Below are 56,453 nucleotides of genomic sequence, written 5' to 3'. Positions count from 1 at the left end.
TCCGACCCCGGGGCCACCTGGGATACCGCGGCGGTCGCCGCGTCGTTCCCTGACACGCTCGACAGGTTGATGGCGCTCGACACCATCACGTACCTCCCTGACGACATCCTGGTGAAGGTCGACCGCGCGACGATGGGCGTCAGCCTCGAGAGCCGCGCACCGCTGCTCGATCACCGCGTGCTCGCCTGGGCCTGGCGTCAGCCGCAGTCGCTCAAAATCGCGGACGGCCGCGGCAAGTGGCTGTTGCGGGAGATCCTGGCCCGCCATGTGCCGCGCGCCGTCTTCGAGCGGCCGAAGATGGGCTTCGCCATCCCGGTCGGCGAGTGGCTCCGAGGGCCGCTCCGTCCCTGGGCGGAGGCCCTGCTCGACCCGGTTCGTCTGCGCGACGAGGGCTACCTCCGGCCCGAGGCGGTGTCGGCGGTGTGGAAGGCGCACCTGGGCGGCCGTGGCGCGCACGAGGCGCAGCTCTGGAGCGTGCTCATGTTCGAGGCCTGGCTGGAGGCCTGGCGGTGAGCGGGCGTCGACGCATCCTGCTCGTCGGCGCCGGCTACACCGCGCGCCTGGTCGCCGAGGAGTTCGTCCGGCACCAGCGCGGCGAGGAACTGCTGGCGGCCCTCGACGACGACCCGTCGCTGCAGGGCCGGCACGTCGGCCCGGTGGTCGTCGCGGGGCCGGTGTCGATGCTGGAAACGGTGGCCCGGTCGTACGCCGTCGACGAAGTGGTCGTCGCCATCCCGAGCCTGCCCGGTCCGCGGCTCCGCGACGTGACGATTGCTGCGAGGCGACTGGGTCTGCCGGTGCGCACGATGCCCGGGATCGTCGAGTTGCTGGGCCGTCCCATCACGCCGCGCCAGTTGCGTCCTGTCGAACTCGGCGATCTCCTGCGCCGGACCGAGGTCCGCTGCGACGACCCGCCGCCGGCCTACCTTCACGGCCAGCGGGTCCTCATCACCGGCGGCGGTGGGTCGATCGGGCGCGAACTGGCGCGGCAGGTGTGCCGGGCGGCCCCGGAGCGGCTGGTGATCCTCGGGCACGGCGAGAACAGCATCCACGCCGCGCACGCCGAACTCGTGATGGACGACGCGGGTACCCCCGTCGTGCCGGTGATTGCCGATGTCACCGACCGGCGCACGCTGGCGCGCGCCTTCGCCGAGCATGCGCCAACCGTGGTCTTCCATGCCGCGGCGCACAAGCACGTGCCGCTGATGGAACAGTTCCCTGGCGAGGCGGTCCGCAACAACGTGGTCGGCACGCGGCATGTGCTCGCGTGCGCGGAAGCCCACGGCGTGTCCCGGCTCCTGTTCGTCTCGACCGACAAGGCCGTGGCGCCCGCCAGCGTGATGGGGGCCACCAAGCGCGTATGCGAGTGGATGGTCCGGGACGCTGCGGCGCGGACAGGGCACCGATACGTGGCCGTCAGGTTCGGCAACGTCCTCGGCAGCCGCGGCAGCGTCGTGCCGGTGCTCGAGACGCAGATCCGGCGAGGTGGCCCGGTCACCCTGACCCACCCGGCCATGTCGCGCTACTTCATGACGATTCCGGAGGCGGTCTACCTCGTCCTCCAGGCCGGAGGCGTCGACGACGGGGGCGGGTTGTACGTCCTCGACATGGGGACGCCCGTACGCCTCGTCGATCTCGCCGCCGACCTGATCCAGTTGGCCGGGGCCGGCGAGGTGCCGATCGTCTTCACGGGACTGCGCCCGGGCGAGAAGCTCACCGAGGCCCTGTGGGAGCCCGACAGCGTCGTCGAGCCGACTGGCCGGGGCGATCTGTTGCGGGTGACCGAGGCCGCCCCGGCCCCGGGCGGGGCCGACCTCGGGCGCGTGGTCCATGGCCTGGTCGCGGCGTCCAGGCGCGGCGACGCCGAAGCGATCCACCAGCGGCTCGGCGAGGCCATCCCGACGTTCGCGTCGAGTCGCCTCGCGTCGCCGGCGGGTGTCACGCGCGCATGAAGTCGATCACCTCGCGCAGGATCTGGTCGAGCCCGACGCGCGGCTCGTAGCCGACGAGATTGCGGATCTTGGTGAGGTCGGGCACGCGGCGCGGCATGTCCTCGAAGCCCGACTCGTAGGCCTGGTCGTACGGGATGCGCACGATCTCCGAGGCGCTGCCGGTCATCGCCTTCACCTTCTCGGCCAGGGCGTTGATGGTGATTTCCTCGCCGTTGCCGATGTTGAACACCTGGCCGATGGCCTTCGGCTCGTCGACCAGGGCCAGCAGCGCGCGCACCACGTCGCCGACGTACGTGAAGCTGCGCTGCTGCGTGCCGTCGCCGTGGACGGTGATCGGCTTGCCGAGCAGCGCCTGCCGCACGAAGTTGGGGATCACCATGCCGTACTGCCCGGACTGGCGCGGCCCCACCGTGTTGAAGAAGCGCACGATGATCACCGGCAGGCGCTTCTCCTTGTAGTAGGCGAGCCCGAGGAACTCGTCGATCGCCTTGCTGCAGGCATAGGCCCAGCGGTGCTTGTGCGTCGGGCCCATCACCAGGTCCTGCTCCTCGTCGAACGGCACGTCGGTGCTCTTGCCGTAGACCTCCGAGGTCGAGGCGATGACCACGAGCTTCTTCTTCTTGTTCGCCTGGCGCAGCACCACCTCGGTGCCGTGCACGTTGTTCTCGATGGTGGCGACGGGCTCCTCGACGATCTTCTTGACCCCCACCGCGGCGGCCAGGTGGAAGATCACGTCGGCCTCGTCGACCAACTCGGCCAGTAGGCGCTCGTTGTCGACCGTGTCCACCGTGTACGAGAACGCGGGGTTCGGCTTCAGGTGGGCGATGTTCGTGATCGAGCCCGTCGACAGGTCGTCGAGGACGTGGACGCGATGACCCGCGGCAAGCAGGGCGTCCGACAGGTGGGACCCGATGAAGCCGGCGCCGCCGGTGATCAGCACTTGCATGGTTCGAGACGATCCTCTCAGCGGCCGTGCGCCGCATGCGAGGGTTTCCGGTAATCCCCTCGCGACAACACCCGCTCCAGCCACACGTACAGGACGATGAAGAGGTACCGGCTCCCCATCTCCTTGATCTTCAGCTTCGACACCCCGGTGGTCCGGTTGTACCAGTTGATCGGCACGACCGCGTACGAGTATCCCCGTACGATCGCCTTGAGCGGCAGTTCCACCGTGAGGTTGAAGTGCTTGCTCAGGTACGGCCGGCAGCCCTCGATGGCCTCGCGCCGGTAGCACTTGAAGGCGTTCGTGGTGTCGTTCAGCCGCAGCCCGAAGAGCAGGCGGATGAACCCGTTGGCCATCCGGTTGAGCAGCAGCTTGTGACGAGGATAGTCCACCACACGCGCGCCGCGCACGAACCGCGACCCGAACACGCAATCGTACCCGTTGACGAGCGTGCGGTAGTAGGTGACCAGGTCCGCGGGGTCGTCCGAGGCGTCGGCCATCACGATGGCCACCGCGTCGCCAGAGAAGGCCTCGAGGCCGGCAATCACCGCGTGGCCGAACCCGCCGGACCGCGGATTCTCCACCCGCCGAAGTTCCGGCAGTTCCATGGCCAGGCTCGCCAGGACCGCCGCGGTGCCGTCGGTGCTGTGGTCGTCGACCACGACGATCTCGAAGGGGATGCCCTCGTCGCGCAGCCTGGACGAGAAGGCGCGGAGTGTCGGCGTGATGCCCTCGGCCTCGTTGTGGGCGGGGATCACCAGCGACAGGGTCAACGGCGCGTCAGCCACGCGGCGTCGCCATGAAGAAACTCTGCTGCCCGAAGATCCGCCAGGCCGGCCGCAGCTTCAGGTACAGCTTCAGCAGGGTGATGGAGTTGGGCAGGCGCCCCTGCGTGGTGAAGGGCAGGAACCGCCCGAGGACGTACGGGACGTCGAAGCCCGTCGTTTCGAGCGCTTCGGTCAGGCTCCGCTCGCACAGCGGCGTGATGTGGTCGAAGAACTGCCAGTAGTCTTCCCTGCAGTAGCGGATGTTGGGCTGCAGGATGAGGAACCGGCCGCCGGGACGCAAGATACGGCGGACCTCACGCAGCGTGTCGAGGATCTGCTCGCGCGTGAGGTGTTCGAGGAAGTTGCTGGCGAACACCACGTCGGCCGTGCCGTCGGTGATGGCCTCGATTCGGGCGGTCGACGACGTGATGACCGTGACGTCGGGACCGGCATGCCGTCGGGTGTCCGGGTTGAGGTCGACCGCGATCTTCCTGCCCGAACGGATGTGGTTGATGAACTCGCAGTACCCGGCGCCAAGCTCGACCACCGTGGCGGTCTCGGGCACGTACTGCTGGAAGAACTCGCGGCACAGCACATCCCACATCTGCCTGCGGAACGCCAGCGTGTCGCTGAAGCGCCGCTCGTAGACGCTCTGGACGTCGACTCCCCCCGCGGCCTTCATCGGAGACCGTCTGCCTGCCAGCGTTCGACGTTCTGGTCGTGGATGTCCTGCAGGAGCGACGCCACATCGTGCTGCTGCACCCAGGACGGATAGTGGCGCTTGAACTTGCCGATGTCGCTCACGTACCAGATGTGGTCGCCGATCCGGTTCTGCTCCTCGTAGGACCACAACAGCTCGCGGCCGGCGATCTCCTGGCACATCGTGATCGCTTCGAGCATCGAGCAGTGCGAGAAGCGCGACCCGCCGATGTTGTAGACCTCGCCGGCGCGCGGCGCGTCGATGAAGGCGTGGAGTGCGCTCACCAGGTCGGCGCTGTGGATGTTGTCGCGCACCTGCTTGCCCTTGTAGCCGAACACCCGGTAGGGCGTCCCGGTCACGGTGCACTTCATCAGGTAGGCCAGGAAGCCGTGCAGCATCGTGCCGGAGTGGTGCGGGCCGGTGAGGCACCCGCCGCGGAACACGCCCGTCTTCATGCCGAAGTAGCGTCCATACTCCTGCACCAGCACGTCGGCGGCGACCTTGGAGGCCCCGAACAACGAGTGCGTCGACTGGTCGATGCTCATCGACTCGTCGATGCCCACCGAGAAGGGGTGCGTCGGGTCGATCTCCCACCGCGTCTCCTGCTCGAGCAGCGGCAGGCGGTTGGGCGTGTCGCCGTAGACCTTGTTGGTCGACGTGAAGACGAACACCGCGTCCGGGCTGTGCTCGCGGCACGCCTCCAGCAGGTTGAGCGTCCCCACGGCGTTGACGCCGAAGTCGGTGAACGGCTCGCGGGCCGCCCAGTCGTGCGAGGGCTGCGCCGCCGTGTGGATCACCGCGCCGACGGCCGTGCCGTACTGCGCCAGCACCGCGTTCACGGCGGCGGCGTCGCGGATATCGATGTCGTGGTGCCGATACTGCCGGCCGTGCCGGCGCTCGAGTTCGTCGCGCTGCCAAGCGGTCGACGCCTCGTCGCCGAAGAACTGCCGGCGCATGTCGTTGTCGATGCCGACGACGTCGTAGCCGCGGGCCACGAAGGAGTCGACTGCTTCGGAGCCGATCAGCCCGGCCGAGCCGGTGATGAGCGCGACAGCCATCAGCGCAGTGTACCTTCCGCTCCCTGAGGGGTCATATGCCTGCGGCCTGGAGCGCGGCGGCGTGCCCGACCATCCACTCGTGCAGGTCCCGCAGGACGTCGGTCGGCGTCCGTCGCGGGGTCCAGCCGGTGGCCGCCGTGACGCGCGTGTTGTCGGTCAGGTAGAGCTTGATGTCGGCGACGCGCATGCCCGGGTTGGCCGTGATCGCGATGCGCCTGCCGGTGATCGCCTCGCACAGCGCGGTCGTCTCCTGCAGGGACAGGCTGCAGGCGCGTCCGCCACCGGCGTTGAACAGTTGCCCGTCGAGCGCCTCGAACCGTTCGATCTGCGCGACCACCAGGTCCGCGAGGTCGTCCACGTGGAGGACGTCGCGCACCTGCTTGCCGAGTCCGTCCCAGCCGTTGTACGCCAGCGCGCCACCGCGCAGGTGGCGAGCCATCCAGAGCGAGAAGACGCCCTGGTCCACCTTGCCCATCTGCCAGGGGCCGGCGATGACACCGCACCGGTTGACGAGCGTGCGGAGCCCGAAGGCCTCGTGGTACTCGGCGATCAGGAGCTCGGAGGCCAGCTTGGTGGCACCGTAGATCGAGCGCGTCCCGGCCAGCGGGAAGTCCTCGCCGATGCCCGCGCGCGACAGGCCGGGGCCATGCGGGCCCTCGGCAATCTCGAGACGCGTCTCGCCCTCGACGGTCGGGATCTCGTTGAGCGCCGCGATCGGGTAGACGCGGCTGGTCGACAGGAAGAGGACGGCGGCGCCGGCCGTGCGCGCAAGCTCGAGGCAGTGAATCGTGCCCGTCAGGTTCGTGCCGATCACGTAGCTCGGGTCGCCGTCGTAGCCGGCCAGCACCGAGGGCTCGGCCGAGCACTCGAGCAGCAGGTCGAGATCGCGACCGAGGGGCGCCAGGTCCGCCGGTTGGCGGATGTCGCCGTGCACGAACGCCACCCCGGCGTCGCGCAGCCGCGCCAGGTTGAGCTCGCTCCCGCGGCGGCGGAGGTTGTCGAACGCGGTGACCGTGGCCTCGGGCCAGGTGGCGCGGGCGCGCAGCGCCAGAGCGGAGCCGACGAAACCGGCGCCTCCCGTCACCAGGATCCGGCGTGGTGTCAACGTGCCTCCCGCAGTGTCAGCACGAAGGACCCTACCGGGAGTTGCGCCTGGATTCGCAGCGGGATCCGTCGCGCATCGTCGGAGATCCACACGGCGAGGCCGCGGCCGACCACCTGCCCCTTCTGGTCGCGAATCGCCGGCACGACCTTCCAGCCGCTGAGCGCGCCGAGGCCGGTCTTGATCGATTCCTTCGCGCCGACGGTGAGGGTCACGCGATACAGGTAGCCGCTGTCGGACACGGCGAACGACGAGGTCGCGCCGGTGGCGAGGTTCATCGTGCGCATCGCCGTCAGCGCCGACAAGCCGTCGTGGGTCGCACCGGGCAGCGCCTGGTCGACCTGCATGGTGGTCGACGTCCGCATCTGGAATACCGCGCTCTTCTTCGCCTGATCGAAGCGCGTCTCCTTCATGCGCTGGCGGCCGTTCTCGTTGCTGAACACCGAGCCCCGCTGCGGGAAGAGCGTGTAGGCGTCGACCAGCGAGTCGGCCTTGTAGTAGACCGAATAGAGCTTGGACAGCAAGGGCGTGGGCTTGCCCTCGGCAAACACGTAGTACGCCGTCGACCCGAACGACGGGCGCTTGTCGCGCACCACCATCGTCGCCGACCCGGCCGTCAGGTAATCGGACCACGACACGTCGTAGGTCAGCGTCTCGCCGGGCTTGAAGGGCACCACCTTCTCGGGCCCCGTCGGGCGTGCCGGCGTCGCGGCTGCCGGGGCGCCGGGCTTGGGCGGCGCGGGAGCCCCTGGCTTGGGCGGCGGACCCACCGGGCCTCCGAGGCGCGAGGGCAGCCGCTGCGCGCCGGTCGCGAGGGCCAGCGGCCCGGCAAGGGTGAGGAGGACGAACAGGATGTGGCGCTTGATCATGCGTGCGTGAGGACGACCCGCGCAGGCGGGCGAACACACAAGTATAGGCGTCAGGCCGCCGGCGGCAGGCGACCTGTTCCTGGACTCAGGTGCCCTGCCGCGTATCGCTTGTCGCCGTTCAGGGCTTCCTGGCGATCACCGCGTAGTCGAGGTGCGTGAACAGCAGGCTGTTCAGCTTGTCGACGTTGGCGTTCACCGCGTAGTGCAGCGCATCGCCCCCGGGCACGTGCTGCAGCTTGTGGGCCTCCGGGTAGGGCGACCGGAACTGGACATCCACGTGCGGGAACCCGCTGGCGCGCACGAAGTACGCCAGTGTCTCGGGGTGCAGCGGCCTGACGTGCGTGATGTCGCGCACGTAGCTCTGGAAGAACGCGAACCAGCACGCGACGTTCACCGTCTCGAGGGCCAGCATGCCCCCGGGGCGCAGCACGTCGTGCGCCCGCTGGAGCAGTGCCACGAGATAGTCGGGCTGCAGGTGCTCCACGACCTGGGCGGCGAAGATGCCGCCGAGGCTCTCGTCGGGGAGTCCGCCCAGGTAGCCCAGCGCGTCGCCCTCGGTCGCTTCGAGACCCCGCTGCCGGCACTCCTCGACCATCTCGTGATTGATGTCGAGTCCCCGGCTGCGCGTGCCCTGCTGTCGGAGCAGTTCCAGGAACTCCCCGCGCCCGCAGCCGATGTCGAGCACGTCCTGCTGGCCGGCGAAGACCGGCAGGTAGTCCTTCAACCGCTCGCCAATCACCGTCGTCGAGCCGCGGAACTGGTCCTCGAAGCCGACGTACTTGAACGACTCGATCCCGCCGCGTGCAAACGAATTGTCGACGGTGACCGGGTCGGCCGGGCTCGGAGAGCCGGCCCTACCCCCCGCCGTCTCCGCATCCGTGACTGCCGACTGCCGGCCGCCGACTGCCGGGGCGTGCTCGACGATCCGTTCCACCTCGCGCTTGAGCGTCTGCGTCGCGCGCGTGACGACGCCGAGCGACTGCGCCAGCTGCGTGTGGGCGGCGTCGAGCGCGGCGACCCGGGCCTCGAAGCGGTGCTCGTGCACGGCCAGGCGTTCGAGCCGCTTGTTCAGCTCGTCGCCCACGCCGCTGATCGCCCCGCCAGGCCCGACCGTGCGGTGGTGCAGCGTGTCGATGGCGTCACCGACGTCCTCGACCCGCCGCGTCGCGAGGCCGTCGAACTCGTGGTCCTTGGTGTCGACGTACGGCGTGAGCTGCTGCAGGTAGACGATCAGGGCAGAGTGGAACGTCGCGAGACGCTCGAGTTCGATCCGGAGTGTCTCGATGACGGCGGCCTGGCTCGCGCGCACCGACCGCTCCGCCGCCACGTTGCGATTGACGTGGTCGACGAGGGCGGCGTTGAAGGCCTCCTGGCGCGCAAGGTACGGCCCCACCAGCGCCAGCACCGGCCTCAGCAGCAGGCCCTTGAGCCCGCCAGGCATCGGCAGGCCGGACAGGACCGCGTACCGCTCGTTGAGTACCGTCACCTGCGCCTCGTCGGCCGGTGCGGCCGGGTGCGGCAGGGACGGCGCGCCGGGCAGTGCCGCGTCGAGCGCCGAGAGCGCCGCGTTGTAGGCGGCGTCGGCTTCCTCGCGCGCCGCCTTCAGGCGGGCGAGGTGGGCCTTGTCGATGGATCGGCTGAAGCGGGCGTCGGACATCGGCGCGCCAATTATGCGCGCGCCGACGCGTGAATCGTGCCCGTGAGCGGGCTGCTGGCCGAGGCGTACCGCTTCCTGGGGATTCGTCCGGCACGGAAGGCGAGCCGGCCGGCCTCCACCGCGTGCCGCATGGCGTGCGCCATCAGCACGGGCTGGTCGGCCTGGGCGATCGCCGTGTTGAGCAGCACCGCGTCGGCGCCGAGCTCCATCGCGATCGCGGCGTCGGAGGCCGTGCCGACGCCGGCATCAACGATCACCGGCACCTTGGCGAACTCCTTGATGATGGCGATGTTGTTGGGGTTCTGGATCCCGAGGCCCGAGCCGATGGGGGCCCCGAGCGGCATCACGGCCGCGGCGCCGGCGTCCTCGAGCTTGCGGCACGCGATCGGGTCGTCGGTCGTGTAGGGCAGCACGATGAACCCTTCCTTCACGAGCACCCTCGTCGCCTCGATCAGCGCCTCGTTGTCCGGGAAGAGCGTGCGCTCATCGCCGATCACCTCGAGCTTCACCCAGTTGGACAGGCCGGCCTCGCGCCCGAGCCTGGCGGTGCGGATGGCATCCTGCGCCGTGTAGCACGCGGCCGTGTTGGGCAGGATGAACAGGTTCGGCGTGATGAAGTCCATCAACGACGCCCCGCTCCTGTCGTTCAGATCGACGCGACGCACGGCGACCGTGACGACCTCGGTGCCGGAGGCGGCGTGGCACTCACGCATCACGTCGTGCGAGGGGTACTTGCCGGTCCCCACGAAAAGTCGGGACGTGAAGGTGCGGTCAGCGATCGTCAGCGTGTCGTTCATGGAGCGTCTCGGGGAGGAGTGCCAGTCGGGCAGCCCCGACCATGGCCATCACGATGGCTGCCAGCCATCCCAGGCCAGCGACCAGGAACGGCCCTGGCGCGCGGAGCAGGTCCGGGCGCTCGACCCACAGGGCCAGGCGGTGCATGTCGAGCGGCACGCCGCTGCTGCTGCGCAGGAACAGCCGCGATGCATCCACTTCGCCGGGGAAGTGCAGGTAGTAGTGGCCAGCGACGCGCACCAGCGCCAGCCCGGCGACCGTGGCCAGCAACAGCAGGCCGAGCAGCAGCAGGCGTGGCACACGAGCGCCGACGCCGGCGGTGGCCAGCACCGCCATGACCGGCAGCATCGGGAACAGCCAGCGCCCCTGGTACGAATCGGGCAACTGCACGAGTACTTCACGGATGGCCGGCTGCAGGGCACACAGCAGCAGGCCGGCAGCCCACAGCGGCCCGATTCGGTGGAGTCGGCTGTCGTCGGGGGGCAGCCATGACCGCGCCAGGCCCAGGCACACGAGGCCGACAAACAGGACGGGCACCACGATGAGGCTGTCCGGGAGTTCCAGCGTGCTCGCGCCGAAGTTCCCGAGCGGCATCCACATGCTGCGCGCCACCGCCCACGCCTGTGACGACGCCGCAGCCAGGGCACCCGTCAGCAGGGCCAGCGCGCCACGGCCGATCCCCGGCGCTCCACCCGCCAGCGTGGTGGGGGGCAATACCCGCAGCGCGGCCCAGCCGGCTGCCAGGACGGTCGCCGCCGCCAGGGCCACCACGGCGCGGGAACTGCGCGCCTGCGGGGCGGCCTGCCAGCCGCGGAGCAGAACGGCCACCATGAGGGTCGGGACCAGGAACGCCACCGTGTCCTTGGTGGCCAGGGCCAACACGACCGACACCGGCAGCAGCGCCAGTTCCCAGCGCGTGCTGCGCGCCAGCATCAGCCGGGTGGTCAGCAGGAGGGACGTGGCACCGAGCAGGTTGGCGAAGCTGTCCGGGGTGATCCCGCCCGACACCGTCGCCGCAAGTGGTTGGAACGCTACCACTGCAGCGGCCGCCACCCAGGCGGTCGGCTGGTCGGGCAGCACTTCGCGCGAGAGCAGGAACGTCAGTAGCACCAGCCAGGGGAACGTGAGGCCGCAGGCCAGCCGGAGCCCCCAGTACACCGTGGTCGACGGGATGCCGGAGGCGCAGAGGGACCGGAGGGCCAGGCCGCCCAGCCACCTGAACAACGGCTTGCCGCCCGCGTCGACAGGGAGCGGGATGCCTTCCGGTGGCGAGGCGCAGACATAGACATCCGTGCCTGCGCGCTCGGTGGCGTAGATCCGCTGCTGGAGTCCGGCGAGGTAGCTGATCTCGTCCGACACCTGGAACATGGGACGGACCGAGGCGTGCAGCCAGGCGTGGAGCAGCGCCGCAAGCAGGAGGCCCGCCATGGACAGGCGGAGGGCCGACAGGCCACGCGGGGGCACCTTAGCCGCCACCAACGAAGTTCACCACCTCGACGGCGTCGCCCTCGCAGACCAGCGTCTCGGCGTACGCCGCCTTCTTGACGACCAACTCGTTGAGCTCCACGGCCACCCGTCGCGCGTCGATGTCGAGGCGTGCGAGCAGCGCGGCGATGGTGAGGGGCTCGGGCAGGTCGTAGCGTTCGCCGTTGAGTTGGATGGTCACGGGCAGGACTGGGACGGGAGTCGGGAATCGGGGAGCGGGTAGAGGGAGTCGGGTCGCGGCGGTCGGCAGTCGGCAGTCAGGGGGCGCGGGGTGGTCTCGCCGCGCCCACGCCCTCACGCGAGGATATCAACCTCCACGCCGAAGGGCGCGGTGAGGTCGCGGGCCCACCCCGACGGCGAGGGGCGCAGGTGGGCGGGCGCGTCCTCGGGCCAGCCGGGCTCGGACTGTGCGGCGCCCCAGGCCAGGGCCGCTTCGTAGTCGCGGTGCATGCGTGGCAGGGTGTGATGCGCTTCCCACCAGGCGCGGGCGTTGTGGCCGAGCTGGTCCCGCAGCGCGGCATCGGCCACGAGGCGCCGCAGCGCCTGGCGCACCATGGCGTCCTCGTCGTGCAGGTCGATCGACACGGCCACGGCGCGGGTCACCGGGGGCGGCTGGAAGACGGCCCCCGCGTCGGTCCGGTCGTGCTTCAGCAGCCAGTGGCGGGGATCGAGCGTGGGCACGTCGACGGTCGACACCTGGTCGGGCACGATGGTCGGCTTTCCTGCCGCGAGACACCGCAGCCACGAGGCGGAGGTCTCCCGCGCCGTCGGCCAGCGCAGGCAGAGGCACACGTCGGCGGCCCGCAGTTCCGCCGCCAGTTGCTCGTCGTCCACGTAGCCGGTCACCTCGACGATGTCCCGCGTGCCGGTTGCGGCGACGTCCTGCCAGAGGGCGTAGTGCTCCCCGATCTCGCCGACCAGCCGCAGGCGCACGCCGGGCACCTCCGCGCGAATCGCCTGCAGCGCCCGCAGGATGGTCAGGATGCGCTTTTCAGGCGTGATCACGCCGAACGCGGACACGACGATGCCGGCAGTCGGCGGTCGGCGGTCGGCAGGAAGGACGCTCCCTGAGTCTTGAGCCGTGAGCCCTGAGCCGCCGTTCGGCCTGCTCTCTGAGCCTTGAGCCCTGAGCCCTGAGCCTTCTTCCCACGGGTCCGGCACTCCCATCGACACGGTCCGGATCGGCGTGTCGGGGAACTCTTCGGCGAGCGCCCGGCGCAGCGGGTCGCCATGCACGACCACCCCTCGCGCCCGGCACATCACCGTGCGCAGCATCGGCCACAGGTAATAGGGCGAACCCTGCAGGCCTGCCACGACGAAATCGGCGACCCGCGGGTCGACCCCCGGGTGGTTGAAGCGGAACTCGTCCCGGTACTCATCGTCGCGACCGTCGGCCAGCAGGGCGTGGGCCCGCGCGTGGTGCAGCGCCGCGTCGTGCAGCACGACCAGTCCCGGCCAACGGAGGAGGTAGGGCCACTGGTAGCGATGACAGGCGGCATTCCCCATCTGGTAGACGACCAGGTCGTAGGGGTGCCGCGTGTGGGCGACGGGGAAGTCGTAGGCCCGGAACAACGGCAGGCCGAGCGGCCCCGGCAGTGCCGCCGTCTCCGGCCCCCGGCCAGCGTGCAGGTGTCCCCCGGCGGCCTGCCAGACCCGGTCCTCGACGTACAGGTCCACGGCATGGCGGCCCGTCAGGCCCTGAAGGACGTCCAGGCTGTAGGCCGCGATCCCCGAATGGACCGGGGGCAGGGGCGAGAACCAGGCGAGACGCACGGAGACACAGTAACGCCGAACGCCGTGGGCATGCCCCATTCGTCATGCCTCATGCCTCATGTCGAAGTCACAGGGGGAAAGGTGGAAGGGGGACGGCGGAAGTCAGAAGGGGCCGGCCAGGCGCGAACACCCCTGGGGCCGGGAGGGCTGGCTCGCCGAGCCGGCCACCTTACCCCGTACCCGGCACCCGGCACCCGTACCCGGCCCCCCGTACCCGGTACCCGGATTAGATTGCAGATGAGTGCGCAAGCGGGCTAGCATCTACGGGATCGAATCCCGCCTGCGGCAGGCGCCGGCGGGGCCGACAGCGGGGCCGGGCGTGATGGGCACGCAGGGCCACGCTTGCGCGACTTTTCACAAGCGCCACCTCCGCCGCGGCGCGGCGACCTACACGCATGGACGGCTGGGTTCCGATTCTGCTGCTGATGGCCTTCGGCTTCTCCTTCGCCGCGGGCAACGTCTTCCTGTCGCAGTACCTCGGCCCGCGCAACCCGACGGCCGAGAAGCTCGCGCCGTACGAGTGCGGCATGCCGCCGGTGGGCGACGCTCGCGAGCGCATGTCGGTGAAGTTCTACCTCGTGGCGATGATCTTCCTGCTGTTCGACATCGAGGTGGCGTTCCTCTATCCCTGGGCCGTGGCCCTGCGCGAGCTGCACTGGGCAGGCTTCGTGCAGATCCTCGTCTTCTTCGCGATCCTGATCACCGGCTATATCTACGTGTGGCGCAAGGGCGCCCTCGACTGGAATACGCGGGACTGACCGTCCCGTACCGGTGTCGAAAGAGCTGACGGACTGCTGCAGTCATGGCTGATATCGAGATTCCCGTACTCACGACCACGGTCGACAAGCTGGTGGGCTGGGCCCGCCGGTCGGCCATCTGGCCGGTGGCGTTCGGCCTGGCCTGCTGTGCCATCGAGATGATGGCCATGGCGGCCAACCGCTACGACGTCGCCCGCTTCGGCGCCGAGGTGTTCCGCGGCTCTCCCCGCCAGGCCGACCTGATGATCGTCGCCGGTCGGCTGTCGCGGAAGATGGCGCCCGCGCTGCGCCGCGTCTACGACCAGATGCCCGAGCCCAAGTGGGTCATCTCGATGGGCGCCTGCGCGTCGGTCGGCGGCGTGTTCGACAACTACGCCATCGTGCAGGGGGTCGACCAGGTGGTGCCGGTCGACGTGTTCGTGCCGGGCTGTCCGCCACGGCCCGAATCCCTGATCTACGGCATCGTCCAACTGCAGCGGAAGATGGCCCGTTCGCGCCAGCCGCTGGTCAATTTCGGCTGATCGCATGGACTTCGCAACGCGACTGGACGCCCTCCGGCAGGCCCTGCCGGACGTCACGATCGAAGAGGTGTCGTCGGTGGATCAGCCGGCGATCGTGGTGCCTGCCGATGCCATCGAGCGCGTCGCGCGCCAGCTGCGGGAGCACCCCGCACTGCAGTTCCAGACCCTGGCCGAGTGCACGGCCGCGGACTTCTGGCCCGCGGACCCGCGGTTCGAGGTGGTCTACCACTTCGTGTCGATGGGTCCCGAGGCGGTCGGCGCTGGTGCGCCCCCGGCCCAGCGGCTCCGCGTGAAGGTCCGCGTGGGCGGCGACACGCCGACGGTGCCGACGATCGTGCGCATCTACCCGAACGCCAACTGGTACGAGCGCGAGGTGTTCGACCTGTTCGGTGTGGCGTTCGCGGGCCACCCGGACCTGCGCCGCATCCTGATGCCCGACGACTGGGACGGCCACCCGGCGCGCAAGGACTACCCGGTGCAGATCCACAAGGCCATCGATGCCGGCGAGGCCATCCAGGTCACCGAAGAGGAGTTCGTGCGCAACATCGAGCGGCAGCGGCGCGCCGCCGGGGTGAGCGCCGGCTTCAACGTGCAGTGACCGACGACGCCGCAGTGGCGCGGTGCCTCACGGCCTTCGAGGCTGGCATCGAGGCCCATCGCCGCGCGGCGTCCGCGCTGGGCACCGGGATGGCCCGCACGGCGGCCCGGTTGGCGGCAGTGCTGCGTGCCGGCGGGACGATCCTGGCGTGCGGCAATGGAGGGAGCGCGGCGGAGTGCCAGCACTTCGCCGCGGAGTTGACGGGCCGGTTCAAGCGGGAGCGGCCGGGGTGGCCGGCGCTGGCGCTCACCGTGGACACGAGCGCGCTGACGGCCATCGCCAACGACTACGGCTTCGAGCGCGTGTTCGCGCGGCAGGTCGAGGCGTATGGCAGGCCGGGCGACGTGCTGGTGGCGATCTCGACGAGCGGGCGGTCGCCCAACGTCGTGACGGCCGCGCGCGAGGCGCGGGCCCGCGGGCTCACGGTGGTGGCGCTCACCGGGGCCGACGCCGGGGCGCTCGGCGCGGAGGCCGACGAGGTGCTGGCGGTGCCGGAGGCCGACACCGCGCGCGTGCAGGAGGTGCACCTCACGGTGCTGCACGTGCTGTGTGACGAAGTGGAACGCGCGCTGGCCGGAAGCTGACGCGCGGGCAGGCTGCCGGCCCCAGGGGTGGCAGACGGCCCGACGACACAATGGAACCCTGGCTCACGTAGCCTGTAGCCCGAAGTCCGTAGTCCGATATGGCTGAAATCCGCACGGAAACGATGACGGTCAACATGGGGCCGCAGCACCCCGCCACGCATGGCGTGCTGCGCCTCGTCGTCGAGCTCGACGGCGAGCAGATCGTGAGCGCCGAGCCCACGATCGGCTACCTGCACACCGGCATCGAGAAGACCGCCGAGCAGAAGAAGTGGCAGCAGGTGGTGCCGCTCGTCGAGCGCATGGACTACCTCGGTCCGCACTCCAACGCGTTGGCCTACGTGCTGGCGGTGGAGAAGCTGCTCGGCATCCAGGTGCCCGAGCGCGTGCAGAACATCCGCGTGCTCATCGCGGAACTGCAGCGCATCACCAGCCACCTGGTGTGGCTCGGCACCCACGGGATGGAGATCGGCGCCATCACGATGATGATGTACTGCTTCCGCGAGCGGGAGCTGCTGCTCAACATCAACGAGATGCTGGCCGGGTTCCGGCTGTTCCCGAGCTACATGCGCATCGGCGGCCTGCGCGAGGACCTGCCCCACGGGTTCCACGAGGCCGTCAACGCCTTCCTCGACCGCTTCCCCGCGAAGATGGACGAGTACGAGGGCATGCTCACCAAGAACTCGATCTGGATCGGCCGCACCAAGGGCGTCGGCATCCTGACCAAGCAGGACGTGCTCGACTGGGGCCTGCTCGGGCCGATCGCACGGGGATCGGGCATCAAGTACGACGTGCGCAAGGCGTTCCCGTACCTCACGTACGCGAGCTACGACTTCGACGTCCCGACCAGCGAGGTCGGCGACGTGTACGCGCGCTACCAGGTGCGCGTGGCCGAGATGCGCGAGAGCCTGAAGATCTGCAAGCAGGCCATCGCGCGCATCACCCCGACCGGCGAGTGGGGTGTCGACGACCCGCGCATCGTGCCGCCGCCCAAGGACAAGGTCTACTCGGAGATGGAAGCGCTCATCCAGCACTTCCTGATCTACTCGCAGGGCTTCACCGTGCCCGCCGGCGATGCCTACGTGCCCATCGAGGGGCCGCGTGGCGAGCAGGGCTTCTACGTCGTCTCGGACGGCACCAACCGCCCGGTGCGCGTCAAGTCGCGCCCGCCGACGTTCCTCGCGTTGCAGGCCCTGCCCAGGCTGATTGCCGGCGGCCTCATCGCGGACGTCATCGCGGTGATCGGCTCGGTCGATGTCGTCATGGGAGATTCGGATCGATGAGTTTCCACCCGCAGATGCCCTACGGCGAGGGCTGGCACAAGAGCGAGCGGTTCATCCCCGAGGAGGGGCCCACCTTCGCGTTCACGCCGGAACACCGGGCGCAGCTCGAGGAGCTCTGCACCCACTACCCGCCGGAGCGGCGCAAGTCGGCCATCATCTCCGCGCTGTACATGGTGCAGGCGCAGCAGGGGCATGTCTCCGGTAACGCCATGCGCCACGTCGCCGAGGTCATCGGCTGCACGACCGCCGAGGTGGAGGACGTGGTCACGTACTACGTCATGTTCTTCACCAAGCCTGTCGGCACGTACGTGCTGCAGGTGTGCCGCACGCTGTCGTGCGCGCTCAACGGCGCCGAGAAGGTGACCGCCGCGCTGTGCAAGCACCTGCACGTGAAGCCGAACGAGACCACCGCCGACGGCATGTTCACGGTGATGGAGTTCGAGTGCCTCGGGGCGTGCGACCGCGCGCCCGTGATCATGGTGAACAACGAGCACTGGCACGAGTGCCAGCAGCCCGAGGACGTCCCGGCCCTCATCGAGGGCCTGCGGACGAAGGGCCTCGCGGCGCTCTCGGGATGCCACCTCGTGAAGGAGCGTGCCTAGGCCATGCCCACGTTCGAACCGGTCCTGACCAAGTACGTCAACGAGCCCCACGGCTATACGCTCGATTTCTACGTGCAGCACGGCGGCTACCAGGCGCTGCGCACCGCCCTCGGCATGGCGCCAGACGCCATCGTCGACAGCGTCAAGAAGTCGGGGCTGCGCGGGCGCGGCGGCGCGGGCTTCCCGACCGGCCTGAAGTGGTCCTTCGTGCCGAAGGACAACCCCAAGCCGAAGTACCTGTGCGTCAACGCCGACGAGAGCGAGCCAGGCACGTTCAAGGATCACGTGCTGATGGAGCGCAACCCGCACCTGCTGTTCGAGGGGTGCGTGATCGCCTGCCGGGCCATCGGCGCCAAGACCTGCTACATCTACATCCGCGGCGAGTTCTACCACCTGCAGAAGCAGATGGAGGTCGAGCTCGAGAAGGCGCGCGCCGCCGGCTACGTCGGCAAGAACATCCTCGGCAGCGGCGAGGACTGCGACATCTGGATCCATCGCGGCGCCGGTGCGTACGAGGCGGGTGAAGAGACCGCGCTCATCGAGTCGCTCGAGGGCAAGCGCGCGCAGCCGCGCCTCAAGCCGCCGTTCCCGGCGGTGGTCGGCCTGTACGGCTGCCCGACGGTGGTCAACAACGTCGAGACCATCTGCAACGTGCCCGTGATCATCGAGAAGGGGCACGAGTGGTTCGCCGCGATCGGGCCGGAGAAGAACACCGGGCCGAAGCTGTTCTGCATCAGCGGGCACGTGAAGAAGCCGGGCGTGTACGAGGCGCCCATGGACACCACGCTCCGCCAGCTGATCTACGACTACGCCGGCGGCATGCGTCACGATCGCCAGATCAAGGCCATCATCCCGGGCGGCTCCTCGACCCCGGTGCTGCTGCCCGACAAGCTCGACACCCACCTGAGCTTCGACGGCATGGTGGCGGCCGGCTCGATGCTCGGGTCCGCAGCCGTGATCGTCATGGACGAGACGACCAGCATGGTCTGGGCGGCCAAGAACCTGATCCACTTCTACAAGCACGAGTCGTGCGGCAAGTGCACCCCGTGCCGCGAGGGCGTGGACTGGCTCTACAAGATCCTCGACAAGATCGAGCGCGGCGACGGTGAGGCGCGCGACATCGAGCTGTTGCTCAGCGTGTGCGACAACATCGGCGGCAAGACGCTGTGCCCGTTCGGCGATGCCGAGATCGCGCCGGTGCTGAGCACCATCCAGCACTTCCGGGCCGAGTACGAGGCCTACATCAAGACGGGCGAGTCGCCCGTGCAGAGCGACTTCCGCGCGGCCGAGCCCGTCGGCGCGCACTAACGAGTAGAGCCCGTGCCGACGATCACTCCCAGTCTCGTCTTCCAGATCTCGCTCATCGGCGTGGTCTTCTTCGCGCTGCAGATTTCCGCAGCGGTGCTCGTGTACTTCGAGCGCAAGATCTCCGGCTGGGCCCAGCAGCGTGTCGGGCCCAACCGCACGGGCCCGCTCGGCCTCCTCCAGCCGCTTGCCGACATCGTCAAGCTGATCTTCAAGGAGGAACTCCGGCCCGTCGCCGCCGACAAGTGGCTGTTCTACCTGGCGCCGATCCTCTCCGCGACGACGGCGTTCGCGGCCTTCGCCGTCATCCCCTTCGGCCCGCCGACGACGTTCTTCGGGTTGCTCGAGAAGCCGGTGCCGCTGCAGGTGGCCGACCTGAATGTGGCGGTGCTGGTCGTGTTCGCCATCACCTCGATGGGCATCTACGGCATCGTGCTGGCGGGCTGGGCCTCCAACAGCAAGTACTCGCTCCTCGGCGGCCTGCGCAGCTCGGCGCAGATGGTCAGCTACGAGCTCGCCTACGGCATGTCGCTCGCGTCGGTGCTGGTCATCGCCAACACGCTGTCGCTGCGCGAGATCGTCGATGCCCAGGCCGGGGTGTGGTGGGTGTTCAACGCCATCCCGGTGCCGAAGTGGTACGTGTTCCTCGCGCCGGTGGGCTTCTTCATCTTCTTCGTCGCCGGCATCGCCGAGACCAACCGCGCGCCGTTCGACTTCCCGGAAGCGGAGCAGGAACTGGTGGCCGGCTACCACACCGAGTACAGCTCGATGTCGTTCGCGCTGTTCTTCCTGGCCGAGTACGTCAACATGGTGGTGGTCTGCGGCGTCGCCACCAGCCTGTTCCTCGGCGGCTTCTACATGCCCGGCCTGCCCGACTGGCTGGGGCCGCTGTGGTTCATCGGCAAGCTGGCGTTCCTGCTGTTCTTCTACATCTGGATGCGCTGGACGCTCCCGCGCTACCGCTACGACCAGCTGATGGACTTCGGCTGGAAGCGCCTCCTGCCGCTGTCCATCGTCAACCTGCTGGTGACGGCCGCCGGCGTCCTCTACTGGAGCTGAGACCGTGGCCCCCTGGCTCTTCTACCTGTTCGCCGCCATCTCGCTGATCTGCTCGCTCGGGGTCATCGGGCAGCGCAACCCGATGTACAGCGTGCTGCTGCTCATCGGGTCGTTCATCTCGCTCGCCGGCCTGTATGTCGGCCTCGACTCGCCCTTCGTCGCAGTCACGCAGATCGTCGTCTATGCCGGCGCGATCATGGTGCTCTTCCTCTTCGTGGTGATGCTGCTCAACGCGCCGCGCGAGGATGTGGCCCCGGGCGCGCAGCTGCCGATTCCCGGCGGCGTCAAGGCGTTCGGCGCAGTCCTGGCCCTCTCGATGGGCACGATGCTGGTGTGGGCGCTGAGCCGCCTCGGCGCGCTGCCCTTCGTCGACGACCCGCAGGCTGCCTCGCGTGTCGCCTCGGTCCGCGACATCGGCGTGATGCTGTTCCGCGATCACGCCTTCGCGTTCGAGGTCACCTCGATCCTCATCCTCGTCGCCATGGTCGGCGCCGTGGTGCTGGCCAAGAAGACCGTCTAGGCCCCGACATCCGCCGATGATCACGCTCAACCACTTCCTGCTCCTCTCCGCGCTGCTGTTCAGCATCGGGACCGCCGGCATCTTCCTGCGGCGCAACCTGATCACGCTGCTGCTGTCGGTGGAGATCATGCTCAACGCCGTGAACCTGACGTTCGTGGCGCTCGGGCGCTTCAATGGATCGGTCGAGGGCCAGATCATCACGTTCTTCGTGATGACCGTGGCGGCCGCCGAGGCCGCCGTCGGCCTGGCGATCGTCATCGCCCTGTTCCGGCATCGGGAGACCCTCTCGCCCGACGCCTTCACCTCCCTGAAGTGGTAGGGCGACAAGACGCGATGCTCCTGTTCATCATCCTCGCCCCGTTCATCGGGTTCCTGATCAACGCGTTCCTCGGCAGGCGACTGCCCAAGGCGGTGTCGGGCGGCGTGGCCGTCGCGGCGCTGCTGGCCGCGTTCGGCCTCTCGCTGGCCTCGGCGGCGCAGATCTTCGGCGCCCCCGCCGATCAGCGCGTCATCGAGCAGACCGTCTTCACGTGGATGACGTCGGGCGACTTCAGCGTGCCGTTCACGCTGCGCCTCGACCCGCTCTCCACCGTGATGATCCTGGTCATCACCGGCATCGGCTCGCTGATCCACATCTATTCGACCAGCTACATGCACGAGGAGCGCGACGGCGAGTACGCCCGCTACTTCTCGTACCTGAACCTGTTCGTCGCCTTCATGCTCACGCTGGTGCTCGGCGCCAGCTTCCCGATCATGTTCGTCGGCTGGGAGGGGGTGGGCCTCTGCTCCTACCTGCTCATCGGCTTCTGGTTCACCAAGAAGTCCGCCACCGACGCCGGCAAGAAGGCGTTCATCGTCAACCGCATCGGCGACTTCGCGTTCATCCTCGGGATGTTCGGCGCCTTCGTCACCTTCGGCACCCTCGACTTCACGGCCATCGCCCAGAAGGTCGCGTCGATGCCGGTCGAGGTGACCTGGGGCGTGCTGTCGATCACGACGCTGCTGTTCTTCATCGGCGCCACCGGCAAGTCCGCGCAGATTCCGCTGTACGTGTGGCTGCCCGACGCCATGGAGGGCCCGACCCCGGTCTCGGCCCTCATCCACGCGGCCACGATGGTCACCGCCGGCGTGTACATGATCGGCCGCAACGCCGAGTTGTTCGCGCACGCGCCGCACACCATGCAGGTGGTGGCGGTGATCGGCGCGCTCACCGCCCTGATGGCCGGCACCATCGGCCTCGTGCAGAACGACATCAAGCGCGTGCTCGCGTACTCCACCGTGTCGCAGCTGGGGTACATGTTCCTGGCGATGGGCGTCGGCGCGTACTCGGCCGGCGTGTTCCACCTCTACACGCACGCGTTCTTCAAGGCCCTCATGTTCCTCGGCTCCGGCTCCGTCATCCACGCGATGGCCGGCGAGCAGGACATGCGGAAGATGGGCGGCCTCAAGAAGTACATGCCGGTCACCTACTGGACGTTCGTGATCGGCGCGGCCGCCATCGCCGGCGTGCCTGGCCTGGCCGGGTTCTTCAGCAAGGACGAGATCCTCTTCCAGACCTACTACACGGGCCACACCGGCCTGTGGGCGATCGGCGCCCTCACGGGCCTGCTGACGGCCTGCTACATGTTCCGCCTCATCTTCATGACGTTCCATGGCAAGGAACGGTTCGAGGTGGCCGCGCATGGGCACGACGCGCACGGCCACGCCGCGCCTGCGCACGGCCACGATGCGCACGCCGCGCACGACGACCATGACCACGGTCACGGCCACGGGCACCACGGCGCGCCGCACGAGTCGCCGTGGGCGATGGCCGGCCCGCTGGTGCTGCTCGCGCTCGGCTCGGTGGCCGCCGGCTACGTCGGCGTGCCGCACGCGCTCGGCGGCAGCAACGCCATCGAGGGCTTCCTGCACCCCGCGTTCCACCCGGCGCCCGCGGTGCACGGCCCGGCCGTGGCGGGTGGCGACCACGCGGCCCCGGCGGGCGACCACGCCATGCCGGCCATGGACCACGCCGCACCCACCGAAGCCCATGCGGCCCCGGCAGGCGGGCACGATGCGCCGGCCAGTGAGCACGGCGCGGCGGCGGGTCACGACGACCCGAAGAAGACGCAGACCGAACTCACGCTGATGGGCGTGTCGACCGTGCTGGCCTTCGTCGGCATCGGCCTGGCGGCGTTCTTCTTCCTGCAGCGCCCCGAGGCGGCCGACGGCGCGGCGCGCAGTCTGGCGCCGCTGCACAAACTCCTCTACAACAAGTACTACGTGGACGAGATCTACGACGCGGCGATCGTGCACCCGCTGCGTGATGGGTCTTCCTCCGTGCTCTGGAAGACGGTCGACGCCAGGATCATCGACGGCGCCGTCAACGGCACGGGTCATCTGGTGCGCGAGTCGGCCGGCGCCCTGCGCTTGTTGCAGACCGGCTCGGTGCGCGTCTACGCGGCGTCCCTCTTCACGGGCGCGCTGCTGGTCCTGGGGTACTTCCTCGCGCGATGACCTTCCCGCTCCTCACCCTCACCGTCTTCGCGCCGCTCATCGGCGCGCTCTTCCTGCTCGCGCTGCCCAACAAGGACGGCGAGCAGAACGGCTTCGTCCGCAACGTCGCGCTCGCCATCTCGCTGGTGGTGTTCGTGCTGACGCTGGCCGTCTGGCGCGCCTTCGACCCGGCGTCGGCCGACTTCCAGCTCGTCGAGCGGGTGCCGTGGATCCCGGCCTTCGGCATCGACTACCACCTCGGGGTGGACGGCATCAGCCTGTGGCTGGTCGTCCTGACCGGGTTCCTCACGCCGCTGGCGCTGCTGTCCTCGTGGCACGGCGTGGAGAAGAAGGTCAAGGAGTTCTCCTTCTTCATCCTGGCGCTCGAGACCGGCATGCTCGGCGTGTTCCTGTCGCTCGACCTGTTCCTCTTCTACATCTTCTGGGACGCGATGCTCATCCCGATGTACTTCCTCATCGGGATCTGGGGCTACGACCAGCGGGTGTACGCGGCGGTCAAGTTCATCCTGTACACGATGGCGGGCAGCGTGCTGATGCTCATCGCCATCATCGGGCTCGCCGTCATCCACGCGCAGGCGACCGGGCAGTACAGCTTCAACGTGCTGCAGCTCTACCAGCTCTCGCTCGACCCGCGGACACAGCTCTGGTTCTTCCTCGCGTTCGCGCTCGCCTTCGCGATCAAGGTGCCGCTGTTCCCGTTCCACACCTGGCTGCCCGATGCGCACGTGCAGGCGCCGACGGCGGGGTCGGTCATCCTGGCCGGCGTGCTCCTGAAGATGGGCACCTACGGGCTCATCCGCTTCGCCTTCCCGCTGTTCCCGGACGCGGCGCTGCAGGTCGCGCCGTACATCGGCACGCTGGCGGTGATCGGCATCGTCTACGGCGCGCTGGTGGCGATGGTGCAGCCCGACATGAAGAAGCTGGTGGCCTACTCGTCGGTGAGCCACATGGGCGTGATCGTGCTCGGCATCAGCGCCGCCAACGTCCAGGGCATGCAGGGCGCCATCTACCAGATGCTCAACCACGGCATCAGCACCGGCGGCCTGTTCCTCATCGTCGGCATGCTCTCGGACCGGCGGCACACGCGCCAGATCGCCGAGTACGGCGGCCTGAAGCACGTCACGCCGAAGCTGGTGGCTGCGTTCCTCATCGTCACGCTGTCGTCGATCGGCATGCCTGGCCTGAACGGCTTCATCGGCGAGTTCCTGTCGCTGCTCGGCGGGTATCGCTGGCGCCCGGGGCTGGCCGCCGTGGCCACCACCGGCGTCATCCTGTCGGCCGTGTACATGCTCTGGATGTTCCAGCGCGTGAACTACGGCCCGGTCACCAACCCGAAGAACAAGCAGCTGCACGATCTCGAGCCGCGTGAGTGGGCCGCCATCGGTCCCATCCTGGTGCTCTGCATCGTGATGGGCGTGTTCCCCAACGTCTTCCTGAACCCGATGGCGCCGGCGGTCGACCGACTGGTGCAGCGCCTGCACGCGCAACGGCCTGCCCTCGCAGAGGCCGTGCCCGTCACCACACCGAGACCTGTCCCGGTGACCGTGTCCCTGACTCCGGAGCAGGCAGCCCGATGATGACCGACCTGCAAGCCATCATGCCGATCCTCATCGTCACGCTCACTGCGATCGTGACGATGGTGGCCGAGTCGTTCCAGCCGAAGGGCGAGAAGGTGCCGCTCGGCGGCCTCGGCCTGATCGGGCTCACGGGCGCCGCGATTGCCTCGATGCTCCTCTGGGGCCGCGACCTCACCGGCTTCGGCGTCATGCGCGCCGACAACTTCGCGCTGTTCCTGAACGTGACGCTGTGCGCGATCGGGCTGCTGACGATCCTCTTCTCGTCGTCGGTGGTCGAGCGCGAGCGCATCCCGGCCGGCGAGTACTTCACGCTCATGCTGTTCGGCATCGTCGGCATGATGCTGATGGCCGGCGCGAGCGACCTGCTGGTGATCTTCCTCGCCCTCGAGGTGATGTCGCTGTCGGTGTACGTGCTGACGGGGATTCGCCGCAACAGCGAGGCCGGCGCCGAGGCGTCGTTCAAGTACTTCATCCTCGGGGCCTTCTCGAGCGCGTTCTTCCTGTACGGCGTCGCCTTCACCTACGGCGTCGTCGGCAGCACCCGCCTCGAGCAGGTGGCCGCGACCCTGGCCAGCCAGGTCAGCGCCCCGAGCGTGATGGTCATCCTGGCGCTCGCGCTGCTCCTCGTCGGCTTCGCGTTCAAGATCTCGGCGGTGCCGTTCCACATGTGGACGCCCGACGCCTACGAGGGCGCGCCGACGCTGGTCACCGGCTTCATGTCGACGGGCGTGAAGGCGGCGGCGTTCGCGGCGTTCATCCGCGTCTTCCTGTCGGCGTTCGAGCCGATGCACGCCGAGTGGGCCCCCATCGTCTCGGCGCTGGCCGTGGCCACCATGGTGCTCGGCACGACCGTCGGCGTGGCGCAGAGCAACGTCAAGCGCATGCTCGCGTACTCGAGCATCGCGCACGGCGGCTACCTGCTCGTGGGCCTCATCGCCGCCAACTCGGTCGGCAAGGCCGGCATGCTCTTCTACCTGGCCTCGTACGGCATCACCAACGTCGCGGCGTTCGGCCTCATGGCGCTCCTGTCCACGGAGGATCATCCGCACGACAACGTGCGTGACTTCGCCGGGCTGTGGCACCGACGTCCGGGCATGGCGGCCGTGATGACGATCTTCCTGCTCTCGCTGGGAGGGTTGCCGCCGACGGCGGGCTTCGTCGCCAAGTGGTATGTGTTCGCCGCGGCCGTGCAGGAGGGCTACTACGCGCTGGCCATCATCGGCGTCCTCACGAGCGTGATCTCGGTCTACTTCTACCTGCGCATCGTGGTGCTGATGTACATGTCCGACGAGGTGGCCGTGGATCCGGCGCCTGTCGTGCCGCGCGGCGCCGTCGCCGGCCTGGCCATCGCCACCCTCGCCATCTTCTATCTCGGCGTGGTGCCCACCCGCGTGATCAACCTCGCGGTGCAGAGCGTCCAGGGACTGTTCTAGCGACGTTTCCGATGCCGCGCGTGCCGGGCGCCCGGCATTCGCGGCATTTTCAGCTTCATCGGCCTCCCGGGAGCCGCCTCATGTCCTCGATCCTCGTCACCGGCGGTGCTGGCTTCATCGGCGCCAACTTCGTCCAGCACTGGCTGGCCGGCCGGCAGGGCCGCGTCGTCAACCTCGACAAGCTGACGTATGCGGGGAACCCCGAGAATCTCGCTCCCCTCGGCGACAGCGCGAGGCACACGCTCGTGCGCGGCGACATCGGCGATCGCGCCCTGATCTCGGAACTCCTGCGCACCCACCAGCCGGTCGCCGTGGTGAACTTCGCGGCCGAAAGCCATGTCGATCGCTCGATCCATGGCCCCGCAGCGTTCGTCGAGACGAACCTGGTGGGGACGTTCGTGCTCATCGACGAGGTCAAGGCCTACTGGTCGTCGCTCGAGGGCGAGGCGCGGGCGGCGTTCCGCTTCCTGCATGTGTCGACCGACGAGGTCTACGGTTCGCTCGGCCCCGAGGACCCTGCGTTCTCCGAGACCACGCCGTACGCGCCCAACAGCCCATACTCCGCGTCCAAGGCCGGGTCGGACCATCTCGTCCGCGCCTACCACCACACCTACGGCCTGCCGACGCTCACGACCAACTGCTCGAACAACTACGGTCCGTACCAGTTCCCCGAGAAGCTGATCCCGCTCATCATCCACAACGCCCTCGCGGGCAAGCCGCTGCCGGTGTACGGGGATGGCAAGAACGTGCGCGACTGGTTGTATGTCGAGGATCACTGCTCGGCGATTGCGCGCGTCCTCGATGTCGGCCGGGTGGGGGAGACCTACAACGTAGGTGGCAACAGCGAGCGGCAGAACATCGCCGTCGTGCACACGGTGTGCGGCATCCTCGACGAACTGGCGCCCCGGGCCGAGGGCCGGTACGCCGACCTGATCACCTACGTGCGTGACCGTCCGGGCCACGATCGCCGGTACGCCATCGACCCGACGAAGATCCGGACCGAACTGGCCTGGGAACCTGCGCACACGTTCGAGGGCGGCATGCGCCAGACGGTGCAGTGGTACCTCGACCACCAGGCCTGGGTCGGGCGTGTCACCAGCGGCGCCTACCGCGAGTGGGTCAGCGAGCACTACGGCAACGACTGAGCCGCGACCGGGTCATCACCACGAACGGCCGCGATGACCGCGGCCACCAGCAGGTCGTCCTCGTCCTCGCTCACCGTCCGCGGGTCGAGGCACACGTCGTCGTCGGCGATGAACGCGACCACCGGGGGAGCGCCCCGACGCAAGGCGGCCGCCAGCGCATCGGCCGACGTCGCCCGGATCCGCACCAGCGTCGTCGGCAGCGTGGCCCCGGGCGTCGTCCCGCCGCCGATGGTCGACAGCCCCGTGCCGACCTCGCAGGGCACGCCGGCAGCCCGCAATCGTTCCACCAGGTCCGAGGCGCGCCGGGCCAGCACCTCGGGCGACATCGCGATCATCCGCATCACGGGAATGGCCTCGTCGGCGCGGCCGCCAACCCAGGCGCGCAGCGTGGCGTCCAGGCCCGCGTAGGTCACCTTGTCGACGCGCACCGCGCGCATCAGCGGATGCGCCTTCACGCGGGCGACGAGATCCGCGCGGCCGACCACCAGCCCGGCCTGCGGACCGCCGAGGAGTTTGTCGCCGCTGAACACGAGGAGATCGGCGCCGTGGCGGATGCTGTCGCGGACGGCGGGCTCGTCCCCAAGCACCGCGCGGGCCTCGGCAGGGAAGGCCTCGACACGACACAGATCGAAGCCGAGCCAGCCGCTGCCCTGATCCTCCACGAGCGGCACGCCGAACCGTCGCGCGATCTCCGACAGCTCGCCCAGGCCGGGCCGGCTCGTGAACCCCTGCATGGTGAAGTTGGACGGGTGCACCCTGAGGATCGCGGCCGTGCGATCGCTGATCGCGGCGGCATAGTCCGAGGCGCGTGTGCGGTTGGTCGTGCCCACCTCGCGCAGCAGTGCCCCCGACCCGCGGAGGATCTCCGGGACGCGGAAGCCGCCGCCGATCTCCACCAGTTCGCCGCGGCTGATGATCACCTCGCGGCCGGCGGCCAGCGCCGCGAGCGCGAGCGTGAGCCCGGCGGCCGTGTTGTTGGTGGCGACGCCGGCCTCTGCACCTGTCGCGTCGGCCAGCAGGGCGTCGAGGTGGCGGTGCCGGCTGCCGCGCGTCCCACCCTCGACGTCGAACTCCAGCGTGCTGTACCCGGCCGCGACCGCGGCCATGGCGTCGAGGGCGGCACGGGCCAGCGGGGCGCGTCCCAGGTTGGTGTGGATGACCACCCCCGTGCCGTTGATGGCTGGCCGCAGCGAGGGCTGCGCGGCGCCCTCGAGCGCGCTCGCCACGTGCTCGAGTATCAGCGCCGCCGCGGCGTCCTTGTCGTCGATCTCGTGCGCCCCGGCACGCAGTCCGGCGCGCAGGTGGGCGACCACCGTGTCGAGGGCCGCGCGGAACGCCCGCGGGCCATGCCGGCGGGCCAGGGCCTGCGCGGCCGGCAGCGCGATCAGGACGTCCATGGCCGGGATCACACGCGCCCCTGACATGGCCGCGATGCTACCATTCCACCCGCGGAGGGCCCGGCCCCCGGGGCATCGCGCCTCCGGGCGCGGCCCGCCCCCGTGCCCGTGACGCATGACCGACACGAACTCCTCACCATCCGCCCGGGCCGATCGTCCCGCACTGCCGGACTACCAGCCGGAAGAGCGGTTCTGGCCGTACGTCGACCTGACCGAGCAGCCGACGCCCGAGGAACTCGCGGCCCTCGATCCCGACCTGCGCACGGCGCTCTTCGGCGCGGCCGACATCCCGTTCTCCTTCACGCTCGTCTTCCCGCGCTTCGGCGGCGACGACTTCGAGGCGGCGGTGGCCCTGGCCAGGGCCTCGGCCGAGTATCGCGAGGTCGGGGCCGGCGAGGCGTTCCGCGTGCGGGCGCGGTTCCATCCCTCGCAGGCGACGCAGCTGCGCGACCTGTTCGCGATCGTCGGACGCTACCCGGGGTGCGAGGTGCTCGTCGACGATCGTCCGGTGCCCTTCGCGCGGGAGCTCTGGCTACCGCTGACCTGGTTCCTGCTGCCGCGCTGACGCGCGGGTGGCGCGCCCGGAAGGTTCGACTCAACCGTGCCCCAGCCGAGCGCCCTCGAACGCGACTTGCAGGCGTTGACCGTGCAACTGAAGAAGGTCGAGGCGGAGTACACGATGTACTTCTCCGGTCGCACCGGACGGCCGCCGCTCGAGAGCCGTGCCGCGCTCGATCGGGCGTTCAGGCGCTTCGACCGGGCCTACTTCGACAGCGCGGTGCTGCGCTTCCAGTTCTCGACGCTGCAGGCCCGCTACTCGACGTTCTGTGATCTCTGGGACCGCGGCGTGCGGGCGCGCGAGGAAGGTCGTGGCGGGCCGTTCGTGCGCCAGGCACCGGCGTCGTCACCCGCGGCACCCGACGTGGTGCATGCCACGCGGCTCGTCGACCCGGTGCAGGAGGCCGACAAGCTGCGCACGCTCTACGAGGCGCTGATGGAGGCGCGGCGCGACGAGGGCCGGGAGGTGGTGCCGTTCCACCGCTTCGCCGACATGGTGCGCGAGCAGGTGCGGACGCTGCGTGAGCGGCATCCCGGCGACCAGGTCTGGTTTCGCGTGACGCGCATCGACGGCCGCGTGAACCTCACGGCGCAAGCCGTGAAGGCGGGGCGCGGCGAGAGTGACGATGAGTAAGCGGAACGGCGCGCGTGAGGCGGAGGTGGGGAGGGTGTCCGTGGGCGGGCGTGTCGCCGCCCACGGGTCCTGCGGCGCGAACCTAGCCGACCTTCGTGACGTTGCCGGCCTGCGGTCCCTTGGGACCGTCGACGATCTCGAACTCGACCGGCTGGCCTTCCTCGAGCGTGCGGAAGCCGGCGCCCTGGATGGCAGAGAAGTGGACGAACACGTCACTTCCCGATTCGCGCTCGATGAACCCGTAGCCCTTGGCGTTGTTGAACCACTTGACCTTGCCCGTGATGCGTTCCATGGTGCTGACCTGCCTTGCTTCGCCGCCGGCGGACCGGCAGAAGGTACGCTCGGCCGCCAAGGGCCCAGGCGTACGGTTACACCGGAAACCTTCAACTTTCGCTCATCTGGCTGTCCGGCGCCGGCAAGGATAGCGACGCCTGCTCAGCAGTGTCAAGCCACGTAAACCCCTACTTTCCTACCCTATGCCTTCGTACGCCCTGATCAGTGTGTCCGACAAGACCGGCCTGGCGCCCTTCGCGCGCGGGCTGGCGGACCTCGGCTTCCACCTTCTGTCCACTGGCGGCACGGCCAAGGCGCTCGAAGCCGAGGGCCTCCCCGTCAGCCAGGTGTCGGAAGTCACCGGCTTTCCGGAGATGCTCGACGGGCGCGTCAAGACGCTCCACCCGCGCGTGCATGGCGGCATCCTCGCGCGTCGAGACAAGCCAGACCATCTCGCCTCACTCGCCGAGCACGGCATCCCGCTCATCGATCTCGTGGTGGTGAACCTCTATCCGTTCGCGAAGGCCGCCGCCGATCCGTCGACGCCCGTCCCCGGCCTGATCGAGCAGATCGACATCGGTGGCCCCGGCATGGTCCGCGCCGCAGCCAAGAACTTCCGCGACGTGCTGGTGCTGGTCGATCCTGCCGACTATCCGCGCGTCCTCGAGGCCCTCGCCGCCGGCACGGTCCCGCAGGCCATGCGCTTCGAACTGGCGCGCAAGGCGTTCGCGCACACCGGCGCCTACGACCAGATGATTGCGTCAGAACTTGCGCACGTGACGATGGACGAGACAGGTGGCGCGCGCGTGCCTGCGGGTGAGCGCGAGGCCTTCCCCGAGGCCGTCACCCGCTCGCTGTCGCGCATCCGCACGCTGCGCTACGGCGAGAACCCGCACCAGCCAGCGGCCTGGTACGCCGACGGCCCGACGGGCTTCGGGCGCGTGACGATCCACCAGGGCAAGGAACTGAGCTTCACCAACCTGCTCGACCTCGATGCCGCCGCCCGCATCGTCCTCGAGTTCTCCGAGCCCGCCGCCAGTGTCATCAAGCACACCAACCCGTGCGGCGTCGCCACGGGCGCCGACGCGGCCGATGCCTACGTGCGGGCCCGCGAGGCCGATCCGCTGTCGGCCTTCGGCGGCATCATCGGGCTGAACCGCCCGCTCGACGTCGCCACCGCCGAGGCCATCGTGACCACCTTCATCGAGGCGGTCGTCGCGCCCGCCGTCGACCCTGCCGCGCTGGCCGTGCTCGGCAAGAAGGCGAACCTGCGCGTGGTCACGGCCGACTTCGCGGCGCTCGCGTCGGCCGATGCGCTGGAGTGGCGATCGATTCTGGGCGCGACGCTCGTGCAGCAGCGCGACCGCGTCATCGAAGCGAGCCAGCCGTGGTCGCCGGCGACCGAGGGCCTGAAGGTCGTCACCAAGCGGCAGCCGACGGCCCAGGAGTGGCAGGCGCTGCGCTTTGCCTGGCGCGTCTGCGCTCACGTGAAGTCGAACACGATCCTGTTCGCGTCCGCGGATCGGACGCTCGGCGTGGGGGCCGGGCAGATGAGCCGTGTCGACTCGGTGAAGGTCGCGATGATGAAGGCGGGCGAGGGCAACCTGCAGGGATCGGTCGTCGCCTCGGACGCGTTCTTCCCCTTCCGCGACGGCCTGGACGCCATCGCCGCCGCCGGCGCCACGGCGGTCGTGCAGCCCGGTGGATCGGTGCGCGACGAAGAGGTGATTGCGGCTGCCGACGAGCACGGCATCGCGATGGTGTTCACCGGCCGGCGGCACTTCCGGCACTAGCGATCACAGAGGTAGGGCGGCGTGTCCCCACGCCGCCGTTGGTTCGGAACGATCTGATGGACAGCGGCGCGGTCGGAGACCGCGCCCTACCCGATTCGCGCCAGCAGCTCGTCGCGCGTGACGGCGACGGCGCCGAAGCGGCTCACCGCCACGCCGGCGGCGGCCGTGGCCAGTTGCGCGGCCTCCAGCAGCGTGGCACCCGAGGCCAGAGCCACGGCGATCGTGGCGATCACCGTGTCGCCCGCGCCGGTCACGTCGGACACCTCGAGCGCGGTCGCGGCGAAGTTGGTCTCGACCGCCGGCTCGACGCTGCCGTCGAGCACCCACATCCCGTGCTCGCCGCGGGTGACCACCACCGACTCGCACTGCAGCGTCGCCTTCAGTCGTCGCGCGACGTCGCGCGCGTCGGCATCCGACCGGATGCGCGCGTGCGTGGCCGTCTCGGCCTCGACCTGGTTCGGCGTGACGAGCGTGACGCCCCGGTACAACTCCAGGTGCGGGATCTTGGGGTCCACGAGGACGCCGACGCCGCGGTCGCGCGCGACGGCGAGCACGCGAGCCATCACGGCCGGGGTGATCACGCCCTTCAGGTAGTCGGAGACCAGGATCACGTCGGCCTCGCCGGCGCACGCGGCGAGGCGGTGGCCGAGGACCGCCGCGATGCCCTCGCTCACGTCGGCCTCGCTCTCGAAGTCGACGCGTGCCACCTGCTGCTGGCGCTGGGTCACGATGCGCAGCTTGCGGGTGGTGGGGCGGGTCGGATCGACGACGAGCGCCTCGCTGTCGACTCCGCCACGATCGAGCCCTGCCCGCAGGTGTGCCGCCGCCTCATCGTCGCCGACCACGCCGACCAGGTGCACCGTCGCGCCGAGCGCGGCCAGGTTCATGGCGACGTTGGCCGCGCCGCCAGGCCGGTACTCGTCGCGCGCGTACTCGACGATCGGCACCGGCGCCTCGGGCGACAGGCGCTGCACCCGGCCGAAGAGGAAGTGGTCCACCATGACGTCCCCGACGACGAGGACGCGGCGACCCGGGAAGCTGTCGACGAGTGAGCGCACGCGGGCGTGACTCAGAGGTGCCGTGTGATGGACTCCGGGCGCTCGGCCGCGAACGGCAGCGTGAGCACCACGAGGAGGAGCATCAGGAACTCGGAGTCGCCGAAGTTGTACTCGAACAACCCGGCGCCGAGCATGGCGGCCAGCGAGGCGAGCGCGCCGGCGGCGAGTGCGCGCGTCGCGCCCGTGCGGCGCGAGACGCGGCGATAGAGGTCGCGTGCCACGACCGCCACGAACCACAGCCACACGATGAGGGCGGGCAGGCCGCGCTCGGCTGCGATCTGCATCGGCACGTTGTGCAGGTGCACGTTGAGAGGCTGAACCGACTCCGGGACGCGGTACTGGTGGTAGACCGCCTTGACCTGATCGGGGCCGACGCCCGTCAGCGGGTGATCCTCGACCATCGCCGCGCCGGACTTCAGCATGGCGAAGCGGTCGCGGTTGGTGGGGTCCTTGAGGTCGAAGATCGAGTAGACGCGGTCGGTGACGCTGGCGGGGGCCAGCACCACGGCGAGCGCCAGGCCCAGCGGCACCACGGCCACCAGGCGTCGGTCGCGGAGCGCGAGCAGCACCGCCATGCCGACGCACACCCCCACCCACGCACTGCGGGTGAAGGTCAGGCCCAGGGCGACGAGCACCGCGGGCAGCACCAGCAGCGGCCACACGCGATCGCGACTCCCGTACAGCAGGCGCGCGGCGGCGACGCAGGCCACCAGCATCAGCGAGCCCGAGTACGTCATGTAGTGCGTGAGGGTACCCTGCGGGCGACGTCCGAGGTTGTCGAAGTGCAGGAAGCCGTACTGGAACAGCCCCACGAGGGCGCTGGCGGCGCCGACGGCGATGATCACTGATGCGAACAGGTGCGCCCGGTGTCCGCGGGCGAGCCGGTACACCAGCGGGACGATCAGGAACAGCACCAGTTGCTTGGAGTCGACCAGGCTGAGGCCAGGGTCCACCGAGGCGGTGGTGGAGATCAGCGTCACCGCGGCGTATGCCGCCAGCGGCCAGAAGAACGCGGGCACTTCCAGTTGCTCCTCGCGGAGCACCAGCAGCGCGCCCCAGCAGAGGAGCGTGAGGGCCAGCAGCACGCCCGACGCCGCGACCGAGAGCTGCAGCGCCGCGACGAAGCACAAGAGCACCGACAACGAGAGTGTCTCGAGTCGGTCCATCCGTGCGGTTCGCAGTGCCGGCGCGGTCACGTCGTGCTCGACATCCTTCTCAGTCGGCTCGGTCCGGCGCCGCGGGCGCGAGCGCCCGTTCGGCGGCCTCGGCGACCGCGTCAACGGTGATGTGCGTCAGGCACCGGAAATCTCCCGGGGCGCAGACACGTTGTTCGCACGGTCGACAGGGCAAGTGCCCGACATCGACGGCCGCGCTGAAGAGTTGCGGGTCTCGCCACGGTGCGGATCGCACCGGCAGCGTCGGCCCGTACAGTCCCACGATGGGCGTCCTGGTGGTGGCAGCCACGTGCAGGGGCCCGCTGTCCCCGCCGATGTAGAGCGCCGCCCGGCCAATCAGGGCGTGCAACTCGTCCAACGACATGTCGCCACAGGTCCGCACGACCTCCGGCGAGGCAGGCCGGCGCTCCTGCACCAGACGGACCACGTCGGCGGCCGCAGCCGCTTCCGACGGTCCGGATGTCAGGATGATACGACGTTTGGGGGCTGACAAGGTCAGCCGAAGGACCAGTTCGGCAAAAGACGCGAGCGGCCACCGGCGAAAGGCGTTCCCCGCGCTCACGTGCATGACGATGAGCTGGTCGTCCGCCGTCAGGCCTTCTCCGGCCATCCATGAGGCGACCGTGGTGTCTGCCCCGGGGGCATGCACCATGGTCACCGGGTCGGTGTCGGGCGCGGGCGGCGGCAGGTCGGGCAGCAGGGCCGGCAGGATGTCCCACTGGTTCTCGACCGAGTGCCGGGCCCGGATCTCCCGAGGGCGCGGCACCACGTCCGTGTACATCCAGTGACGCCCCTGCACGTCGAAGCCGATGCGGCGCGGCGCCCGACTGAGCCACGTGAGGAGCGAGGCCCGGGGCCCGCCGTGGAGGTCCAGCACCACGTCGTAGCGCTGCCGGCGGAGCTGGCGACCGAGGGCCCAGTCGTCGCGGAGGCGGCGCCACCCGCGGCTCCGCGGTGCCAGGATCACCTCGTCCAGGCCGGGATGATGCCGGACCACCGGCGCTGCAGCCGGCTCGATCAGGTAGGTCAGGTGGGCGCCCGGCAGCGCACGGCGGACGGCGCCGATCACGGGCGTGGTGAACACCACGTCGCCGATGAGGCGCAACCGCACGAGAAGCACGCGCACGGCCGCGACTATAAACCCTGGGCGATAATCCCTCCATGCTCGCCATCACCCTGCTGGCCCTGACGCTGGCGGTCCAGCCCGGATCCGCGTCCGCGCCTGCGCCGCGCCCTTCGGCCCGCGCCGAGGCCTACCAGGCCTTTCTCGAGGCTCGCCGGCTCGAGGTCGCAGGTGATGCTGCCGGAGCCATCGCGGCCCTCGAGAAGGCCGCGACCCTGGATGCCTCGCCGGGCATCCTCACCGAACTCGCGCAGCTCTACGCGCGCAACGACCGTGTAGACGACGCCCGCCGGGCGGCAGAACGGGCGGTGGCCCTCGACGCCGACAACGCCGACGCCCACTGGATGCTCGGCATGCTCGCCGTGCCGGCGTCCGTGATGCAGGGCGACACGGCCGCGCCGCGCGACCGCGGCGCCATCACCACCGCCATCGGGCACCTCGAGAAGGCTGCCGCGGGGCGGGGGTACGACCTCAACGTGCCCGTGGTCCTGGGGCGTCTGTACCTCCAGGTGGATCGCCCTGCCGACGCCGCGCGCGTCCTCCGGGCGACCTGGGAACGCGAGAACGGCGCCATCGAGGCCGGCCTGCTCCTCGCTCAGGCGCTCGAGCGCACCGGGGAACTCGACGAGGGGCTGCGCGTGCTCGGCGAGGTGCTCGAGGTGGAGCCGCGGTTCTTCCGCGCCCGGTTGCAGCAGGCCGAGATGCTCGAGCGGGCACGGCGGTGGCGCGAAGCCGCCGACGCGTACGGGCTGGCCGCGCAGGAGAACCCGTCGGCCGTGGAACTGCGGTTGCGGCAGGCGACGGCGCTGCTCGGCGCCGACCAGCCGGCGGCGGCCCGCACCGTGCTCGAGCAGGTGATCGAGGCGCGTCCCACGGACCTGCAGGCGCGCTACCTGCTCGCCCAGACGCAGCGCGAGCTCGGCGATGCCGCGGCTGCCGAGCAGACCGCGCGGGCGTTGATGGCCATCGCCCCGGCCGACGTGCGCGGGCCCGTGATCCTCTCGCAGGTGTACGCCGATCGCGGCGAATACGCGAAGGTGGTCGAGGTGCTCACGCCGGTGGTCGAGAAGGGGGCGGTGGGCAATCCGCAGTCGGCGCTCGGCGTGACCATGCGGCTGGCCAGCGCGCACATGGCCCTCGGGCAGCAGGAGGCGGCCATCGCCATGCTCGAACGCGCCAGGGCGGCGCGTCCCGACGCGATGATCGACGCCTACCTGCTGCAGACGCTGGTGATGGGGCGTCGCTTCGATCGCGCCATCGCACTCGGCACCGAGATTCGCAAGGCCCGGCCCGGCGACCTGCAGGTGGGACGCCTGCTGGCTCAGGCCTACATCGGCGCCAAGCAGCCCGACCAGGCCGTGGCCATTCTCGAGGCGGAGCGCGCGCAGCGGCCCGACGATCCGTCCGTCACGCTGGCGCTCGCCACCACCCTCGCCGATGCGGGACGCGAATCACAGGCGATGGCGCTCCTCGACCAGGCCGAGTCTGCCTTCGGCACGCAGGTCATCTACTGGTTCCAGCGCGGCGCGATCCTCGAGCGGTTCGGCAAGCGTGCCGACGCCAAGGTCGCCTTCCGGAAGGCGCTGACGGTGGAGCCCGACCATGCCCCCACCTTGAACTACCTCGGCTACATGCTCGTGGAAGACGGCGGGCCGATGGATGAGGCGATTGCCCTCATCCGGCGCGCCCTCGAGGCGGACGCGGAGAACGGCTCGTACCTCGACAGCCTCGGCTGGGCCTACTTCAAGCAGGGCAAGCTGCCGGAAGCGCGGACGCATCTGGAGCGCGCGGCGGGCCTGTCGCGCACCAACTCCGTGATTCAGGATCACCTGGGCGACGTCCTCCTCGCCCTCGACGACAGGGCCGGGGCCGTGGCCGCGTGGGAGCGGGCCCTGGCCGGCGATGGGGAATCCATCGATCCCGCCGCCATCAAGGCCAAGATCGCCCGTGCGCGCAAGCCGTAAGGTCCTGGCCGCAGCAGTGCTGCTGCTCGGCCTGGTCGGGTGCGCCCCGAAGGTGCTGGTCGTCACGCCGGCGGGGGCCGGGACGGCCATGCCCGACCTGAAGGCGGCGCAGGCGATGGTCGACGCGGCCTGCACGGAACCCGTGGCCCTGACCGCGGACCTGCGACTGTCGGGCCGCATCGAGGGCGACCGCGTGCGGGGCACGCTGCAGGTCGGCGTGTCGGTCGACTCGGTCCGCCTCGAGGGCCTGGCGCCGTTCGGTGCGCCGGTGTTCGTGCTGGCAGGCCGCCCTGGGCAGGCCATCCTCCTGTTGCCGCGGGACCCGGCCGTGGCGCGGGGGGCGTCGCCAGCCGACCTGCTCGACGCCGTCGTCGGTGTGCCATTCGGCCCGGCGGACCTCCGGGCGCTCATCGCCGGCTGCGGATTCGCCGGGCGCACGGCTCGCGAGGCCGCAACATTTCCCGGCGGTTGGACGCGGGTCGCGGTCGAGGGCCCGCGCGTGATCTGGCTGCGGGCCGGAACCGGGGGCCGTCCCGTCGTCGTGGCGGCTTCCGACGGCACGTGGGAGGTGAGTTACACCCGCGCGGACGCCGGCTGGCCCACGGCCTTCCGGGTGCGCCGCGTCGCACAAGGACCCGACGGCACCGACGCGGCCTTCGCCGTCGATGCCCCCGAGGCGCTCGAGGCATTGCCTGCGGGCGCGCTCGACGTCGCCATCCCGGCGGCGGCCCGCGAAGTCACCGTCGCTGACCTGAGGAACTCGCGTGCCCTCCGTGAGCGCTGAGCCGGCCTGGGCGACCCTGGCGCCCGCCAAGATCAACCTGGACCTCCGCATGCGAGGGCTGCGGGCCGACGGCTATCACCTGCTGTCCACGGCGCTGCAATCGATCGGGCTGGCCGACCGGCTCGTCCTGCGGCGACGTCCTGGGGCGTTCAGCCTCGTCTGCGACGTGGGGGGCGTGCCAGTCGACCAGCGGAACCTCGCCTGGAAGGGCGCGGCGGCCATGGCGGCGGCGCTGGACTGGTCCCTCGATGGCTTCGAACTGCTGCTGGAGAAACGCGTGCCCGCCGAAGCCGGACTGGGCGGCGGCAGTGCCGATGCCGTCGCGGCGGCACGGCTGGTGGCGGCCGCGTCGGGGCGTGACCTGACCGCGGAGTTCCTGGCCGAGGTGGTGCGCCCCCTCGGTGCCGATGTCGCGTTCTTCGCCTGGGGCGGCGCCATGCGCGGCGAGGGAATCGGCGATCGCCTCACGGATCTGCCGGATCCGGAGCCGGGCCTGGTGCTGCTGGTGCGGCCGTCGTTCGGCGTCTCCACCCGCGAGGCCTATGCCTGGTACGACGCCGACCAGGTGGAAGGGGCGGGAGGCGACGCCTCGGCCAACGACCTGGAAGGCCCGGTGGCCAGGCGGCATCCCGCAATTGCCGCCATCGTCGGCCGGCTGCAGGCGGGCGGCGCCCGAATCGCGGCGATGTCGGGCAGCGGGTCGGCCTGCTTCGGGGTATTCGCGCCCGAGGCCGACGTATCGGCACTGGAGCGCGGCTGGCCAGCCGGCACACGCACCTGGCGGACGCACCTGCTGTCGCGCGCGGCCTACCGCGACGCCACACGGTGCGTGGCCGTGCCCTGACCGTCGCGTTTTGCCCTTCCTGCCCGGTTCGTGTAGGCTATCGGTTTGCGCACCTCGGCGGGCACGTGGCCGGGGAACGCCCGGCGCGTGTTTGGCCGACACTGGGGCGTCGCCAAGCGGTAAGGCACGGGACTTTGAATCCCGCATTCGAAGGTTCGAATCCTTCCGCCCCAGCCAATTCCCGCGGGGAATTGTCCGGCCGGAAGGCTTCTGGAGGACGGGGGCGACTCCGTCCGATGCGGCGGCACGACCCGGGGCAGGCGCCCGGGGCTGGTCGGGACGAAACGCAGGCAGCAGGACTTCGACGGACGGCGATGGCGCGATCGAACTTGAAGGTGTTCTCGGGAAGTGCCCACCCACAGCTCGCGCAGGAGATCGCCGAGTTCCTGTGCGTGGCGCCGGGGCAGGCCCGCCTGCAGCGGTTCCCCGACACCGAGGTCTCGTTCCAGATCGACGAGAACATCCGCGGCACGGACGTCTTCATCGTGCAGCCGACGTCGCGTCCGGTCGACGCGAACATCATGGAGTTGTGCGTGATGATCGACGCGTTCCGACGGTCGTCGGCGTCGCGCATCACGGCGGTGATTCCGTACTACGGGTACGCCCGGCAGGACCGCAAGGACAAGCCCCGCGTGCCGATCTCGGCCAAGCTGGTGGCCAACCTGCTCAGCGCCGCCGGGGCCAACCGCATCCTGACGATGGACCTGCACAAGGCCCAGATTCAGGGGTTCTTCGACATCCCGGTGGATCACCTGTTCGCCGCGCCGGTCATCATCGACTACCTGGCGCGTCAGAAGTTCCCGAACGTCACGGTGGTCTCCCCGGATGCGGGTGGTGCCGAACGGGCGCGCGCCTATGCCAAGCGCATCGGCGCCGACCTGGCCATCATCGACAAGCGCCGCAGCTCGGAGACGGGCGCCGCCGAGGTGATGAACGTGATTGGCGACGTCCGCGGCCGCACGTGCGTGCTGCAGGACGACATCATCGACACGGCCGGCACGATCGTGAAGGCCGCGCAGGCGCTGAAGGCCAACGGTGCCGAGCACATCATCGCGTGCGCCGTGCATGGTGTGTTGTCGGGGCCGGCGATCGAGCGGATCGAGCAGTCGCCGATCGAGAAGCTGGTGGTGACCAACACGATCCCGCAGAGCGAGGCGTGCGCCTCGTCGCGCAAGATCGAGTGCCTGTCGGTGGCCCGGCTGCTCGGGCAGGCCATCCGCAGCATCCACGAGGAGACCTCGGTGTCCTCGTTGTTCGTGTAGCAGTTCCACCAATGGTAGGTCCGCCTTCGCCGCTGTGCGGCTTCGGCGGGACTGAGAGTAGGAGACAGAGATGGATACGACCCTGCAAGCCGTCGTGCGCGAGTCGCGCGGCAAGAACGAAGCCCGCCGCCTCCGCGTCACCGGCCAGATTCCCGCCGTCGTCTACGGCGGCAGCCAGCCGCCGCAGGCGGTGGCCGTCAGCCCGAAGGAACTCTCGCGGCTCCTGCACTCGGAGGCCGGCCTCAACACCCTCATCGACCTCGCGCTCGAGGGCACGACGACCAAGGTCATCGTGAAGGACTTCCTGCTGCAGCCGGTGACCCAGCAGTTGATGCACGCGGACTTCTACCGTGTGAACCTCGACAAGAAGGTCCAGGTCAAGGTGTCGGTCCGCCTGCACGGCGAGCCGAAGGGCGTGAAGATCCAGGGGGGCGTGCTCGACTTCGTCCACCGCGAGATCGAGATCGAGAGCCTGCCGGCCGAGATCCCCGAGCACATCGACATCGACGTGACGGGCCTGATGATGGGCGACGGCGTGTACGTGCGCGATGTCGCGTCGGGCCAGAAGTGGACCTCCGTCAGCCCCGTGGACATGCTGCTGGTGCACGTGGTCGGCGCCCGCACGGGCAGCGACGACACGGCGGGAGCCGCCACGGCCGAGCCCGAGGTCGCCAAGAAGGGCAAGACCGACAAGGAGAAGTGAAGCTCGTCGTCGGTCTCGGCAATCCCGGCCCGAAGTACCGGGACACCCTGCACAACGTCGGCTTCATGACGATGGACGTGCTGGCGGCTCGGCATGGGGCGGCGTTCGAGAGCGCCCCGGCCGATGCGCTGACGGCACGGGTGCGGGGGGCTGGCGGCGGATGGCTGCTGGTCAAGCCGCTCACGTTCATGAACCGCAGTGGCGCCGCTGTCGGCGACCTGCTGCGGTTCTACAAGATTCCCGTCGAGGACCTGCTCGTGGTCGTCGACGAGGTGGCCTTGCCGGCAGGGCATCTGCGGGCGAGGCCGTCGGGATCGGCCGGGGGCCACAACGGCCTCAAGTCGATCATCGGCGTGCTCGGCACGGAGCAGTTTTCACGGCTCCGCATCGGGGTCGGGCGCGGGGATCCGCGTCGCGATCTCGCCGATCACGTCCTGTCGATGATTCCGCCGGACCTCCGTCCGGCCATCGACGAGGCGGTCGTGAGGGCCGCCGACGCCGTCGAGTGCTTCGCACGCGACGGCATCGAGAAGACCATGCAGGTCTTCAACGCGTCACCGCAGGTGTGACGTGTCCTCCTTGCCCGCCGGAGCCCGGCTCGCGCAGCGAGCCTGATGGGCGAAGGTGGGACGTTCAGGCCAGAAGGAGGCCGAATGGCAGCACAGAAGCAGTACGAACTCGTTTACATCGCCTCGCCCGAGGCGACCGAGGAGCAGCTCACCGAGCTGCAGTCCCTGGTCGAGGGCATCGTCACCAAGGCGAACGGCACCATCGACAAGGCGGACGTCTGGGGCCGCCGGCGCCTCGCGTACCAGATCGGGCGCCACAAGGAAGGGCACTACGTCGTCCTCCTCTTCAGCGCCGCGGGCGAGTCCGTCAAGGAACTCGATCGCCGACTGAAGGTCAACGACACGATCATCCGCCACCTCATCGTCCGTGTGGACGAGGAGCTCCAGAAGGCCGCCCGTGCCAAGGCGCGTCGCGACGCGGAGACCCGTCGTCGCCGCGTGGCGCGCGGACTCCCCCCGGAGCCCACGCCCGAGGAACTGATGGCCAAGCAGGCGGCACTCGAGAACCAGGACGACGCGGAGGTCTAGATGAGCACCGACAACCCGATGCAGGGCGATGATCGCGGCGGCCGTGGCGGCCGCAGTGGCGGGCCGCGCGGCGAGCGCAGCGGCGGCGGTGGCGGCGGGCGTCGCGGCGGTTTCCGTCGCAAGCGCGTCTGCAAGTTCCGCACGGAGAAGATCGATTACGTCGACTACAAGGACGTGCGTCTTCTCTCCCAGTTCGTTCCCGAGCGCGGCAAGATCCAGCCGCGCCGCCTGACCGGCACGAGCGCCAAGTACCAGCGCAAGCTGCAGGTCGCCATCAAGCGGGCGCGCTTCCTGGCGCTGCTCCCCTACGCGACGGACTGAGGAGCCAGACGATGATCGAAGTGATCCTGAAGGAACACGTCGAGCACCTCGGTGAGCGTGGCGACGTGGTGAGGGTGGCCCCGGGCTACGCGCGCAACTACCTGTTGCCGCGCAAGCTCGCCCTGGCGGTCACGGCGGGCAACAAGAAGCAGATCGAGCACGAGAAGAAGGTGGCGGCGGCCCGGCAGGCCGAGGAGCGCGCGGTGGCCCAGGCCCTCGCGACGCGCTTCGCGCAGACCGAGATCACGCTCACCCGTCGTGCCGGCGAGAACCAGCAGCTGTTCGGCTCGGTCACCTCGGCCGACATCGCCGAGGCGCTCGCAGCCCAGGGCTTCGAGGTGGATCGCCGCAAGATCCAGCTCCCCGACGCCATCAAGGCCGTTGGTGAGTACGCCGTGCCGGTCAAGCTCCATCGCGACGTCACCGCGCAGGTGAAGGTGCACGTCGCCGCCGAGGGCGGCGCCGACGCGCCCGCCGCAGGCGCCTAGTCGCCCTGCAGCCTCAGGGCTGCAGGACCGACACAGACGGCCCGTCACCCCCGTGGCGGGCCGTTTGTCGTCTGTGGCCGCGGGCCGGCCCGGCCGTCGCGAGAATCGGGTAGCCTTGTAGCCCGCTGCCCGTAGCCCTGCCCTACCCATGAACGAACGTACGCTGCCCCACAACCTGGACGCGGAGCGCTCCGTGCTCGGCGCCATCCTCCTGCGCAACGACGCGATCAACGCGGCCGTCGAGGTGGTGCTGCCCGAGGACTTCTACCGGGAGGCGCACCAGGTGCTGCTGGAGCACATGATCCAGCTGAGCGAGAAGGGCGCCGCGATCGACCTCGTGACGCTCTCGGAGTCGCTCGGGCGCAAGGACGAGCTCGAGAAGATCGGCGGGCCGGCCTACATCTCGCGCCTCGTCGACGGCGTGCCGCGCACCACCAACGTCGAGTACTACGCGCAGATCGTCAAGGAGAAGTCGACGCTGCGCCGGCTCATCAGCGAGGCCGGCAAGATCGCCTCCGACGCCTACGATGCCGACCGCGACGCGAGCGAGATCCTCGACGAGGCCGAGCGGGGCATCTTCAGCATCGCCGACGCGCGCATCGGCCAGGGGTTTCGCCCGCTGTCCAAGCTGGTCGACAGCGCGCTCGACACGGTCGAGAAGCTGCAGCAGTTCAAGAGCCTGGTCACCGGCGTGCCGACCGGCTTCTACGACCTCGATCGCAAGACGTCGGGCATGCAGCCGACCGACCTCGTGATCATCGCGGCGCGGCCCTCGATGGGCAAGACGTCCTTCGTCATCAACATGGCGCAGAACGCCGCCCTCGAGCATGGCAAGGTCGTCGGCGTGTTCAGCCTCGAGATGTCGGCCGAGCAGCTGTTCATGCGCATGCTCACCTCCGAGGCGCGCGTCGACTCGCAGCGGCTCCGCCAGGGCATGCTGCTCGAGCGCGACCTGCCCGCCATCGCCCAGGCCGCCGAGAAGCTGTCGATGGCCAGGATCTTCATCGACGACACGGCCTCCATCGGCGTCCTCGAGATGCGCGCCAAGGCCCGCCGGCTCAAGGCCGAGCACGGGCTCGACATGCTGGTCATCGACTACGTCCAGCTGATGCAGGGGCGCGGGCGCTTCGAGAACCGCCAGCAGGAACTCACGAGCATCTCGCGCTCGCTCAAGGCGCTGGCCAAGGAACTGCACGTGCCCGTGCTGATCCTGTCGCAGCTCTCCCGTGCGCCCGATGCTCGTGCCGATCACCGGCCGCAGCTCTCCGACCTCCGCGAGTCGGGCGCCCTCGAGCAGGACGCCGACGTCGTCATGTTCATCTACCGCGAGGACCGCTACAAGGGGCCCGAGGACGAGGACACGGGGGAGGCCGAGATCATCATCGCGAAGCAGCGCAACGGCCCGGTGGGCACGGTGAAGCTCGCGTTCATCTCCGACTACACGCGCTTCGAGAACCTCGAGCGCGGTGGCGACGTCCCGGACGACTACTGACGTGCGGCACACGGTGGCGCGCGTCCACGTCGACGCGCTGCGCGGCAACGTCCGGGCCATCCGCGGCCTCCTCGAGGAGGGGGCGCTCGCGTCGGGGCGTCGTGCCCCCGGCATCATCGCCGTCGTCAAGGCCAACGCCTATGGCCACGGCGCGGCCGACGTCGCGCGCGTGCTCGAGGCAGAAGGCGTCGCGATGCTGGCCTGCGCCGACGTGGACGAGGGCGTCGCCCTGCGCGAGGCCGGCATCGGTGCGCCCATCCTCGTGTTCGGCGCGCTCGGCATCTCCGACCTCGACGGCATCTTCTCGCACCGGCTCACGCCGACCATCTCCTCGCCCTGGGCGGGCCGCGCGCTGGCCGAGGCCGCAGCCGCCCGCGACACGGTGCTCGGCTGCCACGTGAAGATCGACACGGGCATGAACCGGCTCGGGCTGCGGCACGACAACCTGCGGCGCACCCTGCCCGACATCCTGCAGGCGCCGTCGCTGCGGGTCGACGCCCTCTACACGCACTTTGCCACCGCCGACGAGCCCGAGAGCGAGCACTTCGGCGTGCAGCAGCAGCACTTCTGGGAGGCTCGCGAGGCGGCCGCCGCTCTCGGCCTGCGCACCACCGTCGCCCATGCGGCCAACAGCGCGGCGCTGCTGCGCGACGAGCGCGTCTGGTTCGACTTCGTCCGCCCCGGCCTGCTCCTCTATGGCGTCGTCCCGCCGCCGCTGTCGACGACGCTGGCGCTCGAACCGGCGCTGTCGCTGCACTCGCGTGTCGTCGCGGTCAAGGGCGTGAGAGATGGGGAAGCGATTGGTTACGGCCAGTCCCATCGCGCCGATGGCCCCCGCACCGTCGCCGTCGTGCCCGCCGGCTACGCGGACGGCGTCGACTGGCGCCTCGGCAATCGCGGCGTCGTGCTCGTCCGCGGGCGTCGTGTGCCCATCGTCGGACGCGTGTCGATGGACATGCTGTCGGTCGACGTCACCGGCCTCGACGTCTCGCCGGGCGACGAGGTGGTGCTCCTCGGCCGCCAGGGCGACGAGCGCCTCGACGTCCGCGAGGTCGCCGCCACGATCGGCACGATTCCGTGGGAACTCCTGTGCCGCCTCGGCGCCCGCATCGAACGGGAGTACGGCAATTTGAAATTCGACATTTGAAATGCTCGGCGCCTTGCCCTTCGGGCTCCGGCGCGCGTAGTGTCGCGAAGGCGACGGGCCGGAGGCCCTCGCCCAGGAATTACGGATTTCCAATTTCGATTTGCCACCACAGTCGCAGTTTCTGCCATGGCGCCAGGCGACTGCCGCCAACTCCTTGCGTCTGCGGCCTGTACGGTGTGGCGTCGTTCGTGCACGTGCTGCCGGGCATGCGACGCGAGATTCACGAGCGGGCGTTTCGGCTGGCGTTACGTGTGGCACGGTTGCGGAGGGATCCGCCGTATGCCCGGATGGTGCGTGAGGTCGTCCTCCGTCAGATGATTCGGTCCGCTGCGTCCATCGGAGCGAACCTGGAAGAGGCGACGGCGGCGCAGTCGAGGGCCGACTTCGCCTCCAAGGTGGCCATCGCCACCAAGGAAGCTCGTGAGATGCAGTACTGGCTCCGACTCGGGCACGAGGCCGGCCTGCTGCGCGAAGAGGAGTGGCTGACGCTCGGCCCCGAAGCCCGAGAGGTGGCCCAGGTCGTCTCGGCCATCGCCCGCTCCGCGAGTCGACCGCCCGGTTCGAAGCTGTCGTGATGTTCGGGGGCGAAGGCGGCGCATGCCGCCGAGCCCTTGCCAATTCCGAATTTCGAATCTCAAATTGCCAGATGCGCGCACCCAAGACCGTCTTCGCCTGCACTTCCTGTGGCGCGCAATCGCCCAAGTGGCTCGGCCGCTGCCCTGACTGCGGGGCCTGGAACACCTTCGCGGAGGAAGCCGCGGCGCCCCCGATGCCGGCTGGCGGGGGCCGTCCGAGCCTCGGGGCCCCGGGGAGCCCGGCCCGGTTGTACGCCGACGTCGATATGGTGCAGGCCGAGCGCATCTCGTCGGGCATCGGCGAGTTCGATCGCGTCCTCGGCGGCGGCCTCGTGCCCGGGAGCCTGGTGCTGCTCGGCGGCGAGCCCGGCATCGGCAAGAGCACGTTGCTCCTGCAAGCGGCCGCACAGTTCGCGCAGTCGGTCGGCCCGGTGCTGTACTGCTCGGGCGAGGAGTCCGAGCACCAGATCAAGGGGCGAGGCGAACGCCTCGGCGTCGGCCGCGCGCCCCTGTACCTGCTCGCCGAGACGTGCACCGAGCACATCCTCGAGGAGGTCGATCGCCTCAAGCCCGCGCTGCTCATCGTGGACTCGATCCAGACCGTCTACTCGACCAAGCTCACGTCCGCGCCGGGGACGGTCGGGCAGATCCGCGAGACGGCGACACAGCTCCTGTTCACGGCCAAGGGGCGCAACCTGCCCACGGTCCTCGTGGGGCACGTCACCAAGGACGGCGGCCTGGCCGGGCCCAAGGTGCTCGAGCACGTGGTCGACACGGTGCTCTACTTCGAGGGCGAGCGGCACCATACCCATCGCGTCATCCGCGCCGTCAAGAACCGCTTCGGCGCGGTCAGCGAACTGGGCGTCTTCGAGATGACCGGGGCCGGCCTGATCCCGGTGCCCAACCCGTCGGCCCTGTTCCTGGCCGAGCGCCAGGTCGGGGCGCCGGGGTCTGCCGTGCTGTGCTGCATGGAGGGATCGCGGCCCATCCTCGTGGAGGTGCAGGCCCTGGTGTCGAGCGCGGTCTACGGCAGCGCCCGCCGGATGACCAACGGCGTCGACCAGCAGCGCCTCGCCCTGCTGCTGGCCGTCCTGGAGAAGCGCGCCGGGCTCAACCTGGCCGGCGAGGACGTCTTCGTCAACGTCGCCGGGGGCTTCACCGTGGACGAACGGGCCGCCGACCTGGGCATCGTGGCCGCCGTCGTCTCGAGCATCCGCAACCGGCCTGTCCGCTCCGGGACGGCCATCTTCGGCGAGGTCGGGCTGGCCGGCGAGGTTCGGGCCACGGGGCAGTCCCTGCTCCGGGTCAGGGAGGCCGCCCAGATGGGATTCACCCGGTGCGTGGTCCCCAGCGGCAACGTCGCGCCCGACGACGCCGGCCAGGGATGCGAGGTCGTGGGGGTGCGGACCGTGGCCGAGGCCCTTGACGAGGTGATCGGTTGGGATTGATGGGCGTATGATGTCGGGTGGCGTCGCGCGGCCGTCATTCGCCCGTTCATTCCCGCGCGCGTCCCTTGGCTCGCTGAGCATTCATTTTCGGGGTCGTGCATGACGTGGTTCGTGTTTGCCCGCGTGCTCTTCGTGGCCGCGGTCGCGTATTCGGCCTCGCTGGTCAGGCCGGTTCACGAGCTGGCCATCGTCAACGTCCTGTTCGGGGCGGGACTGGCCGGCCTCGTGGTCGTGTTCGAGACCCAGCTGCGCGACACGGCCGTGTCGTCGATGCTGGGCGCCGTCATGGGCGGCACCATCGGCCTGAGCATTGCCAAGACCATCACCACGACCCTGTTCTGGGCCGACACCCAGGACAGCCGCGTCGCCTTCCTGCACACGGTCACGCTGCTCGCGCTCACGTACCTCGGCCTCGTCGTCGGCGGCCGCAAGGGCGAGTGGCTCGAGCCCGCGCGCCTCATCAGCGTGTTCCGCGCCACGGCTCCGAAGAAGCACTTCAAGATCCTCGACACCAGCGTCATCATCGACGGCCGCATCGCCGACATCTGCGAGACCGGCTTCCTCGACGGCACGCTGGTGATTCCGCAATTCGTGCTGAAGGAGCTGCAGTTCGTCGCCGACTCCTCCGATCCGATGAAGCGCAACCGCGGACGCCGGGGCCTCGACATCCTGCAGAAGGTCCAGAAGATGACCAACCTCGACGTGGTCATCTCCGACGTCGACTTCCCGGACGTGAAGGAAGTCGACCTCAAGTTGATCGAACTCGCCCGCTCGCTCGAGGGGAAGATCGTCACCAACGACTTCAACCTCAACAAGGTCGCCGAGCTGCGCGGCGTGCACGTGCTCAACATCAACGAGCTGGCCAACTCGCTCAAGCCGGTGGTGCTGCCCGGCGAGTACATGAAGGTCTTCATCCTCAAGGAAGGCCGCGAGTACAACCAGGGCGTGGCGTACCTCGACGACGGCACGATGGTGGTGGTCGACAACGGCCGCAAGATGATCAGCAAGAACATCGATGTCGTCGTCACCAGCGTGCTGCAGACGACGGCGGGCAAGATGATCTTCGGTCGCTACATCGAGCCGGCTGGCGATCCCGCCCGCGTCGAGGGCGAGCCCAGCGGCGCCGTCCCCGCCGCACCGGCCGGTGCCCAGACGGCCTCGTTCCGTCGACCGCGCCCCATCCCGCAGACCTGATCACGGCCGGATGCGCGTGCCCCCCTACCACTGGTGGCGGACGGTCTTCTACCTGATCCCCGCCATCACGCTGTACACCATCGTGCTCGGCACGGTGTCGCTGTTGTCGGTCCTCGTGGACCGCAAGGGCCACCTCGCCCACGGCTGTGCGCGCGCCTGGGCCTGGCTGATCCTGAAGACCACCGGCGTCACCGTCGACATCGAGGGCCTCGACACGCTGCCGCGTGACCAGCCGTTCCTGTTCCTGTCCAACCACCAGAGCATCTACGACATCCCGGTGCTGTTCTGGCACCTGCCGTACCAGTTGCGCATCCTCGCCAAGGCCTCGCTCGGCCGCTTCCCGTTCCTGGGCTGGCACCTCAGTCGCACCGGGCATGTGCTCGTCGACCGCAGCAATCCCGGCAACTCGACGATGCTGCAGATCAAGGAACTGATGCGGCAGCGCGTGTCGCTGATCGTCTTTCCTGAGGGCACGCGCAGCGCCGACGGCACGGTGGCGCGCTTCCGCGGCGGCATCGTGATGCTGGCCATCGAGGCCGGCCTGCCCATCGTGCCCGTCGCGGTGGAGGGCACGCGTCACGTGATGCTCAAGGGGCGGCTGATGACCTGCCCCGGCCACGTGAAGGTGCGCGTGATGCCCATCGTGCCGACCGACGGCCGCCAGGTGAACGAGGCGCGCGCCCTTGCCGGCGTCGTGGAGCGCCAGGTGCGCGCCGGCGTCGAGGCCCTGCAGCAGGAGCGGGCGTGATCCTGCACGTGGACCCGGAGGTAGCCGACATCGTCGTGCCGGCCGTGATCGTGCGACGCGGCGTGACCGTGCACGCGCACGACCCCAGGCTCGACGCTCCACTCGCTGCCGCGGCCGACGCGCTGCGCGCGGCATCCGGGCTCGAGGAGCCGTTGGCCGCGACACGCGCGATGTACAAGCGCATGGGTGTCGATCCCACCAAGACGCGGCCGTCAAGCGAGGCCCTCCTGCGTCGCGTGCGCAAGGGGGATCCGCTGCCCCGCGTCAACGGGATGGTCGATCTCGTCAACTGGTGCTCGGTCGAGACCCAGGTGTCGTTCGGCCTGTACGATCTCGGCGCCGTCGAGCCGCCCGTCATGCTGCGCCTCGGCCGTGCGGGCGAGGGCTACGACGGCATCAGGAAGGACCGCGTGAACGTCGAGGGGCGCCTGACCCTCGTCGATGCGCGAGGGCCCTTCGGTAACCCGACCTCCGACTCGGCGCGGACCATGACCACGCCAGACACGCGCGACGTGCTGGTCGTGCTCTACGTGCCTGCCGTGATGCCGCGCCCGCTCGCCGAGCGCGCCCTGGCGCTCACCCGCGAACGCCTCGCCGCCTACGCCGGCGGCGACGAAGAGTTGGCGTAGGACCGGCGGTTCGGAGTTGCCCGCGTTCGCGGGCGTCGACCGTCCGGTCGACGCATCAGTATCCGAAATGGAACATCAGCGCTGTGGCCCTGAAGACGCCAAGGCCGGCCAGGCCGAGCGCCAGCAGCGTGGCGCCGACCAGTGCCGAGGCGACGCGTGAGGGCAGCGCGGGCGCGGTGCGGACGCGTTCCAGGCCCGCACCCACCAGGAGCGCGGCGGGCGCGGTGAGCGGCAGGATGTGGCGGGGCGTCCAGTGCACGACCATGTCGGCCCTCGGCGCGAGGTTCACCGCCACCCACGCCGCGAGTCCGAGGGCCACGCCCACGCCGCACACCGTCACGGCCATCGCCGTGCAGGACGCGCGACCGCCGCGACCTGCCCGCAGCTCCTGCCACGCCGCGCGCATCCACGCGACCGCACCCCATGCGGGCACCAGTACCAGGAGGAGCGAGGCGAGCGCGTACACACCCCACACGCGGCTGCCAGGGAAGGGACCGGCCCCGAGCGAGCCGAACCGCGCCCAGAACGGCTCGAAGACCATCACGCGCATCTGGGTCCAGAACTCGGCCGTCCACGGCATCGGGCCAGGCACCGGCACGAAACCGCCCGCCTCGAGGATGGCCTTCTTGAAGGCGAAGGCCTGCGGGTCGCCGAACACCAGCCAGGCGCGCAGGTGCACCCAGGCGGCCGTGGCCGCGATGCCGACGCCGACCACCAGCACCGGCCGCAGTGCGGCGCCGAGGATGCGGGCCGCCTGATCGGGGAGCGGGGCTGCCGGATCGAACCGCTCGCGGTTGGCCGCATCGAGCACGCAGGCGAGTACGGCCATCGGCGCCAGGAACACCGCCGTCGCCTTCACGGCGTATGCCGCGCCGATGAGCGCGCCGGTGGCCAGCAGCCAGCCCGTGTCTGCGCGGCCTCGTGCCAGTCGCACGATGGCGAGCGTGGCCAGTGCTGCGAGGAGCGTCGCCGGCGGATCGGTCGAGACGGCGCCCATCACGGCGTCCCACTGCGGCATCAGCGCCAGCCCGCCGGCGACGGTGGCCACCACGAGCCCATCGTCGGTCACCGTCCGCAGGAGTCGCGCGATGGCGACTGCGGTCGCCACGGCCATCAGGCACGAGAGCAGGCGGAGCGTGCGCAAGGCCTGGTGGCCGGTCGGGGGCACCGGAGGGCCCGCATGGTGGAAGATCGTCGGCTCCGTACCGTTGGGGCGGATGCGCGAGCGCGGGTTTTCGGCGAGCGCCGGCGCCGGTGCATCGAGCCCGGACGCCTTGAGGACGCCTGCCGCGCCGAGGTAGTACAGCGGGTGCTGCACCCACTCGTACGACGAGGGGCGCCACTGATCGCCAGCGGCGGGCACGGTGTGAGGCAACGTGCCCGTGGTGGCGACGTACCGGGCGTACTGCAGGTGCGCCAACTCGTCGGGCGGCTCGAACGGCGGCACGACGAGCATGTACGTGAGCGCCGTGGCGCCGACCATGGTCGCCGCGGCCAGCGTGGCCCATCGAGGCGAGCCGGTGTCGCTCGGCAGGCCGAGCGCACGCGCGATCCAGGCGGCGGCCAGGAGGCCCGTCGCGACCAGCGTGATCACCAGGCTCGTCACGGTCGCCCATGCCTGGCCAGGTGCGCCCGCGTCGAACGCGCAGGCGAAGGCGCCCAGTGGCGACGCCGGCCCCTCCCACGTCAGGGGGCGTGCGGAGCGCAGGGTGAGCAACCCGGTGTCCGTACGCAGCCGGACGATGAGCGGGGCCCGCCAGGGAAGCGTGAGGTCGCCGAGCGGCAGCACCAGGGGCGGGCCCGCCGTGGCCGGGGCGGTGGCACTGCCGGCGCGGCGCGCGGAGCCGTCGGGCATGGCGACGAAGAACTCGGCATCGACCTGCGTCGCGGTGCTCGCGGTGGCGTGCAGATGCAGGGCGGTCACCTCGCAGGCCGGCACGAAGAGGGCCACGTCGCGTGGCGTGGTGTCGAAGGCCGGTGTGCCCGATGTCCAGGCGACGCGCCCACGCGGATCCACCCCGGCGAGTGCGCCGAGGGTGGCGCCGGCCGCGGCAAGGAGCACCCCGACGAGTGCCAGGGCCAGCAGAGGGCGTGCCGCGTCCCGCATGGCGGTGTACCTTACCACTCGCATGGAGCGTGGCCGGTGATCGTCGACGTCGTGGTGGCCGCGGGGGGGCAGGGGCGCCGCCTGGGCGGCGCCGTGGCCAAGCAGTGGCTCACGCTCGGCGACCGCACGATCTTCGAGCGCAGCATCGCGGCCTGCGCGGCGTCGCCACGCGTCCGCGGCGTGGTCGCCGTGGTGCCCGAGGCCGACCTCGACGACGCACGGGTGCTTGCCCGATCGGCGGCCGGGGCCAAGCTGATCGCCGTCGTGGCCGGTGGCGCCAGGCGGCAGGATTCGGTCGCCGCCGGCCTCTCGGCCGTGCCCGCCGACGCCGACGTGGTGCTCGTGCACGATGCGGCGCGACCCTTCGTCACCGACGCCGTCATCGGCCGCGTGATCGACGCCACGGCAGGAACGGGTGTCGCCATCGCTGCCGCGCGCGTGCACGACACCGTGAAGCACGTCTCGATCGACGGCGACACGCGCTGGATCGACGGCACGATCCCGCGCGACGATCTCGCGCTGGCGCAGACGCCGCAGGGCTTTCGTCGCGACGTCCTCGACGCGCTGTTGCCCGCGATGACCTCGCCGGTCGAGGTCACCGACGAAGCCTCGCTCGCCGAACGACTCGGCCACCGAGTGCAGGTCGTGGAGGGCCACCCCGACAACGTGAAGATCACCACCGAAGAGGATCTCGCGCGCGCCCGCCGCGCGCTCGGCGCTGGGGCATCCAGCAGCGCCACGCGCATCGGCATCGGCTACGACTCGCATCGGTTTGCCGAGGGGCGCCGCCTGGTGATCGGCGGCGTGCACGTGCCCGATGCGCGCGGGCTCGCGGGCCACTCCGACGGCGATGCCGTGTGCCACGCCGTGACCGACGCCGTCCTCGGCGCCGCCAATCTCGGCGACGTCGGCGGGCTGTTCCCCGACACCGACCCGGCGTTCAAGGATGCCGACAGCCTGGCCCTGCTGCGCGACGCGTTCGCGCGCGTCCAGGCTGCGGGCTGGCGGCTCGGCAATCTCGACCTCGTGGTGATCTGTCACCGCCCGAAGATCGGCCGCATCGCCGAGGCGCTCCGCGCGTCACTTGCCGGGGCGCTCGCGACGACGCCCGATTGCATCAGCGTGAAGGGCAAGACCCCCGAAGGCACGTCAGCGCTGGAGGACGCATTGATCGTCCACGCGGTGGCGCTCCTGGTGACAGAGTGAAGGCCGACTGAGCTCGAGTACCGAGTGACCCCGTACCCGGTACCCGATAATGTCCTGATGCGCGTCCGCTTCGCCCCGAGCCCGACCGGGCATCTCCACGTCGGCAACGCCCGCACGGCGCTCTTCAACTGGCTGCTCGCGCGCGGCCAGGGCGGCACGTTCGTCCTGCGCCTCGAGGACACCGACGATGTGCGATCCAACGTGGCGTCGGCCGACGGCATCGTCGAGGATCTGCGCTGGCTCGGACTGACCTGGGACGAGGGGCCCGATGTGGGCGGTGCGTTCGGGCCCTACCGGCAGACCGAACGGCTCGGGCATTACCGCGCGCATGCGGAGCGGTTGATGGCCGGCGGCCACGCGTACCACTGCTTCTGTTCGCCGGCCGATCTGGAGGCACAGCGTGAGGTGGCACTGCGCGAAGGCCGCACGCCGCAGTACGCCGGGACGTGTCGCGACATCGATCCGGCATCCGCACGCGCACGTGTCGAAGGCGGTGAACCCGCCGCCATTCGCTTCCGCGTGCCGCCGAGGGACGCCGTCACGTTCACCGACCTCGTGCGCGGGCCGATCACGACCGACATCGCGATGATTGGTGACTTCGTGCTGATTCGCCAGAACGGGGTGCCGGCCTACAACTTCGCGGTCGTCGTGGACGACCTCGAGATGGCGATCACGCTGGTCGTGCGGGGCGAGGATCACGTGCCGAACACGCCGCGGCAGTGCCTGCTCTACGATGCCCTCGGCGCCGCGCCTCCGCAGTTTGCGCACCTCTCGCTGGTGCTCGGGCCGGACCATGCCCCGCTGTCGAAGCGGCACGGCGCGTCGAGTGTCGGCGAGTTCCGGGCGCGCGGCATCCTGCCGGAAGCGCTGGTCAACTACCTGGCGCTGCTCGGGTGGTCACCGGGGCAGGGTGAGGAACTGCTGCCGGCAGCCGAGCTCGCGCGTCGCTTCCGCGTGGAGGACGTCACCAGGAGCGCCGGCGTGTTCGATCCCGACAAGCTCGCCTGGATGAACCGTCACTACGTGAAGACCGCCGACCCGGCTCGCATCGCGACGCTGTTGGTGCCGCACCTCCGCGATGCGGGATTGCTGGCTGCCGACGCCTCCGGCGGGGGCGACCTGGCGCCGTTCCTGCTCGCCTGCGTGCCGCTCGTGGCCGGTACGGTCGACACGCTTGCCGACGCGCCCGAGCGGCTGCGGCCGGTGTTCGAGACACCGCGGCCGTCGGCGACGGTCGAGCACCTGGCTGGCGAGGCGGCCGAGGCGGCCGAGGCCGGGCGGCAGGTGGTGGTGGCCTTCGCGCAGGAGCTGAGCGGGAGGCCTCGCCTCACGCGCGAGACGTTCCGTGAGGCGGCGCAGCAGGTTCGGCAGCGGACCGGCCAGAAGGGACGAGCGCTGTTTCACCCGATCCGGCTCGCCCTGACCGGGGCCGACAGCGGCCCGGAACTCGACCTCCTGGTGCCGGCCATCGAGGCTGGGGCCCAGGCGCCCGGCCACGTCGGGCTCGCGCCGATCGTCGGCTGCCGTGAACGGGCGGCCATCTGCGCTGCGGCGCTGGTGGGGGCCTGACCGTGGCGCCAATCGTGATTGTCGGGGTGCACCCGGTGCGCGAGGCGCTCAAGGCCGGTGGCGTGCGCGAGGTGCGGGTGGGGCCGCGCACCGACGCCCGCGTGAGCGAGATCGTCAGGCTGGCGGAAGTGCGCGGCGTGCCCGTTCGTCGTGTCGAGGTGGCCGAACTGGACCGGCTCGCGGACGGCGAACGGCATCAGGGTGTGTTGGCGACGCTCGGCGATGCCCCGCGTCGGTGGACGCTCGAGCAGGTGGTGGCGCAGGACCCGTCGCCGCTGGTCGTGGTGCTCGACGGCGTCGAGGATCCGCACAACGTGGGCGCGATTCTCAGGACGGCTGATGCCGTGGGAGCCTCGGGCGTGGTGCGGCAGGAGCGACATGCGGCCGCGCTGGGCCCCGCCGCGGCCCGGGCGTCGGCCGGGGCGCTGGCGCATGTCCGCATCGTGGACGTCGTCAACGTCGTCCGGGCGATCGAGACGCTCAAGGGACTCGGGGTGTGGGTCGTGGGCCTGGACGCCGAGGGGGCGCAGCCGTACGACCGGATCGACTTCCGGCCACCGACGGCCCTGGTGGTGGGCGCCGAGGGTGAGGGGCTGCGGCGCCTGGTTCGGGATCACTGCGACTTCATCGCGGCCCTGCCCATGCGCGGGCACGTGAGCAGCCTGAACGTGTCGGTGGCGACCGGCGTGGTGCTGTACGAAGCGCTCCGCCAGCGGTCCACCACGTCCAGCGAGCCGTGAGCGAGCCTCGGGCCGCGTCTGCTCGGGTGAGCCTTGGCCTTTGCGCCGAGAGCCTGCTAGTATTGTGGGTTGCCGGGAGCGGAGTGGCCGCGCGGGACCGCACGGGCACGGCGCCCCGGCGCTGGCTTGTGAGGACTCGGACGCGTGTGCTACACTCTCCTCCTTTGTCCGGCTGGCGTAGCTCAGTCCGGTAGAGCAGCTGATTTGTAATCAGCCGGTCGGGGGTTCAAATCCCTTCGCCAGCTCCAAGCAGTTGAGCAGGGAAACGGTCGCACCTGGTGTGTCCGCGGGCGCGCGAGTGCCCGAATCCGAGTCTCAGGCGGGTCGTTGACCCGGACAGTCGTTCGGCGAGGTTGCGGAGCGGTCAAACGCAGCAGACTGTAAATCTGTCGGCCTAGCGCCTTCGGAGGTTCGAATCCTCCCCTCGCCACCAGCCTTCGGCAGGCAAGCCCGCCAGGGCGGCGACGCAGGTCGAGCGACGTGTTGGATCGGGGTGACCCGGGTGTGTGGTGCAGGATGGGCGAGGGCAGGCATCGGGCCACCTTCGCTGGCAGGACGGATGGTCGTGGTGGTTCGGAGGCAAGGGTGGGTGCAGGCCCATCTGGAGTGAAGCGGATTCGGGCTTGGGTGGGCGTGCCCGCCGAAGCGCGAGGCGCGAAGGCGGGAGTAACTCAGTGGTAGAGTCACAGCCTTCCAAGCTGTTGGTCGCGGGTTCGATCCCCGTCTCCCGCTCCAGTCTTCGCCACCCCGCAGTGAACGTTCGGCGGCCTCGACCACGTCGGCCGAAGCTGCGAACGAAGTGAGCGTGTAGCGAAGGCCGATGTAGCTCAGTTGGCAGAGCGCGTCCTTGGTAAGGACGAGGTCACCGGTTCAATCCCGGTCATCGGCTCCACCTTCGCCTTTCCCGCCGGCGCCTTCGGTTCCGGTGGGCAGTAGTGCGCGGGTGTTCGTGCTGGGCTCAGTAACGAAGGCGTAGTCGCACAGAGAGCGTACAGGCATGGCCAAAGAGAAGTTCGACCGTTCGAAGCCGCACGTCAACATCGGGACGATCGGCCACATCGACCACGGCAAGACGACGACCACCGCGGCGATCACCAAGGTGCTGCACAAGCACAACCCGAAGGTGTCGTTCCGGTCGTTCGACT

The 56,453-nt window shown here is 70.0% G+C and carries 55 protein-coding genes, 5 tRNA genes and 1 pseudogene (1 of these 61 running past the window's edge); 44 read left to right on the top strand and 17 right to left on the bottom strand.

The window, feature by feature from the left end; genetic code table 11:
- Nucleotides 1-513, top strand: partial view of an asparagine synthase (glutamine-hydrolyzing) gene (gene asnB, locus ACIRDX_RS02295; RefSeq protein ID WP_396623777.1) — the 3' portion only. 1,437 nt of this gene lie to the left of the window's left edge; the window shows 513 of its 1,950 coding nt (coding positions 1,438-1,950); the start codon falls outside the window, past its left edge; the stop codon is at nt 511-513.
- Nucleotides 510-1,952 carry a polysaccharide biosynthesis protein gene (locus tag ACIRDX_RS02290; RefSeq protein ID WP_396623776.1) on the top strand — a complete coding sequence of 481 codons (1,443 nt, stop codon included), beginning with the start codon at nt 510-512 and terminating at the stop codon, nt 1,950-1,952. Before asnB ends, ACIRDX_RS02290 begins: the two co-directional genes overlap by 4 nt.
- On the opposite strand, the gene ACIRDX_RS02285 is transcribed toward ACIRDX_RS02290, so the two are convergent.
- From ACIRDX_RS02285 to ACIRDX_RS02235, 11 genes and pseudogenes are all read right to left on the bottom strand, one after another.
- Nucleotides 1,939-2,898 (bottom strand): GDP-mannose 4,6-dehydratase, encoded by a 960-nt coding sequence (locus tag ACIRDX_RS02285; RefSeq protein ID WP_396623775.1) that lies wholly within the window; start codon nt 2,896-2,898, stop codon nt 1,939-1,941. The genes ACIRDX_RS02290 and ACIRDX_RS02285 overlap by 14 nt on opposite strands.
- Nucleotides 2,899-2,915: 17 nt before the next feature.
- Nucleotides 2,916-3,665, bottom strand: a pseudogene (locus tag ACIRDX_RS02280) (glycosyltransferase family 2 protein); the annotation flags it as partial.
- Between the two features lie 10 nt (nt 3,666-3,675).
- The gene (locus ACIRDX_RS02275) at nt 3,676-4,344 is read right to left on the bottom strand and encodes a methyltransferase domain-containing protein (protein WP_396623774.1); all 669 of its coding nucleotides are present in this window, start codon (nt 4,342-4,344) and stop codon (nt 3,676-3,678) included.
- Nucleotides 4,341-5,420, bottom strand: coding sequence for an NAD-dependent epimerase/dehydratase family protein (locus ACIRDX_RS02270; protein ID WP_396623773.1), 1,080 nt, complete (start codon nt 5,418-5,420; stop codon nt 4,341-4,343). The genes ACIRDX_RS02275 and ACIRDX_RS02270 overlap by 4 nt, the downstream gene beginning before the upstream one ends.
- Nucleotides 5,421-5,451: 31 nt before the next feature.
- Complete coding sequence (locus ACIRDX_RS02265) at nt 5,452-6,525, bottom strand: NAD-dependent epimerase/dehydratase family protein (protein ID WP_396623772.1); 1,074 nt, start codon at nt 6,523-6,525, stop codon at nt 5,452-5,454.
- Nucleotides 6,522-7,391, bottom strand: coding sequence for a DUF3108 domain-containing protein (locus ACIRDX_RS02260; RefSeq protein ID WP_396623771.1), 870 nt, complete (start codon nt 7,389-7,391; stop codon nt 6,522-6,524). Before ACIRDX_RS02260 ends, ACIRDX_RS02265 begins: the two co-directional genes overlap by 4 nt.
- A gap of 118 nt (nt 7,392-7,509) precedes the next feature.
- Nucleotides 7,510-9,048, bottom strand: a complete 1,539-nt coding sequence (locus tag ACIRDX_RS02255; protein WP_396623770.1) for a class I SAM-dependent methyltransferase — start codon at nt 9,046-9,048, stop codon at nt 7,510-7,512.
- Between the two features lie 11 nt (nt 9,049-9,059).
- Nucleotides 9,060-9,845: a thiazole synthase gene (locus ACIRDX_RS02250; protein WP_396623769.1), complete on the bottom strand. Its 786-nt coding sequence runs from the start codon at nt 9,843-9,845 to the stop codon at nt 9,060-9,062.
- On the bottom strand, nt 9,820-11,271 hold the full coding sequence (locus tag ACIRDX_RS02245) for a phospholipid carrier-dependent glycosyltransferase (protein WP_396623768.1): 1,452 nt from the start codon (nt 11,269-11,271) through the stop codon (nt 9,820-9,822). The genes ACIRDX_RS02250 and ACIRDX_RS02245 overlap by 26 nt, the downstream gene beginning before the upstream one ends.
- A 37-nt stretch (nt 11,272-11,308) precedes the next feature.
- Complete coding sequence (thiS, locus tag ACIRDX_RS02240) at nt 11,309-11,509, bottom strand: sulfur carrier protein ThiS (protein WP_396623767.1); 201 nt, start codon at nt 11,507-11,509, stop codon at nt 11,309-11,311.
- A gap of 113 nt (nt 11,510-11,622) precedes the next feature.
- The gene (locus tag ACIRDX_RS02235; protein ID WP_396623766.1) at nt 11,623-13,101 is read right to left on the bottom strand and encodes a glycosyltransferase family 4 protein; all 1,479 of its coding nucleotides are present in this window, start codon (nt 13,099-13,101) and stop codon (nt 11,623-11,625) included.
- Between the two features lie 395 nt (nt 13,102-13,496).
- Here ACIRDX_RS02235 and ACIRDX_RS02230 point away from each other — a divergent pair, with 395 nt between their 5' ends.
- The 14 genes from ACIRDX_RS02230 (at nt 13,497) to rfbB (ending at nt 26,979) form a co-directional block, all read left to right on the top strand.
- Complete coding sequence (locus ACIRDX_RS02230; protein WP_396623765.1) at nt 13,497-13,859, top strand: NADH-quinone oxidoreductase subunit A; 363 nt, start codon at nt 13,497-13,499, stop codon at nt 13,857-13,859.
- Between the two features lie 44 nt (nt 13,860-13,903).
- Nucleotides 13,904-14,380 carry an NADH-quinone oxidoreductase subunit B gene (locus ACIRDX_RS02225; protein ID WP_239489482.1) on the top strand — a complete coding sequence of 159 codons (477 nt, stop codon included), beginning with the start codon at nt 13,904-13,906 and terminating at the stop codon, nt 14,378-14,380.
- Between the two features lie 4 nt (nt 14,381-14,384).
- The gene (locus ACIRDX_RS02220) at nt 14,385-14,978 is read left to right on the top strand and encodes an NADH-quinone oxidoreductase subunit C (RefSeq protein WP_396623764.1); all 594 of its coding nucleotides are present in this window, start codon (nt 14,385-14,387) and stop codon (nt 14,976-14,978) included.
- Nucleotides 14,975-15,562 (top strand): SIS domain-containing protein, encoded by a 588-nt coding sequence (locus ACIRDX_RS02215; RefSeq protein WP_396623763.1) that lies wholly within the window; start codon nt 14,975-14,977, stop codon nt 15,560-15,562. Before ACIRDX_RS02220 ends, ACIRDX_RS02215 begins: the two co-directional genes overlap by 4 nt.
- 98 nt (nt 15,563-15,660) lie before the next feature.
- Nucleotides 15,661-16,842 (top strand): NADH dehydrogenase (quinone) subunit D, encoded by a 1,182-nt coding sequence (nuoD, locus tag ACIRDX_RS02210; protein ID WP_396623762.1) that lies wholly within the window; start codon nt 15,661-15,663, stop codon nt 16,840-16,842.
- Complete coding sequence (nuoE, locus tag ACIRDX_RS02205; RefSeq protein ID WP_396623761.1) at nt 16,839-17,444, top strand: NADH-quinone oxidoreductase subunit NuoE; 606 nt, start codon at nt 16,839-16,841, stop codon at nt 17,442-17,444. The genes nuoD and nuoE overlap by 4 nt, the downstream gene beginning before the upstream one ends.
- Nucleotides 17,445-17,447: 3 nt before the next feature.
- Nucleotides 17,448-18,752: an NADH-quinone oxidoreductase subunit NuoF gene (nuoF, locus tag ACIRDX_RS02200; RefSeq protein ID WP_396623760.1), complete on the top strand. Its 1,305-nt coding sequence runs from the start codon at nt 17,448-17,450 to the stop codon at nt 18,750-18,752.
- A 21-nt stretch (nt 18,753-18,773) separates the two neighbouring features.
- Nucleotides 18,774-19,808 (top strand): NADH-quinone oxidoreductase subunit NuoH, encoded by a 1,035-nt coding sequence (gene nuoH / locus ACIRDX_RS02195; protein ID WP_396623801.1) that lies wholly within the window; start codon nt 18,774-18,776, stop codon nt 19,806-19,808.
- Between the two features lie 4 nt (nt 19,809-19,812).
- A complete protein-coding gene (locus ACIRDX_RS02190; protein ID WP_396623759.1) occupies nt 19,813-20,328 on the top strand; it encodes an NADH-quinone oxidoreductase subunit J in 516 nt (171 codons plus the stop codon).
- Between the two features lie 16 nt (nt 20,329-20,344).
- Nucleotides 20,345-20,647: an NADH-quinone oxidoreductase subunit NuoK gene (gene nuoK, locus ACIRDX_RS02185; protein ID WP_396623758.1), complete on the top strand. Its 303-nt coding sequence runs from the start codon at nt 20,345-20,347 to the stop codon at nt 20,645-20,647.
- A 14-nt stretch (nt 20,648-20,661) separates the two neighbouring features.
- The gene (gene nuoL / locus ACIRDX_RS02180) at nt 20,662-22,824 is read left to right on the top strand and encodes an NADH-quinone oxidoreductase subunit L (protein WP_396623757.1); all 2,163 of its coding nucleotides are present in this window, start codon (nt 20,662-20,664) and stop codon (nt 22,822-22,824) included.
- Nucleotides 22,821-24,401, top strand: a complete 1,581-nt coding sequence (locus ACIRDX_RS02175) for an NADH-quinone oxidoreductase subunit M (RefSeq protein ID WP_396623756.1) — start codon at nt 22,821-22,823, stop codon at nt 24,399-24,401. Before nuoL ends, ACIRDX_RS02175 begins: the two co-directional genes overlap by 4 nt.
- Nucleotides 24,401-25,834, top strand: a complete 1,434-nt coding sequence (locus ACIRDX_RS02170; protein WP_396623755.1) for an NADH-quinone oxidoreductase subunit N — start codon at nt 24,401-24,403, stop codon at nt 25,832-25,834. The genes ACIRDX_RS02175 and ACIRDX_RS02170 overlap by 1 nt, the downstream gene beginning before the upstream one ends.
- 80 nt (nt 25,835-25,914) lie before the next feature.
- The gene (rfbB, locus tag ACIRDX_RS02165; RefSeq protein ID WP_396623754.1) at nt 25,915-26,979 is read left to right on the top strand and encodes a dTDP-glucose 4,6-dehydratase; all 1,065 of its coding nucleotides are present in this window, start codon (nt 25,915-25,917) and stop codon (nt 26,977-26,979) included.
- Here rfbB and selA read toward each other — a convergent pair.
- Nucleotides 26,964-28,403 carry an L-seryl-tRNA(Sec) selenium transferase gene (gene selA / locus ACIRDX_RS02160; RefSeq protein ID WP_396623753.1) on the bottom strand — a complete coding sequence of 480 codons (1,440 nt, stop codon included), beginning with the start codon at nt 28,401-28,403 and terminating at the stop codon, nt 26,964-26,966. The two genes, rfbB and selA, sit on opposite strands and share 16 nt — an antisense overlap.
- Before the next feature lie 88 nt (nt 28,404-28,491).
- On the opposite strand from selA, the gene ACIRDX_RS02155 reads away from it, so the two are divergent.
- Together ACIRDX_RS02155 and ACIRDX_RS02150 are read left to right on the top strand one after the other, a co-directional pair.
- Nucleotides 28,492-28,941 carry a hypothetical protein gene (locus ACIRDX_RS02155; protein WP_396623752.1) on the top strand — a complete coding sequence of 150 codons (450 nt, stop codon included), beginning with the start codon at nt 28,492-28,494 and terminating at the stop codon, nt 28,939-28,941.
- 36 nt (nt 28,942-28,977) lie between these two features.
- Nucleotides 28,978-29,568 (top strand): MXAN_5187 C-terminal domain-containing protein, encoded by a 591-nt coding sequence (locus ACIRDX_RS02150; RefSeq protein ID WP_396623751.1) that lies wholly within the window; start codon nt 28,978-28,980, stop codon nt 29,566-29,568.
- Between the two features lie 82 nt (nt 29,569-29,650).
- Here the strand turns inward: ACIRDX_RS02150 and ACIRDX_RS02145 are convergent, their stop codons facing one another.
- A complete protein-coding gene (locus ACIRDX_RS02145; protein WP_396623750.1) occupies nt 29,651-29,860 on the bottom strand; it encodes a cold-shock protein in 210 nt (69 codons plus the stop codon).
- Between the two features lie 184 nt (nt 29,861-30,044).
- Between ACIRDX_RS02145 and purH the strand changes: the two genes are divergently transcribed.
- Nucleotides 30,045-31,634, top strand: a complete 1,590-nt coding sequence (purH, locus tag ACIRDX_RS02140) for a bifunctional phosphoribosylaminoimidazolecarboxamide formyltransferase/IMP cyclohydrolase (protein WP_396623749.1) — start codon at nt 30,045-30,047, stop codon at nt 31,632-31,634.
- An 86-nt stretch (nt 31,635-31,720) separates the two neighbouring features.
- Here purH and rfaE1 read toward each other — a convergent pair whose 3' ends face one another.
- Genes rfaE1 through ACIRDX_RS02125 form a run of 3 tightly spaced genes read right to left on the bottom strand, consistent with a single transcriptional unit; the run spans nt 31,721 to nt 34,993 of the window.
- The gene (gene rfaE1, locus ACIRDX_RS02135) at nt 31,721-32,692 is read right to left on the bottom strand and encodes a D-glycero-beta-D-manno-heptose-7-phosphate kinase (RefSeq protein ID WP_396623748.1); all 972 of its coding nucleotides are present in this window, start codon (nt 32,690-32,692) and stop codon (nt 31,721-31,723) included.
- Between the two features lie 11 nt (nt 32,693-32,703).
- A complete protein-coding gene (locus tag ACIRDX_RS02130) occupies nt 32,704-33,888 on the bottom strand; it encodes an O-antigen ligase family protein (protein ID WP_396623747.1) in 1,185 nt (394 codons plus the stop codon).
- A 19-nt stretch (nt 33,889-33,907) separates the two neighbouring features.
- A complete protein-coding gene (locus ACIRDX_RS02125) occupies nt 33,908-34,993 on the bottom strand; it encodes a glycosyltransferase family 9 protein (protein WP_396623746.1) in 1,086 nt (361 codons plus the stop codon).
- Between the two features lie 35 nt (nt 34,994-35,028).
- Between ACIRDX_RS02125 and ACIRDX_RS02120 the strand changes: the two genes are divergently transcribed.
- The 17 genes from ACIRDX_RS02120 (at nt 35,029) to ACIRDX_RS02040 (ending at nt 49,686) form a co-directional block, all read left to right on the top strand.
- Complete coding sequence (locus ACIRDX_RS02120; protein ID WP_396623745.1) at nt 35,029-36,954, top strand: tetratricopeptide repeat protein; 1,926 nt, start codon at nt 35,029-35,031, stop codon at nt 36,952-36,954.
- Entirely contained in the window at nt 36,938-37,738 is an 801-nt protein-coding gene (locus ACIRDX_RS02115) for a hypothetical protein (protein WP_396623744.1), read from the top strand. Before ACIRDX_RS02120 ends, ACIRDX_RS02115 begins: the two co-directional genes overlap by 17 nt.
- Nucleotides 37,728-38,582, top strand: a complete 855-nt coding sequence (locus tag ACIRDX_RS02110; RefSeq protein WP_396623743.1) for a 4-(cytidine 5'-diphospho)-2-C-methyl-D-erythritol kinase — start codon at nt 37,728-37,730, stop codon at nt 38,580-38,582. The genes ACIRDX_RS02115 and ACIRDX_RS02110 overlap by 11 nt, the downstream gene beginning before the upstream one ends.
- 102 nt (nt 38,583-38,684) lie before the next feature.
- Nucleotides 38,685-38,759: transfer RNA gene (locus tag ACIRDX_RS02105), tRNA-Gln, on the top strand.
- Between the two features lie 137 nt (nt 38,760-38,896).
- Complete coding sequence (locus ACIRDX_RS02100; protein ID WP_396623742.1) at nt 38,897-39,844, top strand: ribose-phosphate diphosphokinase; 948 nt, start codon at nt 38,897-38,899, stop codon at nt 39,842-39,844.
- Between the two features lie 70 nt (nt 39,845-39,914).
- Nucleotides 39,915-40,547: a 50S ribosomal protein L25 gene (locus ACIRDX_RS02095; protein WP_396623741.1), complete on the top strand. Its 633-nt coding sequence runs from the start codon at nt 39,915-39,917 to the stop codon at nt 40,545-40,547.
- Nucleotides 40,544-41,116, top strand: a complete 573-nt coding sequence (pth, locus tag ACIRDX_RS02090; RefSeq protein ID WP_396623740.1) for an aminoacyl-tRNA hydrolase — start codon at nt 40,544-40,546, stop codon at nt 41,114-41,116. The genes ACIRDX_RS02095 and pth overlap by 4 nt, the downstream gene beginning before the upstream one ends.
- Before the next feature lie 84 nt (nt 41,117-41,200).
- Entirely contained in the window at nt 41,201-41,644 is a 444-nt protein-coding gene (gene rpsF / locus ACIRDX_RS02085) for a 30S ribosomal protein S6 (protein ID WP_396623739.1), read from the top strand.
- Entirely contained in the window at nt 41,645-41,965 is a 321-nt protein-coding gene (gene rpsR / locus ACIRDX_RS02080) for a 30S ribosomal protein S18 (protein ID WP_370651361.1), read from the top strand. It begins immediately after the preceding gene.
- A gap of 14 nt (nt 41,966-41,979) precedes the next feature.
- Nucleotides 41,980-42,453, top strand: coding sequence for a 50S ribosomal protein L9 (rplI, locus tag ACIRDX_RS02075; RefSeq protein WP_396623800.1), 474 nt, complete (start codon nt 41,980-41,982; stop codon nt 42,451-42,453).
- A 148-nt stretch (nt 42,454-42,601) separates the two neighbouring features.
- On the top strand, nt 42,602-43,945 hold the full coding sequence (dnaB, locus tag ACIRDX_RS02070; RefSeq protein ID WP_396623738.1) for a replicative DNA helicase: 1,344 nt from the start codon (nt 42,602-42,604) through the stop codon (nt 43,943-43,945).
- Nucleotide 43,946: 1 nt separating this feature from the next.
- Nucleotides 43,947-45,092, top strand: coding sequence for an alanine racemase (gene alr / locus ACIRDX_RS02065; protein ID WP_396623737.1), 1,146 nt, complete (start codon nt 43,947-43,949; stop codon nt 45,090-45,092).
- Between the two features lie 176 nt (nt 45,093-45,268).
- Nucleotides 45,269-45,667, top strand: a complete 399-nt coding sequence (locus ACIRDX_RS02060) for a four helix bundle protein (protein WP_396623736.1) — start codon at nt 45,269-45,271, stop codon at nt 45,665-45,667.
- Nucleotides 45,668-45,738: 71 nt separating this feature from the next.
- The gene (gene radA, locus ACIRDX_RS02055) at nt 45,739-47,115 is read left to right on the top strand and encodes a DNA repair protein RadA (RefSeq protein ID WP_396623735.1); all 1,377 of its coding nucleotides are present in this window, start codon (nt 45,739-45,741) and stop codon (nt 47,113-47,115) included.
- Between the two features lie 99 nt (nt 47,116-47,214).
- Complete coding sequence (locus ACIRDX_RS02050; RefSeq protein ID WP_396623734.1) at nt 47,215-48,309, top strand: PIN/TRAM domain-containing protein; 1,095 nt, start codon at nt 47,215-47,217, stop codon at nt 48,307-48,309.
- Nucleotides 48,310-48,319: 10 nt separating this feature from the next.
- Entirely contained in the window at nt 48,320-49,057 is a 738-nt protein-coding gene (locus tag ACIRDX_RS02045) for a lysophospholipid acyltransferase family protein (protein ID WP_396623733.1), read from the top strand.
- Nucleotides 49,054-49,686 (top strand): B3/4 domain-containing protein, encoded by a 633-nt coding sequence (locus ACIRDX_RS02040; protein WP_396623732.1) that lies wholly within the window; start codon nt 49,054-49,056, stop codon nt 49,684-49,686. The genes ACIRDX_RS02045 and ACIRDX_RS02040 overlap by 4 nt, the downstream gene beginning before the upstream one ends.
- A gap of 55 nt (nt 49,687-49,741) precedes the next feature.
- Here ACIRDX_RS02040 and ACIRDX_RS02035 read toward each other — a convergent pair whose 3' ends face one another.
- A complete protein-coding gene (locus ACIRDX_RS02035; protein ID WP_396623731.1) occupies nt 49,742-51,793 on the bottom strand; it encodes a hypothetical protein in 2,052 nt (683 codons plus the stop codon).
- Between the two features lie 36 nt (nt 51,794-51,829).
- Here ACIRDX_RS02035 and ispD point away from each other — a divergent pair, with 36 nt between their 5' ends.
- The 8 genes from ispD to ACIRDX_RS01995 all read left to right on the top strand — a co-directional run.
- Nucleotides 51,830-52,999, top strand: coding sequence for a 2-C-methyl-D-erythritol 4-phosphate cytidylyltransferase (gene ispD, locus ACIRDX_RS02030; protein WP_396623730.1), 1,170 nt, complete (start codon nt 51,830-51,832; stop codon nt 52,997-52,999).
- A 57-nt stretch (nt 53,000-53,056) separates the two neighbouring features.
- A complete protein-coding gene (gene gltX / locus ACIRDX_RS02025; RefSeq protein ID WP_396623729.1) occupies nt 53,057-54,568 on the top strand; it encodes a glutamate--tRNA ligase in 1,512 nt (503 codons plus the stop codon).
- A gap of 2 nt (nt 54,569-54,570) precedes the next feature.
- A complete protein-coding gene (gene rlmB, locus ACIRDX_RS02020; protein ID WP_396623728.1) occupies nt 54,571-55,308 on the top strand; it encodes a 23S rRNA (guanosine(2251)-2'-O)-methyltransferase RlmB in 738 nt (245 codons plus the stop codon).
- A gap of 171 nt (nt 55,309-55,479) precedes the next feature.
- Nucleotides 55,480-55,556 (top strand) — tRNA-Thr (locus tag ACIRDX_RS02015).
- 98 nt (nt 55,557-55,654) lie between these two features.
- Nucleotides 55,655-55,741 (top strand) — tRNA-Tyr (locus tag ACIRDX_RS02010).
- 227 nt (nt 55,742-55,968) lie between these two features.
- Nucleotides 55,969-56,043: transfer RNA gene (locus tag ACIRDX_RS02005), tRNA-Gly, on the top strand.
- Between the two features lie 81 nt (nt 56,044-56,124).
- Nucleotides 56,125-56,200: transfer RNA gene (locus ACIRDX_RS02000), tRNA-Thr, on the top strand.
- Nucleotides 56,201-56,305: 105 nt separating this feature from the next.
- Nucleotides 56,306-56,453: GTP-binding protein (locus ACIRDX_RS01995; RefSeq protein ID WP_396623799.1), on the top strand; the 148-nt coding region annotated here is incomplete at its 3' end.

The sequence above is a fragment of the Luteitalea sp. genome (genome assembly GCF_044337415.1).
Lineage (GTDB): Bacteria > Acidobacteriota > Vicinamibacteria > Vicinamibacterales > Vicinamibacteraceae > Luteitalea.
This window is presented reverse-complemented; position numbering and strand designations above follow the sequence as displayed.

Coding starts and splice junctions, on each gene's coding strand:
- ACIRDX_RS02285 (WP_396623775.1), bottom strand. CDS start 2,898: ATGCAAGTGCTGATCACCGGCGGCGCCGGCTTCATCGGGTCCCACCTG.
- ACIRDX_RS02275 (WP_396623774.1), bottom strand. CDS start 4,344: ATGAAGGCCGCGGGGGGAGTCGACGTCCAGAGCGTCTACGAGCGGCGC.
- ACIRDX_RS02270 (WP_396623773.1), bottom strand. CDS start 5,420: ATGGCTGTCGCGCTCATCACCGGCTCGGCCGGGCTGATCGGCTCCGAA.
- ACIRDX_RS02260 (WP_396623771.1), bottom strand. CDS start 7,391: ATGATCAAGCGCCACATCCTGTTCGTCCTCCTCACCCTTGCCGGGCCG.
- ACIRDX_RS02255 (WP_396623770.1), bottom strand. CDS start 9,048: ATGTCCGACGCCCGCTTCAGCCGATCCATCGACAAGGCCCACCTCGCC.
- ACIRDX_RS02250 (WP_396623769.1), bottom strand. CDS start 9,845: ATGAACGACACGCTGACGATCGCTGACCGCACCTTCACGTCCCGACTT.
- ACIRDX_RS02245 (WP_396623768.1), bottom strand. CDS start 11,271: ATGGCGGGCCTCCTGCTTGCGGCGCTGCTCCACGCCTGGCTGCACGCC.
- ACIRDX_RS02230 (WP_396623765.1), top strand. CDS start 13,497: ATGGACGGCTGGGTTCCGATTCTGCTGCTGATGGCCTTCGGCTTCTCC.
- ACIRDX_RS02225 (WP_239489482.1), top strand. CDS start 13,904: ATGGCTGATATCGAGATTCCCGTACTCACGACCACGGTCGACAAGCTG.
- ACIRDX_RS02220 (WP_396623764.1), top strand. CDS start 14,385: ATGGACTTCGCAACGCGACTGGACGCCCTCCGGCAGGCCCTGCCGGAC.
- nuoD (WP_396623762.1), top strand. CDS start 15,661: ATGGCTGAAATCCGCACGGAAACGATGACGGTCAACATGGGGCCGCAG.
- nuoE (WP_396623761.1), top strand. CDS start 16,839: ATGAGTTTCCACCCGCAGATGCCCTACGGCGAGGGCTGGCACAAGAGC.
- nuoF (WP_396623760.1), top strand. CDS start 17,448: ATGCCCACGTTCGAACCGGTCCTGACCAAGTACGTCAACGAGCCCCAC.
- nuoK (WP_396623758.1), top strand. CDS start 20,345: ATGATCACGCTCAACCACTTCCTGCTCCTCTCCGCGCTGCTGTTCAGC.
- nuoL (WP_396623757.1), top strand. CDS start 20,662: ATGCTCCTGTTCATCATCCTCGCCCCGTTCATCGGGTTCCTGATCAAC.
- ACIRDX_RS02175 (WP_396623756.1), top strand. CDS start 22,821: ATGACCTTCCCGCTCCTCACCCTCACCGTCTTCGCGCCGCTCATCGGC.
- ACIRDX_RS02170 (WP_396623755.1), top strand. CDS start 24,401: ATGACCGACCTGCAAGCCATCATGCCGATCCTCATCGTCACGCTCACT.
- rfbB (WP_396623754.1), top strand. CDS start 25,915: ATGTCCTCGATCCTCGTCACCGGCGGTGCTGGCTTCATCGGCGCCAAC.
- selA (WP_396623753.1), bottom strand. CDS start 28,403: ATGTCAGGGGCGCGTGTGATCCCGGCCATGGACGTCCTGATCGCGCTG.
- ACIRDX_RS02155 (WP_396623752.1), top strand. CDS start 28,492: ATGACCGACACGAACTCCTCACCATCCGCCCGGGCCGATCGTCCCGCA.
- ACIRDX_RS02145 (WP_396623750.1), bottom strand. CDS start 29,860: ATGGAACGCATCACGGGCAAGGTCAAGTGGTTCAACAACGCCAAGGGC.
- purH (WP_396623749.1), top strand. CDS start 30,045: ATGCCTTCGTACGCCCTGATCAGTGTGTCCGACAAGACCGGCCTGGCG.
- ACIRDX_RS02120 (WP_396623745.1), top strand. CDS start 35,029: ATGCTCGCCATCACCCTGCTGGCCCTGACGCTGGCGGTCCAGCCCGGA.
- ACIRDX_RS02100 (WP_396623742.1), top strand. CDS start 38,897: ATGGCGCGATCGAACTTGAAGGTGTTCTCGGGAAGTGCCCACCCACAG.
- ACIRDX_RS02095 (WP_396623741.1), top strand. CDS start 39,915: ATGGATACGACCCTGCAAGCCGTCGTGCGCGAGTCGCGCGGCAAGAAC.
- rpsF (WP_396623739.1), top strand. CDS start 41,201: ATGGCAGCACAGAAGCAGTACGAACTCGTTTACATCGCCTCGCCCGAG.
- rpsR (WP_370651361.1), top strand. CDS start 41,645: ATGAGCACCGACAACCCGATGCAGGGCGATGATCGCGGCGGCCGTGGC.
- dnaB (WP_396623738.1), top strand. CDS start 42,602: ATGAACGAACGTACGCTGCCCCACAACCTGGACGCGGAGCGCTCCGTG.
- radA (WP_396623735.1), top strand. CDS start 45,739: ATGCGCGCACCCAAGACCGTCTTCGCCTGCACTTCCTGTGGCGCGCAA.
- ACIRDX_RS02050 (WP_396623734.1), top strand. CDS start 47,215: ATGACGTGGTTCGTGTTTGCCCGCGTGCTCTTCGTGGCCGCGGTCGCG.
- ACIRDX_RS02045 (WP_396623733.1), top strand. CDS start 48,320: ATGCGCGTGCCCCCCTACCACTGGTGGCGGACGGTCTTCTACCTGATC.
- ACIRDX_RS02035 (WP_396623731.1), bottom strand. CDS start 51,793: ATGCGGGACGCGGCACGCCCTCTGCTGGCCCTGGCACTCGTCGGGGTG.
- gltX (WP_396623729.1), top strand. CDS start 53,057: ATGCGCGTCCGCTTCGCCCCGAGCCCGACCGGGCATCTCCACGTCGGC.